At 73.9% G+C, this 55,926-nt stretch carries 55 protein-coding genes and 1 riboswitch (1 of these 56 only partly in view); of the genes, 24 read left to right on the top strand and 31 right to left on the bottom strand.

Annotation, left to right across the window (positions count from 1 at the left end):
• Together V6D49_RS15455 and V6D49_RS15450 are read right to left on the bottom strand one after the other, a co-directional pair.
• Positions 1-214, bottom strand: the beginning of a protein-coding gene (locus V6D49_RS15455) for a helix-turn-helix transcriptional regulator (protein WP_340560314.1). 641 nt of this gene lie to the left of the window's left edge; only the first 214 of its 855 coding nucleotides appear in the window; its start codon is at positions 212-214; its stop codon lies off the left edge, out of view.
• Positions 215-222: 8 nt separating this feature from the next.
• Positions 223-1,038, bottom strand: coding sequence for a helix-turn-helix transcriptional regulator (locus tag V6D49_RS15450; RefSeq protein WP_340560313.1), 816 nt, complete (start codon positions 1,036-1,038; stop codon positions 223-225).
• Positions 1,039-1,685: 647 nt separating this feature from the next.
• On the opposite strand from V6D49_RS15450, the gene V6D49_RS15445 reads away from it, so the two are divergent.
• The gene (locus tag V6D49_RS15445; RefSeq protein ID WP_340560312.1) at positions 1,686-3,794 is read left to right on the top strand and encodes a serine/threonine-protein kinase; all 2,109 of its coding nucleotides are present in this window, start codon (positions 1,686-1,688) and stop codon (positions 3,792-3,794) included.
• A gap of 340 nt (positions 3,795-4,134) precedes the next feature.
• On the opposite strand, the gene V6D49_RS15440 is transcribed toward V6D49_RS15445, so the two are convergent.
• A complete protein-coding gene (locus V6D49_RS15440; RefSeq protein ID WP_340560311.1) occupies positions 4,135-4,743 on the bottom strand; it encodes a GNAT family N-acetyltransferase in 609 nt (202 codons plus the stop codon).
• Between the two features lie 49 nt (positions 4,744-4,792).
• Complete coding sequence (locus V6D49_RS15435; RefSeq protein ID WP_340560310.1) at positions 4,793-4,996, bottom strand: hypothetical protein; 204 nt, start codon at positions 4,994-4,996, stop codon at positions 4,793-4,795.
• Positions 4,997-5,080: 84 nt separating this feature from the next.
• Here V6D49_RS15435 and V6D49_RS26235 point away from each other — a divergent pair, with 84 nt between their 5' ends.
• On the top strand, positions 5,081-5,446 hold the full coding sequence (locus V6D49_RS26235; protein ID WP_445330529.1) for a Scr1 family TA system antitoxin-like transcriptional regulator: 366 nt from the start codon (positions 5,081-5,083) through the stop codon (positions 5,444-5,446).
• Positions 5,385-5,591: a DUF397 domain-containing protein gene (locus tag V6D49_RS15430; RefSeq protein WP_340560309.1), complete on the top strand. Its 207-nt coding sequence runs from the start codon at positions 5,385-5,387 to the stop codon at positions 5,589-5,591. The genes V6D49_RS26235 and V6D49_RS15430 overlap by 62 nt, the downstream gene beginning before the upstream one ends.
• Before the next feature lie 133 nt (positions 5,592-5,724).
• On the opposite strand, the gene V6D49_RS15425 is transcribed toward V6D49_RS15430, so the two are convergent.
• Both V6D49_RS15425 and V6D49_RS15420 read right to left on the bottom strand, forming a co-directional pair.
• Positions 5,725-6,123 (bottom strand): DUF4440 domain-containing protein, encoded by a 399-nt coding sequence (locus V6D49_RS15425; protein WP_340560308.1) that lies wholly within the window; start codon positions 6,121-6,123, stop codon positions 5,725-5,727.
• 22 nt (positions 6,124-6,145) lie between these two features.
• Positions 6,146-6,889, bottom strand: a complete 744-nt coding sequence (locus tag V6D49_RS15420; RefSeq protein ID WP_340560307.1) for an NAD(P)-dependent oxidoreductase — start codon at positions 6,887-6,889, stop codon at positions 6,146-6,148.
• 93 nt (positions 6,890-6,982) lie between these two features.
• Here V6D49_RS15420 and V6D49_RS15415 point away from each other — a divergent pair, with 93 nt between their 5' ends.
• Positions 6,983-7,666: a TetR/AcrR family transcriptional regulator gene (locus V6D49_RS15415; protein ID WP_340560306.1), complete on the top strand. Its 684-nt coding sequence runs from the start codon at positions 6,983-6,985 to the stop codon at positions 7,664-7,666.
• Between the two features lie 71 nt (positions 7,667-7,737).
• Here V6D49_RS15415 and ilvD read toward each other — a convergent pair whose 3' ends face one another.
• The 4 genes from ilvD to V6D49_RS15395 all read right to left on the bottom strand — a co-directional run bounded on the left by ilvD (position 7,738) and on the right by V6D49_RS15395 (position 13,986).
• A complete protein-coding gene (gene ilvD / locus V6D49_RS15410; RefSeq protein WP_340560305.1) occupies positions 7,738-9,579 on the bottom strand; it encodes a dihydroxy-acid dehydratase in 1,842 nt (613 codons plus the stop codon).
• 134 nt (positions 9,580-9,713) lie between these two features.
• Positions 9,714-10,442, bottom strand: coding sequence for a sugar phosphate isomerase/epimerase family protein (locus V6D49_RS15405; protein ID WP_340564053.1), 729 nt, complete (start codon positions 10,440-10,442; stop codon positions 9,714-9,716).
• A 304-nt stretch (positions 10,443-10,746) separates the two neighbouring features.
• The gene (locus tag V6D49_RS15400; protein ID WP_340560303.1) at positions 10,747-12,321 is read right to left on the bottom strand and encodes a S8 family peptidase; all 1,575 of its coding nucleotides are present in this window, start codon (positions 12,319-12,321) and stop codon (positions 10,747-10,749) included.
• Between the two features lie 732 nt (positions 12,322-13,053).
• Positions 13,054-13,986 carry a Ppx/GppA phosphatase family protein gene (locus tag V6D49_RS15395; RefSeq protein ID WP_340560302.1) on the bottom strand — a complete coding sequence of 311 codons (933 nt, stop codon included), beginning with the start codon at positions 13,984-13,986 and terminating at the stop codon, positions 13,054-13,056.
• A 114-nt stretch (positions 13,987-14,100) separates the two neighbouring features.
• Between V6D49_RS15395 and V6D49_RS15390 the strand changes: the two genes are divergently transcribed.
• Positions 14,101-14,901, top strand: a complete 801-nt coding sequence (locus V6D49_RS15390) for a hypothetical protein (protein ID WP_340564050.1) — start codon at positions 14,101-14,103, stop codon at positions 14,899-14,901.
• 343 nt (positions 14,902-15,244) lie between these two features.
• Positions 15,245-15,464, top strand: a riboswitch (cyclic di-AMP (ydaO/yuaA leader).
• Positions 15,465-15,468: 4 nt separating this feature from the next.
• Entirely contained in the window at positions 15,469-16,224 is a 756-nt protein-coding gene (locus tag V6D49_RS15385; RefSeq protein WP_340560300.1) for a LysM peptidoglycan-binding domain-containing protein, read from the top strand.
• A gap of 93 nt (positions 16,225-16,317) precedes the next feature.
• Here the strand turns inward: V6D49_RS15385 and V6D49_RS15380 are convergent, their stop codons facing one another.
• A complete protein-coding gene (locus V6D49_RS15380) occupies positions 16,318-18,132 on the bottom strand; it encodes a BACON domain-containing protein (protein WP_340564047.1) in 1,815 nt (604 codons plus the stop codon).
• Between the two features lie 258 nt (positions 18,133-18,390).
• Here V6D49_RS15380 and radA point away from each other — a divergent pair, with 258 nt between their 5' ends.
• The 8 genes from radA (at position 18,391) to V6D49_RS15340 (ending at position 25,187) form a co-directional block, all read left to right on the top strand.
• A complete protein-coding gene (gene radA / locus V6D49_RS15375) occupies positions 18,391-19,779 on the top strand; it encodes a DNA repair protein RadA (protein WP_340560299.1) in 1,389 nt (462 codons plus the stop codon).
• Positions 19,780-19,913: 134 nt separating this feature from the next.
• Positions 19,914-20,969: a DNA integrity scanning diadenylate cyclase DisA gene (gene disA / locus V6D49_RS15370; protein ID WP_340564045.1), complete on the top strand. Its 1,056-nt coding sequence runs from the start codon at positions 19,914-19,916 to the stop codon at positions 20,967-20,969.
• A gap of 91 nt (positions 20,970-21,060) precedes the next feature.
• On the top strand, positions 21,061-21,459 hold the full coding sequence (gene trxA / locus V6D49_RS15365) for a thioredoxin (RefSeq protein ID WP_340560297.1): 399 nt from the start codon (positions 21,061-21,063) through the stop codon (positions 21,457-21,459).
• A complete protein-coding gene (locus V6D49_RS15360) occupies positions 21,440-21,706 on the top strand; it encodes a metal-sensitive transcriptional regulator (RefSeq protein ID WP_340560295.1) in 267 nt (88 codons plus the stop codon). Before trxA ends, V6D49_RS15360 begins: the two co-directional genes overlap by 20 nt.
• Positions 21,707-21,963: 257 nt before the next feature.
• On the top strand, positions 21,964-23,340 hold the full coding sequence (locus tag V6D49_RS15355) for an MBL fold metallo-hydrolase (protein ID WP_340560293.1): 1,377 nt from the start codon (positions 21,964-21,966) through the stop codon (positions 23,338-23,340).
• A gap of 70 nt (positions 23,341-23,410) precedes the next feature.
• Complete coding sequence (locus V6D49_RS15350; RefSeq protein WP_340560292.1) at positions 23,411-23,764, top strand: rhodanese-like domain-containing protein; 354 nt, start codon at positions 23,411-23,413, stop codon at positions 23,762-23,764.
• The gene (locus V6D49_RS15345) at positions 23,761-24,510 is read left to right on the top strand and encodes a sulfite exporter TauE/SafE family protein (RefSeq protein ID WP_340560291.1); all 750 of its coding nucleotides are present in this window, start codon (positions 23,761-23,763) and stop codon (positions 24,508-24,510) included. Before V6D49_RS15350 ends, V6D49_RS15345 begins: the two co-directional genes overlap by 4 nt.
• Positions 24,511-24,620: 110 nt before the next feature.
• On the top strand, positions 24,621-25,187 hold the full coding sequence (locus V6D49_RS15340) for a rhodanese-like domain-containing protein (RefSeq protein ID WP_340560289.1): 567 nt from the start codon (positions 24,621-24,623) through the stop codon (positions 25,185-25,187).
• Positions 25,188-25,218: 31 nt separating this feature from the next.
• Here V6D49_RS15340 and V6D49_RS15335 read toward each other — a convergent pair whose 3' ends face one another.
• A complete protein-coding gene (locus V6D49_RS15335) occupies positions 25,219-26,061 on the bottom strand; it encodes a hypothetical protein (RefSeq protein WP_340560288.1) in 843 nt (280 codons plus the stop codon).
• 189 nt (positions 26,062-26,250) lie between these two features.
• On the opposite strand from V6D49_RS15335, the gene V6D49_RS15330 reads away from it, so the two are divergent.
• From V6D49_RS15330 to V6D49_RS15305, 6 genes are all read left to right on the top strand, one after another.
• Complete coding sequence (locus tag V6D49_RS15330) at positions 26,251-27,153, top strand: A/G-specific adenine glycosylase (protein WP_340560287.1); 903 nt, start codon at positions 26,251-26,253, stop codon at positions 27,151-27,153.
• Between the two features lie 182 nt (positions 27,154-27,335).
• Positions 27,336-27,920 (top strand): SigE family RNA polymerase sigma factor, encoded by a 585-nt coding sequence (locus V6D49_RS15325; RefSeq protein WP_340560286.1) that lies wholly within the window; start codon positions 27,336-27,338, stop codon positions 27,918-27,920.
• Positions 27,860-28,624 (top strand): hypothetical protein, encoded by a 765-nt coding sequence (locus tag V6D49_RS15320; protein ID WP_340560285.1) that lies wholly within the window; start codon positions 27,860-27,862, stop codon positions 28,622-28,624. Before V6D49_RS15325 ends, V6D49_RS15320 begins: the two co-directional genes overlap by 61 nt.
• 8 nt (positions 28,625-28,632) lie before the next feature.
• On the top strand, positions 28,633-29,355 hold the full coding sequence (gene cseB / locus V6D49_RS15315) for a two-component system response regulator CseB (protein WP_340560284.1): 723 nt from the start codon (positions 28,633-28,635) through the stop codon (positions 29,353-29,355).
• The gene (locus tag V6D49_RS15310) at positions 29,352-30,635 is read left to right on the top strand and encodes a sensor histidine kinase (RefSeq protein ID WP_340560283.1); all 1,284 of its coding nucleotides are present in this window, start codon (positions 29,352-29,354) and stop codon (positions 30,633-30,635) included. The genes cseB and V6D49_RS15310 overlap by 4 nt, the downstream gene beginning before the upstream one ends.
• A gap of 36 nt (positions 30,636-30,671) precedes the next feature.
• Positions 30,672-33,215: an NACHT domain-containing protein gene (locus V6D49_RS15305; RefSeq protein WP_340560282.1), complete on the top strand. Its 2,544-nt coding sequence runs from the start codon at positions 30,672-30,674 to the stop codon at positions 33,213-33,215.
• Between the two features lie 119 nt (positions 33,216-33,334).
• On the opposite strand, the gene V6D49_RS15300 is transcribed toward V6D49_RS15305, so the two are convergent.
• The gene (locus V6D49_RS15300) at positions 33,335-35,854 is read right to left on the bottom strand and encodes an ATP-dependent Clp protease ATP-binding subunit (protein ID WP_340560281.1); all 2,520 of its coding nucleotides are present in this window, start codon (positions 35,852-35,854) and stop codon (positions 33,335-33,337) included.
• Between the two features lie 455 nt (positions 35,855-36,309).
• Between V6D49_RS15300 and V6D49_RS15295 the strand changes: the two genes are divergently transcribed.
• Positions 36,310-36,768, top strand: a complete 459-nt coding sequence (locus V6D49_RS15295; protein ID WP_340560280.1) for a hypothetical protein — start codon at positions 36,310-36,312, stop codon at positions 36,766-36,768.
• On the opposite strand, the gene V6D49_RS15290 is transcribed toward V6D49_RS15295, so the two are convergent.
• The 10 genes from V6D49_RS15290 to V6D49_RS15245 form a co-directional block, all read right to left on the bottom strand.
• A complete protein-coding gene (locus V6D49_RS15290) occupies positions 36,747-37,085 on the bottom strand; it encodes a histone-like nucleoid-structuring protein Lsr2 (protein WP_340560279.1) in 339 nt (112 codons plus the stop codon). The two genes, V6D49_RS15295 and V6D49_RS15290, sit on opposite strands and share 22 nt — an antisense overlap.
• A gap of 192 nt (positions 37,086-37,277) precedes the next feature.
• Entirely contained in the window at positions 37,278-37,802 is a 525-nt protein-coding gene (locus tag V6D49_RS15285; protein WP_340560278.1) for an amino-acid N-acetyltransferase, read from the bottom strand.
• 9 nt (positions 37,803-37,811) lie between these two features.
• Positions 37,812-38,204: a BlaI/MecI/CopY family transcriptional regulator gene (locus V6D49_RS15280; protein ID WP_340560277.1), complete on the bottom strand. Its 393-nt coding sequence runs from the start codon at positions 38,202-38,204 to the stop codon at positions 37,812-37,814.
• Positions 38,205-38,332: 128 nt separating this feature from the next.
• Positions 38,333-38,512 (bottom strand): hypothetical protein, encoded by a 180-nt coding sequence (locus V6D49_RS15275; RefSeq protein ID WP_340560276.1) that lies wholly within the window; start codon positions 38,510-38,512, stop codon positions 38,333-38,335.
• Between the two features lie 165 nt (positions 38,513-38,677).
• Positions 38,678-39,316, bottom strand: coding sequence for a hypothetical protein (locus tag V6D49_RS15270; protein WP_340560275.1), 639 nt, complete (start codon positions 39,314-39,316; stop codon positions 38,678-38,680).
• Positions 39,317-39,376: 60 nt separating this feature from the next.
• Positions 39,377-40,183: a type III pantothenate kinase gene (locus tag V6D49_RS15265; RefSeq protein ID WP_340560274.1), complete on the bottom strand. Its 807-nt coding sequence runs from the start codon at positions 40,181-40,183 to the stop codon at positions 39,377-39,379.
• A 4-nt stretch (positions 40,184-40,187) separates the two neighbouring features.
• Positions 40,188-41,240 (bottom strand): carboxylating nicotinate-nucleotide diphosphorylase, encoded by a 1,053-nt coding sequence (gene nadC, locus V6D49_RS15260; protein ID WP_340560273.1) that lies wholly within the window; start codon positions 41,238-41,240, stop codon positions 40,188-40,190.
• Positions 41,237-43,000: an L-aspartate oxidase gene (locus V6D49_RS15255; protein ID WP_340560272.1), complete on the bottom strand. Its 1,764-nt coding sequence runs from the start codon at positions 42,998-43,000 to the stop codon at positions 41,237-41,239. Before V6D49_RS15255 ends, nadC begins: the two co-directional genes overlap by 4 nt.
• On the bottom strand, positions 42,997-43,986 hold the full coding sequence (panC, locus tag V6D49_RS15250; protein WP_340560271.1) for a pantoate--beta-alanine ligase: 990 nt from the start codon (positions 43,984-43,986) through the stop codon (positions 42,997-42,999). The genes V6D49_RS15255 and panC overlap by 4 nt, the downstream gene beginning before the upstream one ends.
• Positions 43,983-44,957 carry a Rossmann-like and DUF2520 domain-containing protein gene (locus V6D49_RS15245; protein ID WP_340560270.1) on the bottom strand — a complete coding sequence of 325 codons (975 nt, stop codon included), beginning with the start codon at positions 44,955-44,957 and terminating at the stop codon, positions 43,983-43,985. Before V6D49_RS15245 ends, panC begins: the two co-directional genes overlap by 4 nt.
• A gap of 103 nt (positions 44,958-45,060) precedes the next feature.
• Between V6D49_RS15245 and V6D49_RS15240 the strand changes: the two genes are divergently transcribed.
• Entirely contained in the window at positions 45,061-46,206 is a 1,146-nt protein-coding gene (locus V6D49_RS15240; protein ID WP_340560269.1) for a threonine aldolase family protein, read from the top strand.
• A gap of 8 nt (positions 46,207-46,214) precedes the next feature.
• Here V6D49_RS15240 and V6D49_RS15235 read toward each other — a convergent pair whose 3' ends face one another.
• Together V6D49_RS15235 and V6D49_RS15230 are read right to left on the bottom strand one after the other, a co-directional pair.
• Positions 46,215-46,895 (bottom strand): response regulator transcription factor, encoded by a 681-nt coding sequence (locus V6D49_RS15235; RefSeq protein ID WP_340560268.1) that lies wholly within the window; start codon positions 46,893-46,895, stop codon positions 46,215-46,217.
• Between the two features lie 62 nt (positions 46,896-46,957).
• Positions 46,958-48,178 (bottom strand): sensor histidine kinase, encoded by a 1,221-nt coding sequence (locus V6D49_RS15230; RefSeq protein WP_340560267.1) that lies wholly within the window; start codon positions 48,176-48,178, stop codon positions 46,958-46,960.
• Between the two features lie 158 nt (positions 48,179-48,336).
• On the opposite strand from V6D49_RS15230, the gene V6D49_RS15225 reads away from it, so the two are divergent.
• Positions 48,337-49,332: an SAM-dependent methyltransferase gene (locus tag V6D49_RS15225; RefSeq protein ID WP_340560266.1), complete on the top strand. Its 996-nt coding sequence runs from the start codon at positions 48,337-48,339 to the stop codon at positions 49,330-49,332.
• A 54-nt stretch (positions 49,333-49,386) separates the two neighbouring features.
• On the opposite strand, the gene V6D49_RS15220 is transcribed toward V6D49_RS15225, so the two are convergent.
• Together V6D49_RS15220 and V6D49_RS15215 are read right to left on the bottom strand one after the other, a co-directional pair.
• Complete coding sequence (locus V6D49_RS15220) at positions 49,387-50,769, bottom strand: PH domain-containing protein (protein ID WP_445330528.1); 1,383 nt, start codon at positions 50,767-50,769, stop codon at positions 49,387-49,389.
• A complete protein-coding gene (locus V6D49_RS15215) occupies positions 50,766-51,398 on the bottom strand; it encodes a PH domain-containing protein (RefSeq protein WP_445330527.1) in 633 nt (210 codons plus the stop codon). Before V6D49_RS15215 ends, V6D49_RS15220 begins: the two co-directional genes overlap by 4 nt.
• Positions 51,399-51,453: 55 nt before the next feature.
• On the opposite strand from V6D49_RS15215, the gene V6D49_RS15210 reads away from it, so the two are divergent.
• Positions 51,454-52,596 (top strand): NADH-quinone oxidoreductase subunit D, encoded by a 1,143-nt coding sequence (locus V6D49_RS15210; protein ID WP_340560265.1) that lies wholly within the window; start codon positions 51,454-51,456, stop codon positions 52,594-52,596.
• Positions 52,597-52,610: 14 nt separating this feature from the next.
• Here V6D49_RS15210 and V6D49_RS15205 read toward each other — a convergent pair whose 3' ends face one another.
• The 4 genes from V6D49_RS15205 to V6D49_RS15190 all read right to left on the bottom strand — a co-directional run bounded on the left by V6D49_RS15205 (position 52,611) and on the right by V6D49_RS15190 (position 55,924).
• Positions 52,611-53,330, bottom strand: a complete 720-nt coding sequence (locus tag V6D49_RS15205) for a hypothetical protein (protein WP_340560264.1) — start codon at positions 53,328-53,330, stop codon at positions 52,611-52,613.
• A 102-nt stretch (positions 53,331-53,432) separates the two neighbouring features.
• Positions 53,433-54,407: an ABC transporter substrate-binding protein gene (locus tag V6D49_RS15200; protein ID WP_340560263.1), complete on the bottom strand. Its 975-nt coding sequence runs from the start codon at positions 54,405-54,407 to the stop codon at positions 53,433-53,435.
• A gap of 52 nt (positions 54,408-54,459) precedes the next feature.
• Entirely contained in the window at positions 54,460-55,185 is a 726-nt protein-coding gene (locus tag V6D49_RS15195) for an ABC transporter permease (protein ID WP_340560262.1), read from the bottom strand.
• Position 55,186: 1 nt separating this feature from the next.
• Entirely contained in the window at positions 55,187-55,924 is a 738-nt protein-coding gene (locus V6D49_RS15190; RefSeq protein WP_340560261.1) for an ABC transporter permease, read from the bottom strand.
• Positions 55,925-55,926: the final 2 nt, after the last annotated feature.

The raw sequence follows: 55,926 nt of genomic DNA, 5'->3' as shown, positions 1-55,926 counted from the left end.
CCGCCAGCCGACGTGCTGAACCCACCACGTCCGTCCGGTCCGTGCCCACGGCGGTGATGAGCGCGTCCTGCGCGCGGCGTTGCCGGTGCTTCTCGACGGTCTCCTCGATGCGGCGCCGCAACTCCAGCAGCTCCGCCTCCACGTCGTCGTCGGAGCGGAATCCGGTGACGCCGTGGGCCTGGCGCCGCTTCCCGGTGGACGGTAAGCGGGTCACGGGGTCGTTCACGCCCCCTCCGCGGCGTGGGCCAGGTCGGCCTGACGGGTGTGCCGGGCCCGGCGGTGTCCCGCGCCCGGATGCCTGGAGAGCAGACCGAGCTCGACGGCCCGGACGCCGGCCTGGAACCGGGAGCTCACCCCGAGCTCACTCATGACCTCGGCCACGTGCCGACGGTACGTGCGCAGCGACACCTGGAGTTCCCGGGCCGCCACGTCGTCGGTGTGCCCTTCGCGGAGCCGCTCCAGGACGCGCCGCGCCGAGGGGGAGTGCAGACTGCCGCTGAGGCGCAGGTGCTCCTCCAGGGGACGGGCACCGCCCCAGGAGCAGGCGAACAGCAGGTCCAGGGCCCGGACGGAGGCCGGGTCCCGGATGATGGCGATGCCCTCCGGAACGTCGGGGCCGGCCTTGATGAGGGCCAGGCATCCGTCGACGATGAGCGTCTCCTCGGGAGCGTTCTCCATGACGCGGATCTCGCAGTGCGCGGCGCGCAGTTCGGCGGGGCTCGGTATCCCCGCGCGGAGAGCGCCCGGGCCGCAGAGCAGCCGGACGGCCACCGGGCGGGTGCCGGGCGGTGCCCCTGCGGAGGACGCCGTGCGCGACGGGTGCCGCAGCAGCGTGGAGAGGAGGGAGAGCGTCTCCTCGTCATCGCCGGGCAGCGAGGCGGTGACGGAGTGCCGGGCGCGCCTCATCAGCCGTTCGAGGCTCGCCTCCAGATCCGCGTCGTCCGTGGGGACCACCAGCGGGCCCTCGTCCGAGCGGCTGCGGTGCAGCGACATCGTGGAGTCGATCAGCTCCCGGGCCTCCAGGAGGGCCCGCTCCATCCGGTCGGCGAATTCCGCCTCGTGTCGGTGTGCGGGAGGCGGTTCCGCGGCCTCCGTGTGGACGCCACGGCGGAGGGAGGCACCGGACGCGCCGGTCCCCTCGTCTGGCGGATTTGTGGCAGCACTCTTCGCGTCGAACACAATGACCCCCGTGCTTGTGCATTTTCAGACGCTTCAGGATGTCGGCGGGCGAAAGCCCGTGCAGGAAGCCGTGGTTATCGATCCCGGACGAGCGCGGGAATCCGCACCCGCAGCCAGTACCCCGTTGAATCTGAAACTGTTTACCGCGCAATTACCTTGCCATGGGCACGTTCACCTCGCCCGTGACGGGCGTCACGTCCAGCGAAGTGACTTGTCGCGCACAGTAGTTCGTTGAACCGGAGCCAGTCAACGAACAGGGTGAGTCGGCTCGTATACCATCGCCCAACTCTCAGGGAACGGGGAAACCCGGAGTTCCCTGCACTCGGCACTCTCGAGGAAGCCCGAATACCACACCCCCGGGGGGAAGATCTTTGATCGATCATTTGCGCCCCGGAACCGCACGTCAGGCGACGATCGTCGACCGTGACGGACCGACGACCTCGGTACGATGACACGGGGACGGGGGGAACGCCCCCTGCTCGCGACCACGTTGACGGGGGACTGTGGTGGAGACGCTACGCACGGGGGACCCGGCGACGGTGGGCCCGTACCGGCTGCTGGGACGGCTCGGGGCAGGCGGGATGGGCCAGGTGTTCCTCGGCCGTTCACCGAACGGCAGGGTCGTCGCCGTCAAACTCATCCACGCCGAGCTGGCCGCCGACGAGGAGTTCCGCCGCCGCTTCCGCAGCGAGGTGACGGCCGCGCAGCGCGTCAGCGGCCCCCGCACCGCGCCCGTCCTCGGCAGCGACACGGAGGCGGCGGTGCCGTGGGTGGCCACCGGCTACGTCCCCGGGCCCTCGCTGCACGACGTCGTCACCTCCCTGCACGGACCGCTGCCCGAGGCGTCGGTGTGGCGGATCGCCGCGGGACTGGCCGCGGCGCTGCGGGACGTCCACACCGCCGGAATCGTCCACCGGGACCTCAAGCCGTCCAACGTGCTGATCACGCTGGACGGCCCGCAGGTCATCGACTTCGGCATCGCCCGCGCGGCGGAGGCCAGCGTGGCCACCCGCACCGGGTCCCTGGTCGGCTCCCCCGGCTACATGCCGCCGGAACAGATCCGGGGCGAGACGGTCACCCCGGCCACCGACGTGTTCGCCCTCGGCGCCGTGCTCGTCTTCGCCGCCACCGGCACCGGGCCCTTCGGCGCCGGCGCGCCCTCGCTGCACACCGTCCTGTACCGGGTCCTGCACGAGGAGCCCGAACTCGGCCCCGAAGAGGGCCCGTTGTCCGGTGCGCTGCGGGATCTGGCCGTGCGCTGCCTGGCCCGGTCGGCGGACGACCGCCCGTCCGTCGAGGAGGTCGCCGCCGTCACCGCCGCACACGCCGGTGCGGCGGAGGCCGACGACGCGGGCCTGCCGCCCGCCCTGACCGCCCGGCTCGGCCGGGACGCGGCCGGCCTGCTGGCCCTGGAGGGCCCGGAACCGACGCAGGTGTCGACCCCCGCCGCGCCACCGCCCGCGCCCAACGCACCGCCCCCGCCGTCCGAGGCGCCGCCACCCCCACCGCCGTTCGCCCTGCCGCCGTCCGCCCTGCCGACGGTGACCGCCGCCGTCCCGGGCCCCGCCCCGGCACCCGGCCTGCGGCCCGGCCCGTCCGCTCCGCCCGGCCCGGCACGCTCCCGGCTGGGCCTGGCCCTCGCCGGGGCGGCCGTCGCCGCCGTCCTGGCCATCGCGCTGACCGTGCTCCTCGTCCGCCCCTTCGGCGACGACGGGAAACAGCAGGCCGACGGCGCCCCCGGCGCGTCCTCCGACCCGCGACCGGGCCCCGACGCGGACCGCGCGTCCCCGCAGGAGGACCCCGATCAGGACGAGCAGCCCGAGCAAGGCGAGCAGGAGCCCGAAGCGCCCCTCTACGACGAACTGCCCTCGTTCGTCCGGGAGGAGGGCGAGATCCTGGTGTACTGGGACGACCACGGCCTGCCGCTGGCCGAAGGCGCCGGTGAGCACGAGGGGTTCGAGCCCGCGCTCGCCATGGCACTCAGCCGACAGCTCGGGGTGGACCTCACCTTCCGTCAGGTCAACCACGACCGCCAGCTCTCGAGGCTGACGAACGCGGCGCTCGGCCTGGGCGAGCTGAACGCCTTCGCCTTGACCAGGCCCCTGAAGCACGTCGCGCACCCCGAGCAGTCGACCGACTTCGACTTCGTCCCCTACTTCGTGGAGAGCGAGGTCCTCGTCGTGCCCGAGGGCCGCACCGGGGAGGTCAAGAACCTCGGTGACCTGTGCGGCAGGACCGTCGTGACGCTGTCCGGCATGGAGGAGCAGATCCACGAGCGCAGCGCGGAGTGCGCCACGCCCATAGAGGTGACAGAAGTGCCCTACGAGAGCCGCGCGGTGGAATCCGTGCGAGCGGGGGAGGCCGATGCCTGGTACGCCCTCCACGCAGACGCCGTCGGTCACCTCGCCGAACCCGAGCGCGCCGGGCTGGCCATCGCCGAGGCGCGGATGAAGCCCGCCCGCATCGGCCTCGCCGTCCCGGCCGACGCCGAGCCGCTGGCCGACGTCCTGCGGCAGGCGCTCCAGTCCCTGATCGACGACGGCACCTACGCCGACCTGCTGGAACAGTGGGGCATGGAGGACCTGGCCGTCGACTCCGCCACCGTCGTCGACTGACGCCCCCGGACCGGCGCGCCGGGCGTGTTTCAGACACGGTGCGCCGGTCTGCTTCTTTGATCGACTGAGCCGTGGAGCGGACGTCGACCAGTGATCCGTGACCGATGAGGCCATGCGGAAATCAAACCGAGCCAGGACACCGGTCACGCCTGTTTGCAGACGCCCTGGGTCAACCGGCGGGATTCATCCGACGACGTGTTGTTTTCCAGCAATCATCACGCAGTTACTTTGCCTATGACAAAACTCGTTGAATTCGTGGGAGTTGCGACGGCCCAGACATCGGCCTCCCGATGCGGTGGACCACCGGGAGAGGACGCACCGCCGGGAGGCATTCCCGACCTCAGCGCGGGTCCTTGCGCATGCACCAGGTGCGGGGCCCGCCGTCGGGGAGGGTGACGGCAGCGGTGACGCGGAAGCCGAGCCGCTCGTAGAAGCGCACGTTCCGCTCGTTGGAGGTCTCCAGGAACACCGGAAGCCCGGCCTTCCCCGCCTCCTCAAGGCCGGGAGCCAGCACCGCGCCGCCGAGGCCCTCACCCTGCGCTTCGGGAGCGACGGCCACCGCGTTCAGGAACCACGCCGGCTCCCGCGGCCGGTGCGGAGCAACAGCCTGTTCCGCGGAGGCGTAGGCCGCCTGCCGGTCGCCGGTCAGCTCCGCGAGCACCGGGCCGACCTCGGCGAAGGCAGGCGAGGGGTCCGCGTCGGGCGTGGCCCACACGGCGACGGCACGTCCTCCGTCGGCCACCCACACACGGCCGTACACCATGCCGATGCGCGTGAGGCAGATTTCCTGGAAGCGCCGAACTCTTTCCTCATGGCCCTCTGCGGCGATCACATGCCGCGTGAAGGGATAGTCGGCGAAGGCTCGGGCCAGTGTGTCGACCGAGACGGAGATGTCCGCGTCGGTGAGGGGACGTACGACAGGGAGGTTCTGGTGATGTGCCGTGTTCACCACGTCATCCTGTCAGCAGGCGTACGGGGAGCGACGCTCCGGCCGCCGCTCACACCGGCCAGGAGCGGCCGGGGTCGTCGAGCCACGCACGGTGCTCCATGTCCCACGGCCAGATCACGTCCGGCAGGAAGTCGTCGCGGTCCACCGCCGCGAAGACGGGCAGCCACTCCGGAGACAGCGCCCCGGCATCCAGGAGGAGCCGCCCGAGGGCGGCCCGGCCGGGACGCAGGACGTGCAGGGCACCCGTCGTCACCTGCGGTGCGTCCCGTCACCGGGCGGGGTGTCCCCGTCGGGCGACGGCGGTTCCTGCGGCGGCGTTGTGGGTGGGTGCGCAGTCATGGCGGAGCAACTGGCGCACATCACACAGTTGGTCCGCGACGGGCGCATCAGGGTGCAGGTCGTCCCCTTCTCAGAAGGAGCGCACGGCCCCGTCATGGGATCGATGCTCACGCTGATGAAATGTGCCGACGCACCCGACCTCGCCTACGTCGAGGGCCTCTACACGGGCAACGTGATGGACGACGACCGAGTGGGGGAGGTGCAACGGTGCCGTGACGCCTACGATCCAGCGAGGGCCGCCGCGCTCTCGCCGAGGCTGTCCTTGCATCTGCTGGACACGGTCACGAAGGAATACAGAGACCATGAACAAGGCGATCGACCTGACCAACGCGGCTTGGCGCAAGTCCAGTTACAGCGGAGGTGACAACGGCTCGTGCGTGGAGGTGGCCGACGGCTTCCCCGGAGTCATGCCGGTCCGTGACAGCAAGAACCCCACCGGCCCCGCGCTCGTCATCCCCGACACCGCCTGGCGTGCCTTCATCGGATACGCCCGCACCACTCGCGTCTGAAGGCCGACGGGCGTCGGCCGTGAGGGCCGCCGGGACGGTGAGTGAGAGCCGCCCCGGCGGCGCGGGGTCCCCGGCGGGAGGTCCACGAGGAGCAAGGGACGGCAGGGTGAGCCGCAGCCGACGGCCCCTGCGGTCACGGCTGGTCGTGCCAGGCGAATGCCGTGATCCGCCAGCCCTCCGGAGTGCGGACGAACTGGATGGTCTTGGTACCGCCGCCTTCGAACGGCTCGCCGTCCAAGATCCCGGACTTGCGGTACTCGCCGAACCGCGAGGCGATACCGCCCGCGATCTGCGTCCGTGCGGAGGTCTCCCATTCGGAGAACTCGACCAGCCGACCGTCGGCGAGCAACCGCCCGCGAGGCTCGATGAACTCGTCCACGGTGTAGACCGTGAACTCCGGGCCGGCGTAGACGATCACGCCGCCCGGAACAAGTAGCCGACGGAGTCGGGCCACGTCTGCGGCTTTGCCGCCCCGGTTGTCAAACGCACCGTAGAACTCGGCGGTCACTGCGTCGATCTCGGCCCTGGACATGGCGCGACATTAACAGCGAACCCTAGCCCTGGCCCTGGCCCTGGCCCTGGCCCTGGCCCTGGGCGGCGGGGGTGTGGGCGAGGGCGCTCGGGGTGAGGCGGCCGACGATCGCGGGGGCCTCCTGGACGAGGGAGTCGTCCACGAGCGCCTCGACCATGAACAGGGCGAAGTCCACGCGGCGCGTCAGGTCGCTGGCCAGCACCGGGTCGCCGACGTGGCGACTCCACACGGGCAGGCCCTGGCTCTCGCCCTCCTCCAGGCTGCTGCCGCGCACGACGGTCCACCGGGTGTCGCTGGCGAAGATCCGGCGGCACGCCTCCACCTGGTCCTCGATCTCGACGGCGCGGACGAGCTTGCCCAGCCGGCTGGCGATGCCGACGCCCGCGCGGAACAGGCGCGAGTACCGGTCCTGCCCGTCACGGCTGATGTGCCAGCCGCAGGAGAAGACCAGGCGCGCGCCGGGCCGGGCGTGGTCGAGGACGGCCTGAGCGGTGCCGGAGGAGTACTGCTGGACGCCCCACGGCACGAGGACGGTCAGCACGCCGTCGCACCCGTCGACCGCCCGCCGGATGACCTCGGGGTCGTTCGTGGGGCCGGGGACGATCGTCATGCGGCCCTCGAACGCGGCGAGCTTGGGGACGCTCCGCTCGCGGCACACGCCGACGACCTCGTAGCCGCGCTCCAGCGCGTGCCGGACCATGTACTGCCCGAGCTTCCCCGAGGCTCCGATGATGCAGACCTTCTTGATCCGTTCCGTACCGCTCATGGTTCCGCCCTCTCGCCACCCTGCTTACCCTTATCTTGTAAGGCACGGTAGCCTTACGCCGTAAGGCGGTCAAGCGGAGCGATGGAGGAGCGCATGGGAGAGGGCGGCACGGGGCGGCGCGGAGCGCGGGGACGCACCCCGCTGAGCCGGGAGCGGGTGATCCGCGCGGCGGTGGCGGTGGCGGACGAGAAGGGCTCGGCGGCGGCCCTGACGATGCGGGCCATCGCCGAGCCGCTGGGCGTCGAGGCGATGTCGCTCTACCACCACGTGGGCGGCCGGGAGGACGTCCTGGACGGCATGGTCGACGCGGTGTTCGGCGAGATCGAGCTGCCGCCGCGCGACACGGACTGGAAGAGCGCCATGCGGCACCGGGCGCACTCCGCCCGCGCCGTGCTCCGCGGCCACCCGTGGGCCGTCGCGCTGCTGGACTCCCGCACCCGCCCGGGCCCCGCGACGCTGCGCCACCACGACGCCGTCATCGGCGCGTTGCGCGCCGGGGGGTTCTCCGTGCCGATGGCCGCCCACGCGTTCTCACTGATCGACAGCTACCTGTACGGCTTCGTGATCCAGGAGGTCAGCCTGCCGTTCAGCGGCTCGGCGGAACTGGAGGAGGTGGCGGGCGCCATCCTGCGCGACATGCCCGCCGACGCCTATCCGCACCTCACCGAGCTGGCCACCGAGCACGCGCTCAAGCCCGGCTACGACTACGCCGAGGAGTTCACCTTCGGCCTCGGCCTCATCCTCGACGCCCTGCACCCGGACGAGGAGCCCACCTGACGGTACGGCGACGCACCGCCGCCCCGGACCGGGGTCCGGGGCGGCGGTGGGTGTGCGGGGGTGGGGGCGGCTCAGCCGAGGAGGGTGACGTCGCGGACGGCGCCCTTGTCGGCGGACGTCGCCATCGCGGCGTACGCGCGCAGCGCCTGCGAGACCTTGCGGTCGCGGGCGACGGGTGCGTAACGGCCGCCCAACGCCTCGCGGCGCGCGGCGAGTTCACCGGCCGGGACCTGGAGCTCGATCGTCCGGTTCGGGATGTCGATGGCGATGCGGTCGCCGTCCCGGACGAGGGCGATCGTGCCTCCGGCCGCCGCCTCCGGGGAGACGTGGCCGATGGACAGGCCCGACGTGCCGCCGGAGAAGCGGCCGTCGGTGATCAGGGCGCACTTGGCGCCGAGCCCGCGCCCCTTGAGGAACGCCGTGGGGTACAGCATCTCCTGCATGCCGGGGCCGCCCTTGGGGCCCTCGTAGCGGACCACGACGACGTCGCCCTCGGCGACGCGCTTGGCGAGGATGGCCTCGACCGCCGCCTCCTGGGACTCCACGACGACGGCCTTGCCCTCGAACGTCCAGATGGACTCGTCCACACCGGCCGTCTTCACGACGCAGCCGTCCTCGGCGAGGTTGCCGTACAGGACGGCGAGGCCGCCGTCGGCCGAGTAGGCGTGGGCGGTGTCGCGGATGCAGCCGTTCGCGGCGTCGGTGTCCAGGGTGTCCCACTGCTCCGACTGGGAGAAGGCGGTCGCCGAGCGGACGCAGCCGGGCGCGGCGTAGAACATCTCGGTCGCCTCCGGGGAGGGCGAGCCGCCCCGGATGTCCCATTCCTTGAGCCAGTCGGCCAGGGAGGGGCTGTGCACGGCGTGCACGTCCTCGTGCAGGTGGCCGGCGCGCTGGAGCTCGCCGAGGATGGCGGGGATGCCGCCGGCCCGGTGGACGTCCTCCATGTGGTAGTTCCCGTTCGGGGCGACCTTGCAGACGCAGGGGACGCGGCGGGAGACGGCGTCGATGTCCGCCATCGTGAAGTCCAGCCCGGCCTCCTGGGCGGCGGCGAGCAGGTGCAGCACGGTGTTGGTGGAGCCGCCCATGGCCACGTCGAGGGCCATGGCGTTCTCGAAGGCGGCGCGGGAGGCGACGTTGCGCGGGAGGACGGTCTCGTCGCCCTCGTCGTAGTAGCGGTGCGCGACGTCCACGACCGTGCGGCCCGCGGCCTCGTACAGCTCCTTGCGGGCGGTGTGGGTGGCCAGCACCGAGCCGTTGCCGGGGAGGGCGAGGCCGAGCGCCTCGGTGAGGCAGTTCATCGAGTTGGCGGTGAACATGCCGGAGCAGGAGCCGCAGGTGGGGCAGGCCGCCTCCTCGATGCGCTCCAGGTCCTCGTCGGAGACGGTGTCGCTGACGGCCTCGGACATGGCGTGGACGAGGTCGAGGTTGCTGCGCACGGTGCCGTCGACCAGCGTCGTCTTCCCGGCCTCCATGGGCCCGCCGGAGACGAACACGACGGGGATGTTCAGCCGCAGCGCCGCCATGAGCATGCCGGGCGTGATCTTGTCGCAGTTGGAGATGCAGATCAGCGCGTCGGCGCAGTGCGCCTCGGTCATGTACTCGACGGAGTCGGCGATCAGGTCGCGTGAGGGCAGCGAGTAGAGCATGCCGCCGTGGCCCATGGCGATGCCGTCGTCGACCGCGATGGTGTTGAACTCGCGCGGGACGCCGCCCGCCTCCTTGATCGCGTCGGAGACGATGCGGCCGACGGGCTGGAGGTGGGTGTGCCCGGGGACGAACTCGGTGAAGCTGTTGGCCACCGCGATGATGGGCTTGCCGAAGTCCTCGCGGGCTACGCCGGCGGCCCGGAGGAGGGCGCGGGCGCCCGCCATGTTGCGGCCGTGGGTGACGGTGCGGGACCTCAGCTCGGGCATGGTCTTCCACTCCCTGGAGAGTCGGGGGCTTCCTCGGATTCGAGCGTACGCCCGTCCGCCCATGATCCGGACACCGCCACCACATGATGAGACACGGCGTGAGGTCCGGCGCGCCCCGCCTCCGCGCCCCCGCGTCAGCTCCGGTGGGCGGTGGCGCCCAGGTGCAGTCGGGTGAAGGCCAGCGCCTCGGCCAGGTCCGCCTCGCGTTCGGCGGAGGACATGGCCCGCCGGGTGTTGACCTCCACGACGACGTGGCCGTCGAAGCCGCTCGTCGCCAGGTGGCCCAGCACCTCGGCGCAGGGCTGCGTGCCGCGCCCGGGGACGAGGTGCTCGTCCTTGGCCGAGCCGTTGCCGTCGGCGATGTGGACGTGGCCGAGCCGGTCCCCCATGCGGTCCAGCATGGCGAGGGTGTCGGTACGGGAGGTCGCGGTGTGCGAGAGGTCGATGGTGAAGTGCCGGTAGTCGTCGTTCGTCGGATCCCAGTCGGGCGCGTAGGCCTGCATCTCGCGGTCGCGGTAGCGCCACGGGTACATGTTCTCCACGGCGAACCGGACGTCCGTCTCCCCCGCCATGCGCCAGATGCCGTCCACGAAGGCGCGGGCGTAGCCGCGCTGCCAGCGGAACGGCGGGTGCACGACGACGGTGGAGGCCCCGAGCCGCTCGGCGGCGCTGCGGGCCCGCTGGAGCTTCGTCCACGGGTCGGTGGACCACACACGCTGGGTGATCAGCAGGCACGGGGCGTGCACCGCGAGGACGGGCACGCCGTGCTGGTCGGCGAGGCGGCGCAGGGCCTCCACGTCCTGGCTGACCGGGTCCGTCCAGACCATGATCTCGACCCCGTCGTAGCCGAGCCGCCCGGCCATCTCGAACGCCGTCGCCGTGGTCTCCGGGTACACCGAGGCCGTCGACAGCGCGACCTTGATGCCGCCGCTGTCGCTCGTCCGGGTGAACCCCTGATCGTCTCCCACCACGCGCCCCAGAGTACGGGCAGCCGGGCGGGCGGCGGCGTGGCCTCGCTCACCCCGCGGCCCGGGCGGGTCGTGGTGGCCCCGGCTCCCGGGTCGGGGCGTGCCCGGGCCCGGGCACGCCTCAGCCCCCACGGCCGGGGCCGCGGGGGCTGAGGTCAGAGGTGGTCGATCTCACCGACTCCCACCGGGGAGCGGAGGATCAGAACTGCATGCCCCAGGAGTCGATCTTGCCCGTGTCGTTGGACCAGTTGTCCGTGACGCGGAGCTTCCAGGTGCCGTTGGCGGCCACCGAGGAGGCGTTGACCGTGTAGGTCTGGAGGAGGTCGTCGGCGCTGCCACCGGTGCCGAAGTCCTTCAGCACGGCCGAGGCACCGTTCGGGGCCACGATCTCGACCTTCAGGTCACCGATGTAGGTGTGCTTGATGTTGACGTCGATCTTGAGGTCGGCGGGCGCGTTGCCCGACTGACCGGTCACGTTGATGGAGGACGTCACCGTGGCGTGGTCGCGGATGGCCACGTCGGTGGTGTTCTCGAAGCGGCCGTCGCCCGGGTCACCGGGGTCGCCGGGGTCGCCCTCGCCGACCTGGAGCAGCAGGTTCGGGGAGCCCGAGCCCGGGTTGCTGACCTTGCCGCTGACGGCGGCGGACTCCAGCGAGGAGTCGACCTGCGACGGGCTGGCGCCCGGGTTCTCGCCCAGGACCAGTGCGGCGGCGCCGGCCACGTGCGGCGAGGCCATCGAGGTGCCGGAGATGGTGCGGGTCGCGCTGTTGCTGCCGATCCACGCCGAGGTGATGTCCGAACCGGGCGCGAAGATGTCCAGCGCCGGGCCCCAGTTGGAGAACGAGGAACGGGCGTCGGTGCGCGTGGTGGAGCCGACGGTGATCGCCTCGGTGGTGCGCGCCGGGGAGACGTTCCGGGCGTCCTGGTTCTCGTTGCCCGCGGCCACGGCGTAGGTGACGCCGGAGGCGATCGAGTTGCGGACGGCCTGGTCCAGGCTGGAGTTGGCGCCGCCGCCCAGGCTCATGTTCGCCACGGCCGGCTTCTGCGCGTTCTGCGTCACCCAGTCGACACCGGCGATGACGCCGGAGTTGCTGCCCGAGCCCGAGTCGTTGAGGACACGGACCGAGACGAGGTCGACCTTCTTGGCCACACCGTAGGTGTTGCCGCCGACGGTGCCGGCGACGTGCGTGCCGTGGCCGTTGCCGTCGTTGCCGTTGCCACCGAAGGCGTCGAAGCCGAAGGAGGCCCGGCCGCCGAAGTCGTTGTGGGTGTGGTTGATACCCGTGTCGATGATGTAGGCGGTGACGCCCTCACCGGCGGAGTCCGGGTAGGTGTAGCTGTTGCTCAGCGGCAGGTCGACCTGGTCGATGCGGTCCAGACCCCACGTCGGGTTCGGCTGGGTCGCGGCCAGCTCCACCTTGGCGTCCTGCTCGACCGACTTCACGTGCGGGTCGGCGGCGAGCCTCTTCGCCTCCGACTCGGTCATGTCGAGGACGAAGCCGTTGAGGGCCTCCTCGTAGACGAGTTCGATGTCGGCACCGTACTTCTTGGCGATGCCCTTGCCCGCCTTGGTCTCGGCGTCCGGCGCACCGTCCTCGAGCGTGACGATGTACTGGTCCTTGATCGCGCCCGGGGCACCGGCGCCCAGGATGGTGCCGGTGGGCTCGTCAGCGGCGACCGCGGGGTACGCGGCGCCCACGCTGAGGGCGACGGCCGTCGCGGAGGTCACCGCGACCACCGACCATCTGCGCTTGGGGGAACGCATCACTGCCATTGAGAGGTCCTGTCTCGTTGGTGGTGAATCACATGGGGGGTTGTTCAGCGGGGACATGACATTCCCTGCTGACGACGAACCCTGTACCGCCGTACGGGAATTGCGCAAGGGGGCTGCGTGGGATTTCTGGATTGCGCCACGGCGCGCACCGAATCGGACAGCGGATACGGAAGCAGGCGGAGCTGAATGGGCGGAACACGCGCCGTGGAAGCCCCGCGCGCGAATGGGGCGACCGAGCCCCGTGGGGGGTTGAACGGACGCATACGCAGGCGTCCGAACCGGGGCTCGGCCGAGGCACCGACACGCCGCGGCGCCGGGCAAACAGCCGACGGCTACGGGGACAATCCCGAGCGGCCGGCCGGCGTCGGAAACGTATCGCGGGATTCCGCGGAATCCCATCCGGGCGCCCGTACTACGGATACCTAGAAAACCGTGCGAAATGTCCGTGGCCCGCACACGGGGGCGGCGCGGGGACCCGGACGAAACCCGCCTCACGTGCGACGGTGGCAACACCCGTGCCGGAGACGGGAGACGGCGCGACAGGCCGAGCCGTCGCGTCGACGCCCAGCGCGTCGGACGTGCCGGTGGCGCAGGCGTCGTCTCCACGCGCCGCTCCGCCTGCCGCACGCGCTCCCCCGGCGGCGCAAAGCGTTCCCCACGCCCGGGCGCGTGGTGTCCGTAGGTCGCAACACCCGTACGTGCGGCGGGGGTTGGGACCGTCCGCCGCCGGGATCAGGCCGAGCGGAGGAGGTCCAGGCGGCGCAGGATGACGCCCTCGCGCAGCGCCCAGGGGCAGATCTCCACCCGCTCGGTGCCGAAGAGGTCCATGGCGGCCTCCGCGACGAGCGCCCCGGCGAGGAGCTGGCGCGCCCGGCCCTCCGAGACGCCGGGCAGCTCGGCCCGCCGGGCCGCCGTCATCGTCGCCAGCCGGGGCACCCACTCCTCCAGGGACGTGCGGCTCAGCTCGCGCTGCACGTACAGCCCCTCCGCCGAGCGGGCCGCGCCGCCGAGCCGGGCGAGCTGCTTGAACGTCTTCGACGTCGCGACGACGTGGTCGGGCGCGCCCAGCCGACTGAACGTGCCGACGACGCGGGCGATCTCCGCACGGACGTGCCGGCGCAGGGCCCGGACGTCGTCCGGGTCCGGCGGGTCGCCCGGCAGCCAGGCGGCGGTGAGCCGCCCGGCACCCAGCGGCAGGGAGACGGCGGCGTCGGCCTCCTCGTCGTGACCGCAGGCGATCTCCAGGGAACCGCCGCCGATGTCGAGGACCAGCAGCCGTCCCGAGGACCAGCCGAACCAGCGGCGCGCGGCAAGGAACGTCAGCCGGGCCTCGTCGGGGCCGGACAGGACGCGCAGGTGGACACCGGTCTCGTCGGCGACGCGGGCCAGCACCTCGCCGTCGTTCGACGCCTCGCGGACGGCGGAGGTGGCGAAGGGCAGCAGGTCCTCCACTCCCATGTCCTCGGCGACCTGGAGCGCCTCGCGGACGGTCGCGACCAGCCGGTCCACGCCCGCGCGGGTGATCGCGCCCTCCGCGTCGAGCAGCTCCGCCAGCTTCAGTTCCGCCTTGTGGGAGTACGCCGGCAGCGGTCGGGCACCCCCGTGCGCGTCCACCACCAGGAGGTGAACGGTATTCGAACCCACATCGAGGACACCGAGTCTCATGGGGGAGAACGCTAACGCGCCGCACGCGTCGTCGTGGCGGGTGGCCCGTACGCTGGGGGCGTGGGCAAGACGAACGCGAAGAAGTCGGGCAAAAGCCGGAGCGCCGACCGGAACATCGGCGGGGAGCGGCGGCGGGCCGCGGGCGAGGAGGTCGACCTCGACCACGCACGGGCCTGGGTGGAGTTCCCCGACCCGGCCGACGAGGAGCAGGTCTTCCGCTGCGACCTGACGTGGCTCACCTCACGCTGGTCGTGCGTCTTCGGCGCGGGCTGCCAGGGCATCCGGGCGGGCCGGGCCGCCGACGGCTGCTGCACGCTGGGGGCGCACTTCTCCGACGAGGACGACGAGCGCCGCGTCGCCGAGCACGTCGCGCGGCTGACACCGCAGACGTGGCAGTTCCACGACGAGGGAGCCCGCGCCGGCTGGACGGAGACCGACGAGGACGGCGAGCGCAAGACGCGACGCCACGGCGGCGCGTGCATCTTCAACAACCGGCCGGACTTCGCGGGCGGCGCCGGATGCGCCCTGCACCTGCTGGCGCTGCGCGAGGACCGCGAGCCGCTGGAGACCAAGCCGGACGTGTGCTGGCAGCTGCCGATCCGGCGGACGTACGCGTGGATCGAGCTGCCCGACGGCGAGCAGCGGCTCCAGGTCTCCATCGGGGAGTACGACCGGCGGGGCTGGGGCTCGGGCGGCCACGACCTGCACTGGTGGTGCACCGGCGCTCCGGCGGCGCACGGCGGCTCGGACCCGGTGTACGTCTCCTACCGCGCCGAGCTGACGGAGCTGATGGGGAAGGCCGGGTACGACCGTCTCGTGGAGCTGTGCGAGGCGCGGCTGGCGGCGTCCCTGCCCCTGGCACCCCACCCGGCCGACCCGGCACGGGCCACCGAAAAGCCCCATATGTCCGAATAGCTCGGTTCGCTGGGAATTCCGCGCCTTTAGGAATGGCCGTGGCGAGGGTCACACAAAAAGTGGCATTGACCGTGCAACCGCGTGGCCGACGTCATGCACCGCCGAACAAGTCCCCCAGCAAAGCGGGTATTTGCCCGGCGCCCGGCGTCGAGGAATTCACGCTCGGAGAATAGCCAAACGCGTTCCGTGGCGGAATTCCCCATGATCGTCACTTGGGCGCTAAATGTCGGTATCCCCGCGCCTTGTCCGCGGTCGGCGGCCCGTGTTTATGTGTCTCCGCTCCCGACCACCTGGCGGGGGCCCCACCCGCGGCACGCCGAATCCCGCTGCCCGTGGAGGGGAAAATGACTGCACGTCACCGCAGCGGGAGCGGGGGAACCAGGTAAGTGCCGTGCCGCGGATTTCCGTGGCCGGCTTGGGGTGAAGCCATGTCCGCAGCGCGGTTCCTCGCGGTTCAGCGCGAACGGAACCGCGACGGAACCGCAAGGAACCGCCGCGAACATGGCCGGGCAGCTCTCGTCCGAATCCGACAGCTCACCTCGCAGGCGTAGGAGAGGACGCATACCTATGTCTCGTGGCCGTCACCGCCGCTCCCGCACCCCGCTCAACTCCCGCAGCCTGTCCCGGCTGTCCCTCGCGCTGACCGTCGGCACCGCCGGCGTCGCCGTGCCGCTCGTCGCGGCCGGCAGCGCGCAGGCCGCCCCCACCCCCGCCGCCGCCCCGGCCGTCGTGGAGCAGGCCGCCCCCGCCGCCGCCCCGCAGACGAAGGCCGGGACCTACACCGTCACCGCAGGCGACACCCTGCACGGCATCGCCACCGCCGAGGACGTCGAGGGCGGCTGGGAAGCCCTCTACGAGACCAACGAGGAGACCATCGGCGACGACCCGGACCTGATCGTCCCGGGCCAGGAGCTGTCCCTCGCCGCGCAGGCCGACGAGCGCGGCTCCGCCGACCGGGCCGACCGCACCGCCGAGCGGGCCGCCGTCACCACGCAGGCCTACCCGGACAACCTGGACGGCTGGATCCGCGAGGCCATGTCCATCATGAAGGCCCACGGCATCCCGGGCAGCTACGACAGCATCCACCGCAACATCCTGCGGGAGTCGAGCGGCAACCCGAACGCCATCAACAACTGGGACATCAACGCCCAGAACGGCACGCCGTCCATCGGGCTGCTCCAGGTCATCAAGCCGACCTTCGACGCCTACCACGTCGCGGGCACCCCGCACGACCAGTACGACCCCGTCGCGAACATCGTGGCCGCCTGCAACTACGCGGCCGACCGCTACGGCTCGATCGACAACGTCTTCGGCCCGTACTGAGCCGACGGCGCACCCGCCACACGCGAACGGCCGCCGGTCACCGCACAGCGGTGGTCGGCGGCCGTCGTGCGTGGCGGTGAGGCGTCCCGGGCGTCACGGAGGCGGCTCCGACGGGCCCGGCTCGGTGGACGGGTCCCCGGAGGGCGGCGGGTCCGACGGCTCCGGGTCCTCGGGCGGCTCCGACGGGCCCGGGTCGGGCGACGCGCCCTGCCCCTCGACGGTCACCACGGCCCCCGCCGGGGCGAGGTGGATCTGCGCCGACCACGCGCCGACGGGCTCGGCGTCCCGGTCCACGGTCACCCGGACGGTCACCGACTCGCCGGGCGCCAGCGTGCCGGAGGTCCGGCTCAGCCGCAGCCACGCGGCGTCCGTCGAGGCGGACCACGTCACCGCCGAACCGCCCGAGGCCGTCAGGGTGATGAGGGTGGCCCCGCCCGAGGTGTCCGCGCGGACGGAGAGCCGACCGGGCGCCGGCGCCGTCGTCGCCCCGCCGTCGGAGCCGGCGGGGTCCGAGGCCGACGGCGTGGGTGAGGGCTCGGCGGGGCCGGGCGAGGCGTCGTCCTCGCCGGGCCTCCCGTCCTCCCCCGGCGACACCGCGACGCCCGCCCGCCCCGCGCGCTCGCCGGGCCCGGGGCCCGGGTCGCCGTGCGAGGTGCCGTCGTACGGGTGGTCGCGGACGCCGTCCTCCTCCAGCGCCTCGGCCGCCGTCACGGAGGCCTCCTCCCGTGCCTCGCCGGTCAGCGGCGCGCCCCGGTAGGCCGCCCACACCGCGAGGACCGGAGCGGCGATAACGGTGGCCACGACCGTCGTCGTGACCGCCCGGCTGCGCAGCCGCTCCCGGCGCGCGGACCGGTCCCGGTCGTCCACCGGGAAGCCCCGGCGGTCGAAGCGCGGGGTGTGCAGCATCCGGGCCCGCTGCGCGAGCAGCAGGGCGGCGTGCACGGACGGCCGTGGCGCGGACAGCAGCGGCAGCCGCCCGCCACCGGTCGGCGCGGTCCCGGGCCAGGGCCCGCCCGCCATGTACCGCTCGGAGGCCCGGCGGCAGCCGGGGCAGGCGTCCACGTGGCGGACGAGCTCGCGGCACAGCGCGGTGCCCAGGCGCAGCTCGCCCTGGCGGCTCTCGGCGGCGATCCCGGCGACGGCCGGGCAGCCCCCCGTGGCGACGACGCCGAGGGCCGCGCGGGTGCGTTCGACCTCGCAGGCTCCGCTGGACAGCAGCTCCCGCGTGACGTCCGGGGTGCGGGCCAGCACGGCGGCGACCTCGTGGACGGGCAACTGGTGCCGGATCGCGAGCTCCAGGGCCTCGCGCTGCTCGGGCACCGTCCCCGCCGCCTCCGGCCAGGCGAGCGCGGCCAGTTCGCGACGCCGCTGCCGGGCGGCGGGCGTCGTGAGCGGCGGCCCCTGGACGACCGGCACCCCCGCGCCCAGGCGGCGCAGGCAGGACCAGCGGACGAGGGCGTAGAGCCACGGCCGGTGCTGCGCCGGGTCGGTGGGGGCCCGGTCGCGCACGCGCTGGCGTTCGGCGACGGCCAGGGCGTCGCCGAGGGCCGCGACGGCGGCGTCGTGGTCGCACATGACGGACAGGCAGTAGGTGAACAGCCCGTCCAGGTAGGCGTCGAAGTGCACGGGCGGACGCGCCTCCGGCCGTGCCCCGGCGCCTTTGGCGGAACGTTCGGCCGCGCGCTGCGCGGTCCGTTCGGCCGGCTGCTCGGTGATGCGTTCGGTGGTGCGTTCGGTGGTGCGTTCGGTGGTGCGCTCCTCCCGCTCCCGCGCGCGCCGCTGCTCCCGCGGGGAGGCGGCCCGGTGGGCGCCCTGGCCCGGACGCCCGGCGTGGCGCCCGGGCGACGCGGCGCGGCGGGCCCGCGGTGCGCTGCCGGTCTCGGGGTGCTGCTCGCGCCTGGTGGTCATCACCCGGCGACGGTAGGCGGCGCGCGGGGGCGCACTCCGCCCGTGCGCCTGGGATTAGCCCGGAAGAGTGATGATCTCACTCGAAAGAGGACGACGAGGGGCGTGCGCGTGCCACCCCCGAACCACTCGCACGAGACCTCGGCGCCGGGCGCGGGACCGCGGAGCCGACGGGCACCCCGCGCGCCGACGGTCGACGGCCCGCGCTGTCGGCACGGCCTGGCGGTAGGGGCTGTCGGTGGACGCCGCTACGGTGAGCGCATGGCTGCCCGCAAGTCCCCCGCGAAGGACCGCCCCACCTACCGCTGCTCCGAGTGCGGTTGGGCCACGCCGAAGTGGCTCGGCCGCTGCCACGAGTGCCAGGCGTGGAACACCATCGAGGAGACGGGCACGGGCAGCGGCGGCGTGCGGACGACGGCGGCGGGCCGGGTGACGACGCCCGCGCTGCCCATCGGCCAGGTGGACGCCCGCCAGGCGGCGGCCCGCGCCACGGGCGTCCCCGAGCTGGACCGGGTGCTGGGCGGCGGTCTGGTCCCCGGCGCTGTGGTGCTGCTGGCCGGTGAGCCCGGCGTCGGCAAGTCCACCCTGCTGCTCGACGTCGCCGCGAAGGCCGCCGGTGAGGGGCGGCGCACCCTCTACGTCACCGGTGAGGAGTCCGCCGGTCAGGTCCGCATGCGGGCCGACCGCATCGGGGCGCTCAGCGAGCACCTCTACCTCGCCGCCGAGACGGACCTGTCCGCCGTGCTCGGCCACCTGGACGACGTGAAGCCCGCCCTCCTCGTCCTGGACTCGGTGCAGACGGTGGCCTCGCCCGAGATCGACGGCGCGCCCGGCGGCATGGCCCAGGTCCGCGAGGTGGCGGGCGCCCTGATCCGGGCGTCGAAGGAACGGGGGATGTCGACGCTGCTCGTCGGGCACGTCACCAAGGACGGCGCCATCGCCGGGCCCCGGCTGCTGGAGCACCTGGTCGACGTCGTCCTGCACTTCGAGGGCGACCGGCACGCCCGGCTCCGGCTGGTCCGGGGCGTGAAGAACCGCTACGGCGCCACGGACGAGGTCGGCTGCTTCGAGCTGCACGACGAGGGCATCACCGGCCTCGCCGACCCCTCCGGCCTCTTCCTCACCCGGCGCGACGAGCCCGTGCCCGGCACCTGCCTGACCGTGACGCTGGAGGGGCGCCGCCCACTCGTGGCGGAGGTGCAGGCGCTCACCGTCGACTCCCAGATCCCCTCGCCGCGCCGGACGACCTCCGGGCTGGAGACCTCGCGCGTCTCGATGATGCTGGCCGTCCTGGAGCAGCGCGGCCGGATCAACGCACTCGGCAAACGCGACATCTACAGCGCCACCGTCGGCGGCGTGCGGCTGTCCGAACCGGCCGCCGACCTGGCCGTCGCCCTCGCCCTGGCCAGCGCCGCCATCGACACCCCGCTGCCGAAGAACCTGGTCGCAGTCGGGGAGGTCGGGCTCGCCGGGGAGGTCCGCCGCGTCACCGGCGTCCAGCGGCGGCTGGCCGAGGCCGCCCGACTCGGCTTCACCCACGCCCTCGTGCCCACGGACCCGGGGAAGGTACCGGCCGGCATGCGGGTTCTGGAGGTCGCGGACATAGGCGACGCGCTGCGCGCCCTGCCCGCGCGCAACGCCGGAGCCTGAGCCCCGGCGCCGCCGGTAGACTTTGCCCTGGTCTCGCCCGTACGTACGACCCGCGAAGGCAACCGCCGGCCATCACGCACGACCGAAGGAGCGCCGTGGCACCCATTGACCGGGCAGCAGCCGCTGACAAGCTGATGCGCGCCTCGCTGAGCGCGGTCGCTCCCGGCACCGCCCTGCGCGACGGCCTGGAGCGAGTGCTGCGGGGCAACACCGGCGGACTCATCGTCCTCGGCATGGACCGGACGGTGGAGCCGCTGTGCAGCGGCGGCTTCGTCCTCGACGTCGAGTTCTCCGCGACGCGCCTGCGCGAGCTGTGCAAGCTCGACGGGGCGCTCGTGCTGGACAAGGACATCACCAAGATCGTGCGCGCCGGCGTACAACTCGTGCCGGACGCCTCCATCCCGACGGAGGAGACCGGCACCCGGCACCGCACCGCGCAGCGCGTGTCGATCCAGACGGGCTTCCCGGTCGTCTCCGTCAGTCAGTCCATGCGGCTGATCGCGCTCTACGTCGACGGGCAGCGCCGCGTCCTGGAGGACTCCGCCGCGATCCTCTCCCGCGCCAACCAGGCCCTGGCCACGCTGGAGCGGTACAAGCTGCGCCTGGACGAGGTGGCCGGCACCCTCTCCGCCCTGGAGATCGAGGACCTGGTGACCGTCCGGGACGTCTCCGCCGTCGCCCAGCGGCTGGAGATGGTCCGCCGCATCGCCACCGAGATCGCCGAGTACGTCGTCGAGCTCGGCACCGACGGCCGCCTGCTCTCCCTTCAGCTCGACGAGCTGATCGCCGGTGTCGAGCCGGAGCGGGAGCTGGTCGCCCGGGACTACGTACCCCAGTCCGGCAAGCGGGCCCGCACCGTCGGCACGGCGCTGACCGACCTGGACCGGCTCACCCACTCCGAGCTGCTGGAGCTGCCGACCGTCGCCCGCGCCCTCGGCTACAGCGGCGCCCCCGAGACGCTCGACTCCGCCGTCTCCCCGCGCGGCTTCCGGCTCCTCGCCAAGGTCCCGCGGCTGCCCAACACCGTCATCGAACGGCTGGTCGAGCACTTCGGCGGGCTGCAGAAGCTGCTGGCCGCCAGCGTGGACGACCTCCAGACGGTCGAGGGCGTCGGCGAGGCCCGCGCCCGCTCCGTCCGCGAGGGCCTCTCGCGCCTCGCCGAGTCCTCCATCCTCGAACGCTACGTCTGACCCCACCGCGAACGCGGTGAGGAATACCGGGGGTGGGGTGGGGGTTGACTACCCCGGGGGGTGTTTCCCGAGAGAGCGATGTGAGGTCCCCATGAGCACCGTCAGCCTGACCGCCGACACCTTCCAGGAGACCGTGGCCGGCAACGACATCGTCCTGGTCGACTTCTGGGCCTCCTGGTGCGGCCCGTGCCGGATGTTCGCCCCGGTCTACGAGCGGGCCTCCGAGCAGCACTCCGACATCGTCTTCGGCAAGGTCGACACCGAGGCGGAACGGGCGCTGGCCGGGGCCGCCGACATCACCTCCATCCCCACGCTGATGGCCTTCCGCGAGGGCGTCCTCGTGTTCGCCCAGCCGGGGGCGCTGCCGCCGCAGGCGCTGGACCAGGTGATCACCGCCGTCCGGGAGCTGGACATGGACGAGGTCCACAGTGCCGTGGCCGCCGGGTCCGCTGGCCAGGAGGGACGGTCCGATGGTCCGCCTGCCTCCTGACGACACACGTGCGGCGGTCAACCGCATCAAGCGCGCCCAGGGCCAACTCGCCGGGGTGGTACGGATGCTGGAGGACGGGCGCGACTGCGAGGACGTCGTCACGCAGCTGGCGGCGGCCAGCCGCGCGCTGGACCGCGCCGGGTTCGCCGTCGTCGCCAGCGGGCTCAAGCAGTGTCTGGCCGCCGAGGGCGGGGCCGACAGCCTGGACACCCGGAAGATGGAGAAGCTCTTCCTCTCCCTGTCCTGACCGGTCCCCGTCCTGACCGGTCCGGCCCCCCGCCCGGCCCCGCAGGCCCCCTCGATCCCCGGATCGAGGGGGCCTTTCCGCTGCGCGGGCCCGGTGGCGGACGGTGGGTCTTACTCGGCCGCAGAGGGGGCACCCGTGAAAGCGGCATCCCGGCCCGGGGCGCGTCCCGGGCCTGAAATACCCCCCTAGGTATCTCTGTTACAGTGAATGAAAGGATACCCCCTGGGGTACAAACGCCACAGGAAGGAGTCGCCGTCGTGTTCTTCGTCGACACCCTGGAGCTGTCCGGGCTGGGGAACCGCAGCTACCTGGCCGGAGGCGCCGAGAGCGCGGTGGTCATCGACCCGCCGCGCGACATCGACCAGGTCGTCGCGACCGCCGCGCGGCGCGGCGTGCGGATCGCCTACGTGGCCGAGACCCACGTGCACAACGACTACGTCACCGGGGGCCTGGAGCTGGCCCGGGTCAGCGGCGCCCGGTACCTGGTGCCGGCCGACGCCTCCGTCGCCTACGCCCGCACCCCCGTCTCCGACGGCGACACCGTGACGGTGGACGACGGCCTCGTCCTGCGGGCGGTCGCCACGCCCGGCCACACGCCGCACCACACGACCTACGTGTTGGAGGAGGCCGGCCGGGGGGTCGCCGCGTTCACCGGCGGATCGCTGCTGATCGGCAGCGTCGGCCGACCGGACCTCGTCGAGCCGAGGCTCACCGAGCAGCTGGCCCGCGCCCAGCACGCTTCCGCGCACCGCCTGGCGGACCTGCTCGACGACGACGTCCCGGTGCTGCCGACGCACGGCTTCGGCAGCTTCTGCTCCTCCTCGCAGGCCGAGGGGGACGCGACCACGATCGGCGCCGAGCGGCGGAGCAACGAGGCGCTGACCAAGGACGTGTCCACGTTCGTCGCGGACCTGCTGCCGCAGCTCGAGGACGTGCCCGCCTACTACGCCCACATGGCCCCGGCCAACGCGGCGGGCCCCGCCCCGATCGACCTCACGCCGCCCGAGCGGGCCGACGCCCGCGAGCTCGCCGCGCGGCTGGCCGCCGGGGAGTGGGTGGTGGACCTGCGGAACCGGGTCGCCTTCGCCGACGGCCACCTCGCGGGCGCGTTCAACTTCGAGGGCGACGGCAAGCTGGCCACCTACCTGGCGTGGCTGATCCCCTGGGGCAAGCCCGTCACCCTGCTCGCCGAGACCGCCGAGCAGGTCGCGGCCGCGCAGCGGGAGCTGGCCCGGGTGGGGATCGACCGCCCGGCCGCCGCCGCCACCGGTGACCCGCGCGGCTGGGTGCGGGACGGGGAGCCGCTGCGCTCCTTCCCGCGCGCCGCGTTCGCCGACCTCGCCGACGTGCTCGGCCGGGACGAGCGGCCCGTCGTCCTCGACGTGCGCCGCGACTCCGAGCGGAAGAACGGCTACGTGAGCGGCTCGGTGCACGTGCCGATCCACGAGCTGCACGGCCGCGTCGACGAGGTCCCGCCGGGCACGGTGTGGGTGCACTGCGCGGGCGGGATGCGGGCGGCGATCGCCGCCTCGCTGCTGGACGCCGCAGGCCGGGACGTCGTCGCCGTCGACGACGGCTTCGACGCCGCCGAGGAGGCGGGCCTGGACCTCGTCCGGCCCGACGGCCGCGCCTGAACGTCGCCTCGTTCCCCGACCGCACGGACCCGCTGACGCCTCACCGGCTCAGCGCACGGAGTGATGCTCGATGTGCCCCCGCCCCGAACCGGACCGCCTCACGCCCGCGCAGGCGCACCGGCGGCTCTCCCACGGCGAAGCCGTCCTGCTCGACGTCCGGGAGGCGGACGAGTGGAACGCCGGGCACGTGCCCGGCGCGGTGCACCTCCCCCTGTCCCGGCTCGCCACGGGGGCGGCCCTGCCGCCGACGGCGGGCGACGGCCCCGTGGTGGCGATCTGCCGCTCGGGACGCCGCTCCCAGCAGGCCGCCGAGATCCTCGCCGAACGCGGCGTCGAGGCCACCGACGTCGTCGGCGGGATGATCGCCTGGAGCCGGGCCGGACTCCCGGTCGCCCCGCCCGGGCGGGGCGGAGAGGGCCCGTGACCGCGCTCGTCCTGGCGCTGGCCGCGGGGGCCGTGGTCGGAGTCGCGCTCGGCGCGCTGGGCGGGGGCGGCAGCGTGCTCGCCGTCCCGGCCCTGATCTACCTCCTCGGGCTCACCCCGGCCGCCGCCACCACCGCGAGCCTGCTCATCGTCACGGCGACCTCGCTGACCGCCCTGACCGCGCACGCCCGCGCCGGGAACGTGCGCTGGCGGGCCGGCGCGCTGCTCGCGGCGGCCGGGCTGCTGCCCGCCGCCGCGGCCGGAGCCGCCGCGACACGTCTGCCGCAGGCGGTGCTGACCGGGGCGTTCGCCGTCGTGGCGGGCGTCGCGGCCGTCCTCATGCTGCGCGCGGCCCCCGCCCGGAGCACGCCCGCCACGGCGGTGCGGCCGGTGCGGGCGGCCGGTACGGGCGCGGGCCTGGGGGCGCTGACGGGACTGCTCGGCGTGGGCGGCGGGTTCCTCGCCGTCCCGGCGCTGGTCACCGTGCTCGCCTTCGAGATGCGGGCGGCGGTGGGCACCAGCCTGCTCGTCATCTCGGCCAACTCGCTCGCCTCGCTGGCGACGCGCGGCGCCACCACGGCCGAGCTCGGCTGGGCGGTCATCGCACCGTTCGCCGGTGCGGCGATCCTCGGCGCCTGGGACGGCAAGCGGCTGGCCGCCAAGGTCTCCGGCACCGCACTCAGGCGCGCCTTCGCCGTGGCCCTGCTCGCCGTGTCCGCCTTCATGCTGGCCGACGCGCTGTGGTGAGCCACCGGGGCCGGGGCGCTCCCGGCTTCCCGCCCTCCACGCCCTCCCCACCTATACCCCGCCCCGTATCCTGGGCGACACCACCCCCATCAGGAAGAGGAACCACCGACATGAACGCCGCCCCCACCCTCGCCCCCGAGCAGGCCCACGCGCGGCTCGCCGAGCTGATCGTCGTCGACGTCCGCACCCCGGGCGAGTACGCCGCCGGGCACCTGCCCGGTGCGCACAACATCCCCCTGGACGACCTCGACCGGGCGCTGCCCGCCCTGCGCACGGCCGCCGACCGGGGCGACCTCCTCCTCGTCTGCGCCTCCGGGGCCCGCTCGACGCAGGCCTGCGCCCGGCTCGACGAGCACGGCGTCGCCGCCACCACCCTCGCGGGCGGGACGGACCGCTGGACCGAGCTCGGTCACGACGTGCACCGTCCGGCCGGCGCCCGCGCCGTGTGGGGCATGGAGCGGCAGGTCCGCTTCACCGCCGGCTCCCTCGTCCTGGCCGGACTGCTGGCGGGACGCCGCGTCGGGGGCGCCCGGCTGCTGTCCGCGGGCGTCGCGGGCGGGCTGGTCTTCTCGGCCCTCACCGACACCTGCGGCATGGCCCGCCTGCTGGCCAAGCTGCCCCACAACCGTCCGCGCCCCGGCGACCTGGACGCCACCCTCGCCGCGCTGGCCGACTGAAGGCCCCGGTGCGGGCGCAGGACCCGGGCCGTCAGTCCTTGGCGAGGACGAAGGAGGTCTGGGCGGTGCCGAGGCCGGGGACGGCGATCTCGGCGAGGTAGGTTCCCGGCTCCGCTTCGGCCCGGGATTTCCCGGAGCAGCCGGGCGCGCTGCCCCGGCGGTCCCACTCGATCGTGTGGTCGACCTTCTCCCGGCCGGGCACCCGGAGTTGGGCGGCGTCCTCGGGCTCGGCGCAGTGCTCGGAGGACCAGACGGTCTCGTCGTCGGCGTCCACGACGGTGACGACGGCCTGCTCCGGGCCGACGCCCACCCGGCACGCGGAGCCGCCGGTGTTGTCGACCGTGAGGCGCAGCCGCGGACGTTCGTCGGGCGCGTAGGTGTTGCGGACGGCGACGAGGCTCAGCTTCACCTTCCCGGCGGCGCAGACGGGCAGACCGTCGACGTCCCCGCCGCCCGAAGCGCCGGGCTCGGCGTCGCCGTTCTTGCCGTCCTTGGACGCCCCCTCACCGCCGGAGCCGTCGGAGTCACCGTCCGAACCGTCGGAACCGTCCGAACCGCCGTCACCGTCCCCGGACGCGCCGGGGTCCGCGTCGTCCCCGCCGGAGCCGCCGGAGCCCGACTCGTCGCGGCCGCCGGGCCGGGAGTCGTCGAGGGACTCGGTGGCGCTCGGTCCGGGCGTGATGGAGCTGGCCGCACCGCGCTCGTCGTCCGGGCCGCCGCCGGCCTGGTTCCGGGTGTCACCACCCCCGCCGCCCAGGCTGAACATCCACAGCGCGAGGAGGGAGAGCAGCGCGACCACGGACAGCGCGACCGCCCTCCGTCGCCAGTAGATGGAGGAGGGAAGCGGCCCGACCGGATTGCGCAGTGATCCCACGCCGGAAACCTTACGAGACATCAGCCGTCCGCCGAGCCGCACCCGCCGCTGGATACGTCAACTTTTCGTATCAGCGGCGCGCGGGCGGCCCGTTCACGCTCCGCCGCATGCCGCAAAGGGCCGCGCGGGAGGCGGTATGGCCGCGCGGCGTTCCCGCCCCCGGCGGGGCGTGCCAGGATGGTGGACGACATGACTGCTACCACAGAGACCGAGCACAGCGCTGCCGCACTCCATGGTCCCGTCATCAACTGGTTCGACGCGCACGCCCGGGACCTGCCCTGGCGGCGTCCGGAGGCCGGCGCCTGGGGCGTCATGGTGAGCGAGTTCATGCTCCAGCAGACGCCGGTGAGCCGGGTGCTGCCAGTGTACGAGCAGTGGATGGAGCGGTGGCCGCGCCCCGCCGACCTGGCCAAGGAGACGCCGGGCGAGGCCGTGCGCGCCTGGGGCCGCCTCGGCTACCCGCGCCGGGCACTGCGGCTGCACGGGGCGGCGCTGGCCATAGCGGAACGGCACGGCGGCGACGTCCCCTCCGAGCACGCGCAGTTGCTGGCGCTGCCGGGAGTGGGCGAGTACACGGCCGCCGCCGTGGCCTCCTTCGCGTACGGGCGGCGGCACGCCGTGCTGGACACGAACGTGCGCCGGGTCTTCGCCCGCGCCCTCACCGGCTCCCAGTACCCGCCGAACGCGACGACGGCCGCCGAGCGGCGGCTGGCCCGCGCCGTGCTGCCGGAGGCCGACGCGGTGGCGGCGCGCTGGGCGGCGGCGACGATGGAGTTGGGCGCGCTGGTGTGCACCGCCCGCTCCCCGCGCTGCGGCAGCTGCCCGATCGCCGCGCAGTGCGCGTGGCGGCTGGCCGGTTCGCCACCGCACGAGGGCCCGCCGCGCCGGGGCCAGACGTACGCGGGAACGGACCGCCAGGTGCGCGGCCGGCTGCTCGCCGTCCTGCGGGAGGCCACCGAACCCGTCCCCCGCGCGGCGCTGGACACGGTCTGGGACGACGCCGTGCAGCGGGCCCGCGCGCTGGACGGACTCGTGGCGGACGGGCTCGTCGAGCCGCTGCCGGGGCCCGCCTACCGGCTTCCGCACGGGTAGTCCCACCCCGCCGTCCGCACGGTCACCCTCCACAGGAGACGGCCCGGCCGGGCTGTTACACAACCGATGGCCGGCCGTGCGGCGGCCGTGCGGTTGCGGGCACGGTGCCGCAACACCGTGTCCCTACCTTCGTGGCAGACCGGGGAACCCGCCCGGCGAGTCGGCCACGAGGAGGCGACCCAGTGACGCTGCCCCCCGAGGAGACCTGCGAATCCTCCACGCCCCCGCAGTCGTTCGAGACGTACGTGCGCACGCGGCAGGACGCCCTGTTGCGCAGTGCCCGCCGCCTGGTGCCCGACCCGGTGGACGCGCAGGACCTCCTGCAGACGGCGCTCATCCGGACTCTGGGAAACTGGGACGGCATCACGGACAAGTCGCTGGCCGACGCCTACCTCCGTCGCGTCATGATCAACACGCGCACCGAGTGGTGGCGGGCGCGTCGGCTCCAGGAGGTGCCGACGGACACGCTGCCGGAGGTGGCGAGCGAGGAGGACCGTTTCGGTCAGCACGCCGACCGGGCGCTGCTCATGGACGTCCTGTCCGTGCTCGCCCCCAAGCAGCGCAGCGTGGTCGTGCTGCGGCACTGGGAGCAGATGAGCACGGAGGAGACGGCCGAGGCGCTCGGCATGTCCACCGGAACGGTGAAGAGCACGCTGCACCGCGCGCTGTCGCGGCTGCGGACGGAGCTGGAGAGCAGGGAGCGGGAGTGGCATCACGTTGGGGAGCCGCCGGCGGGCCACGGCGTGGTGGCGGCCCACGCGGCCTGACGGCGGCCGCCTGGGCCGCCGTCACCCTGCTGCTGCTCGCGGTCGTCCTGACCGGCTGTGCGGCCGGGGACGGGGTACGCATCGAGGAGTCGGCCTCCGCGTCGGAGGGCACTCCGGCCGAGGCCAGCCCGCTGCCCGCCGCGACGCCGTCGCCCGCCCGGGAGACGGAGGCCGACGCGCCGGAGCCGCCGTCGCCGGGCGCGACGCGGAACACGGACGTGCCGACGGCCGGCGCGCCCGTCTCGCCGCCCGGGGCGAGCGGCGACGTGGAGATCGTCTCGCTGCTGCGCGCGGACCGGGCGGTGAGCCCGGCCGTCAAGCGCGGGCTGGAGCCGTGCGAGGCCGAGGAGTGGCCGATCACCTTCTCCTTCGGGGAGCTGACCGGCGGCCCGGCGGAGGACCTCGTCGTGAACGTGTCCGCCTGCGCCGACGGCAAGGGCGTCGGCTCGTACGTGTACCGGGAGGAGGCGAAGCGGTGGGTCAACGTCTTCGCCGACGAGGAACCGACGGTCTTCGCCGAGGTGACCGAGGGCACACTGCGGGTGCACACCCAGATCTACCTCGACACGGACCCGACGTGCTGCCCCTCCGGTGAGGACGTCGCCACCTACGTGTGGCGGGACGACGGGTTCGCCGAGCAGGACCGCACCTACCAGGAGTACCCGACGGCCACGCAGGAGGGCCGCCCGGACGGAGAGGGCTGAGCGAGGACGTGGCCGAGACCCATGTGCTGTTCGTCGAGGACGACGACGTCATCCGTGAGGCGCTGCAGCTGACGCTGGAACGGGACGGTTTCGCGGTGACGGCGGTCCCGGACGGGCTGGCGGGGCTGGAGGCGTTCCGCGCGGACCGGCCGGACGTGGCGCTGCTGGACGTCATGGTGCCGGGGCTGGACGGCGTGAGCCTGTGCCGCCGGATCCGGGACGAGTCCACCGTGCCCGTCATCATGCTGTCCGCCCGGGCCGACTCGATCGACGTCGTCCTCGGTCTGGAGGCGGGCGCGGACGACTACGTCACCAAACCGTTCGACGGCGCGGTGCTCGTCGCGCGCATCCGTGCGGTGCTGCGCCGCTTCCGGCACTCCCGCGCCGCCGTCGCGGGCCCCGAGGGGTCGGGCGAGCCGCCCGTCGAGCCGGCGGGCGGGCCGGACGGGACGCTGCGCTTCGGCGACCTGGAGGTCGACACCGGCGGCATGGAGGTGCGGCGCGACGGGCGTCCGGTGCCGCTGACGCCGACCGAGATGCGGCTGCTGCTGGAGTTCTCCGCCGCGCCGGGCACCGTCCTCTCCCGCGACCGGCTGCTGGAGCGTGTGTGGGACTACGGCTGGGGCGGCGACACCCGCGTCGTCGACGTCCACGTGCAGCGGCTGCGGGTGAAGATCGGGCAGCACCGCATCGAGACCGTGCGCGGCTTCGGGTACAAGCTCATCCGATGACAGCGGTGCGGTTCGGACTGCGGTGGAAGCTGAGCGGCGCCATCGCCGCCGTCAGCGCCCTCGTGGCGCTGCTGCTCAGCCTCATCGTGCACAACGCGGCCCGGGTGACGATGATCAGCAACAGCCGGGACGTGCAGGACGAACGGCTGCGCTCGGCGGAACGCATCTACGAGCTGGGCGAACGGCTCGCCCTCGGCGCGGAGCTGGACGACCCCGAACTGCCCGAGGAGTTGCGGGAGGCGGTGCGCGAGGGGGAGCGCGCCACGTTCGTCAGCGAGAACGGCGCCGACGCGCCCGACGTGTGGGCGGCGACGCAGCTACCCGACGGCAGCGTCCTGTCGCTGCACGCCCGCTTCACCGACCGCTACTCCGTCCTGGCCGACCTGGACCGCACCCTCGTGGTCGGCGCGGGGACGGTCGTCGTGGGCAGCACCGCCCTCGGCGTGCTCGTCGGCGGACAGCTCTCGCGGCGGCTGCGCAAGGCGGCGGCCGCGGCGGGACGCGTCGCCGCCGGGGACGCGGATGTGCGGGTCCGGGACGCCATCGGCGGGCGGGCCCCGGACGAGGCGGACGAACTCGCCCGCGCCGTGGACGCCATGGCCGACGCCCTCCAGGCCCGGCTCGACGCCGAACGCCGCGTCACCGCCGACATCGCGCACGAGCTGCGCACCCCGGTGACCGGCCTGGTCACCGCCGCCGGACTGCTGCCCGACGGCCGTCCCGCCGAGCTGGTGCGGGACCGGGCCCAGGTCCTGCGCACCCTCGTGGAGGACATCCTGGAGGTGGCCCGGCTGGACGGCGCGGCGGAACGGGCCGAGCTGCAGGACATCGCGCTCGGGGAGTTCGTCGCCCGCCGGGTGCGCGCGCTCACCCCCGAGGCGACGGTCGACGTCGACGGGGACGCCATCGTCACCACCGACCCGCGCCGGCTGGAACGCGTCCTGGGCAACCTGCTGGCCAACGCCGAGCGGCACGGCGCGGGCCCCGTCGAGGTCACCGTGGAGGGGCGACGGCTGCGTGTCCGCGACCACGGCCCCGGGTTCCCCGCCGACCTGCTGGCGGAGGGGCCCAGCCGGTTCCGCACCGGCTCCACCGACCGGGCCGGGCGCGGCCACGGCCTGGGGCTGACCATCGCCGCCGGTCAGGCGCGTGTGCTGGGCGCCCGGCTGACGTTCCGCAACGCCGACCCCGGTGCCGTCGCGACGCTGCACCTCCCCGCCACGGCCCCCTCGGCCCCGTCCGCCCCGGCTCGGGCTGAGGCACCGTCACCCCACCTCTAAGCTGGGCTTGGTCGGTCGACGCCTGGAGGGGGCCGCGTGGAACCGTCGACGCTGGGCATGCGGGTGGCCGCCGGCGCCGTCACACCGCTGGTGCGGAAGCTTCTCGTACGGCGCGAGCCGGGGGCCGGGCTCGTGGACCGGCCCGTCCGGCTCGGCGGCTGGTTCTCCTTCCGCGGCGAGAAGCGGACCCTGGACGGCGACGACCTGGCCCGGCTGGCCGCCGAGGTCGTCACCCGGTACGCGCGGGCCACCGGCCCGCACGACGCCCTCCCCGCCGAGGTGCGGCGGGAGGTCGCCGACGCCCTGACCCGTGCGCTGCGGCAACTCGGCGAGCTCGACATGGACGACGTCCAGGCCGTGCGGCTCGGCCCGGAGGCGCTCGCCGAGCGGGTCGCCCGGGCCGGACGCCCCGAGGCCCTGTCCGCCGACGCCGAGGCCCTGTTCCGGCCGCTGCTGCACAGCGTGTGCCTGCACGTGCTGAACTTCTTCACCCAGCAGTCGACGTTCCTCGCCCGCACCGCCGTCGAGCAGACGGCCCGGCTGGACCGGATGGCCTCCACTCTGGAGCTGCTCGCCGAGCGCGTCCCCTCCCGCACCGCCGCCGACGCGCGGTTCGAGGAGGCGTACGCCGCCCACGTCGCCCGCCGGTACAGCGAGCTGACGATCTACGGGCTCGACCTCCACCACACCCGCGACTGGCCCCTGGACACCGCCTACATCTCCCTGGAGGCCGAGGCCGGTGGCGCCCCGCTCCCGGCGGAGCGCGCCCTCCAGGGCGACGCACACGTCCTGCTGCGCGGGGCCGCCGGCTCCGGGAAGACCACGCTCCTCCAGTGGCTCACCGTGACCACCGCCCGGCAGGACCCCGAGCACCTCGCCCGGCTGCCCCACCTCGTCGGCCGGGTGCCGTTCGTGCTGCCGCTGCGGCGCGTCCTGCGGGACGGTCTGCCGCCCACCCCGGACCGCTTCCTGCACGCCGTGGGCAGCAACCTGGCCGGGGAGCAGCCCGACGGCTGGGCGGTCCGGGTGCTGCGGGCCGGGCGCGGCCTGCTGCTCGTCGACGGCATCGACGAGATCCCCGAGGCCGAGCGCGGCGCCACCCGCCGCTGGCTGCGCGAGCTCCTGGCGGACTTCCCCGGCAACCTGTGGCTCGTCACCTCACGGCCCTCGGCCGTCGCGAGCGACTGGCTGGCCCGGGACGGCTTCGCGGAGCTGGCCCTCTCACCGATGGGCCGCGCCGACGTCGCCGCCTTCGTCCGCCGCTGGCACGAGGCCGCCGAGGCTCCGCCGGAGGTGGCCGACGCCCTGCTCGGCCTGGTCCGCGCGACCTCCGACCTCGCCCGGCTGGCCTCCAACCCGCTGATGTGCGGGCTGCTGTGCGCCCTGCACCGCGAACGCCACGGCTTCCTCCCGCACAGCCGCAAGGACCTCTACGAGGCGGCGCTGTCCATGCTGCTGGAGCGGCGCGACGTCGAGCGTGCCGTCCTCGACGACGCCCTGCGGCTGTCCAAGGACTCCTCCGTCGTGCTGCTGCAGAAGCTGGCCCACTGGATGCTGCGCAACGGCCGCGCCGAGATGGACCGGGCGGACGTCGTGGCGCAGCTGGAACGCACCCTTCCGCAGATGGCCCACATCACCGCCGGTGCGGAGGAGGTCTACCGCCATCTGCGGGACCGCTCCGGGCTGCTGCGGGAGCCCGCCACGGACCGCGTCGACTTCGTCCACCGCACCTTCCAGGACTACCTGGCGGCCAAGGCGGCCGTGGAGGAGGGCGACTTCCCCCTGCTGCTCGACAACGCGGACCGGACGCAGTGGGAGGACGTCCTGCGGATGGCCGTCGCCCACGCCCGCCCGGCCGAGCGCGCCCGGCTGCTGCGCGGGCTGGTCGCCGGGCCATCCGGTTCGGTTCTGATGTACCGCTGGCTCGTGGCCGCGGCCTGCCTCCAGGAGGCGACCGAGCTGGACCCGGCCGTGCGCCGAGACGTCGAAGCCGGTATCCAGGGGCTCGTTCCTCCGGGCGACCCGCAGATCGCCACGGCGCTGGCCGACGTCGGGGGCACGCTCGTGCTCGGGCTCCTACCGGGCCCCGAAGGGCTGAACGACAGGATCGCCCTCAACGTGGTGATCACCGCGTCGAGCATCCCCGAGGACGCCGCGCTCCCGGTCCTGGCCCGCTACCGGGACCACCCCTCACTGGGGGTGCGGCGGCAGCTCGCCTGGGCGTGGCACCGGTACGACACGTGGCAGTACGCGCGGGAGATCATCGCGCACCTGGCCGAGGACGACCTCTACTTCACCGCACCGAGCGCCGAGCACCTGCGGGCGCTGCGGGAGATGGGTGGCCGTTCGCGCGTCCACATTCCCGGTGACTACGACCCGGCCGAGCTGACCGCCCTCCTCCCCCAGGAGCGCCTGACCCACCTGTGGCTGGCCGGCGGCCTCCCGGACGGGCCCGGGTGGCTGGACGCCTTCCCCCGGCTGCGCAGCCTCGTACTCCCCCGCGAGCTGCCGCTGATCGTGCGGGAGCACCTGCGGCCGGGGCTCAAGGTCAAGGTCGCCCGCAACGGCACGACGCCGTAGAGCCGCCGCCCCCGGCGCCCCGGCGCCCCGGCGCCCGGACGGAGACGACGACGGCCCCGGCACCGCGAAGGGTGCCGGGGCCGTCGTGCGGGGCCGTCGTGCGGGCCGGGAGCGCTGCCTCAGGGCTCCTTGGTCATGTTCGGACCGCCGGCTGCCTCCACGGGAGGCGCGTCCGGGAGGGCCGCCTTCTCCTCGCCGCGGAAGGTGAACGCCGCGCTCTCACCCTCGCCCTCGGTGTCCACGACCACGATGTGACCGGGGCGCAGCTCGCCGAAGAGGATCTTCTCCGACAGCGTGTCCTCGATCTCCCGCTGGATCGTGCGACGCAGCGGCCGGGCGCCCATGACCGGGTCGTAGCCGCGCTTGGCCAGCAGCTGCTTGGCCTCGGCGCTGAGCTCGATGCCCATGTCGCGGTCCTTCAGGCGCTCGTCCACCTGGGCGATCATCAGGTCGACGATCTCGATGATGTTGTCCTGCGTGAGCTGGTGGAAGACCACCGTGTCGTCGACGCGGTTCAGGAACTCCGGGCGGAAGTGCTGCTTCAGCTCGTCGTTGACCTTGGCCTTCATGCGCTCGTAGCCGGTCTTGACGTCGCCCTGGGCGGCGAAGCCCAGGTTGAAGCCCTTGGAGATGTCCCGGGTGCCGAGGTTCGTCGTCATGATGATGACGGTGTTCTTGAAGTCCACGACCCGGCCCTGGGAGTCGGTCAGCCGACCGTCCTCCAGGATCTGCAACAGGGAGTTGAAGATGTCCGGGTGGGCCTTCTCGACCTCGTCGAACAGGACGACCGAGAACGGCTTGCGGCGCACCTTCTCGGTGAGCTGACCGCCCTCCTCGTAGCCGACGTAGCCGGGGGGCGAACCGAACAGCCGGGAGACGGTGTGCTTCTCGCTGAACTCCGACATGTCGAGGGAGATCAGCGCGTCCTCGTCGCCGAACAGGAACTCCGCGAGCGTCTTGGACAGCTCCGTCTTACCGACGCCGGACGGGCCGGCGAAGATGAACGAGCCGCCGGGGCGCTTGGGGTCCTTCAGGCCCGCACGGGTGCGCCGGATCGCCTGGGAGAGCGCCTTGATGGCGTCCTCCTGGCCGATGACGCGCTTGTGCAGCTCGTCCTCCATGCGCAGCAGCCGCGAGGACTCCTCCTCGGTGAGCTTGAAGACCGGGATGCCGGTGGACGCGGCGAGGACCTCGGCGATCAGCTCCTCGTCGACCTCGGCGACGACGTCCATGTCGCCGGCCTTCCACTCCTTCTCCCGCTTGGCCTTCTGCGCGAGCAGCTGCTTCTCGCTGTCCCGCAGGTTGGCGGCCTTCTCGAAGTCCTGCGAGTCGATCGCGGACTCCTTCTCCCGGCGCACGTTCGCGATCTTCTCGTCGAACTCGCGCAGGTCCGGCGGGGCGGTCATGCGGCGGATGCGCATCCGGGAGCCGGCCTCGTCGATCAGGTCGATCGCCTTGTCCGGCAGGAAGCGGTCGGAGATGTAGCGGTCGGCCAGGGTGGCCGCGCCGACCAGGGCGGCGTCCGTGATGGAGACGCGGTGGTGCGCCTCGTAGCGGTCGCGCAGACCCTTGAGGATCTCGATCGTGTGCGGCAGCGACGGCTCCGCGACCTGGATGGGCTGGAAACGGCGCTCCAGCGCTGCGTCCTTCTCCAGGTGCTTGCGGTACTCGTCCAGCGTCGTGGCACCGATGGTCTGGAGCTCGCCACGGGCCAGCATCGGCTTGAGGATGCTCGCCGCGTCGATGGCGCCCTCGGCGGCGCCCGCGCCGACCAGCGTGTGCAGCTCGTCGATGAACAGGATGATGTCGCCCCGGGTGCGGATCTCCTTGAGCACCTTCTTCAGGCGCTCCTCGAAGTCACCCCGGTAGCGGGAGCCGGCGACCAGGGCGCCGAGGTCCAGGGTGTAGAGGTGCTTGTCCTTGAGGGTCTCGGGCACCTCGCCCTTGACGATGGCCTGCGCCAGGCCCTCGACGACGGCGGTCTTGCCGACACCGGGCTCGCCGATGAGCACCGGGTTGTTCTTCGTCCGGCGGGACAGCACCTGCATGACCCGCTCGATCTCCTTCTCGCGCCCGATGACCGGGTCGAGCTTGGATTCGCGGGCGGCCTGGGTGAGGTTGCGGCCGAACTGGTCGAGAACGAGCGAGGTCGAGGGGGTGCCCTCGGCCGGGCCGCCCGCCGTGGCCGTCTCCTTGCCGCCCGAGTAACCGGAGAGCAGCTGGATGACCTGCTGCCGCACCCGGTTCAGGTCGGCGCCGAGCTTCACGAGGACCTGGGCGGCGACGCCCTCGCCCTCGCGGATCAGGCCGAGCAGGATGTGCTCCGTGCCGATGTAGTTGTGGCCGAGCTGAAGGGCCTCGCGGAGCGAGAGCTCCAGCACCTTCTTGGCCCGGGGGGTGAAGGGAATGTGGCCGGACGGGGCCTGCTGGCCCTGGCCGATGATCTCCTCCACCTGCTGGCGGACCGCCTCGAGCGAAATCCCGAGGCTCTCCAGTGCCTTAGCGGCGACACCCTCACCCTCGTGGATCAGGCCCAGGAGGATGTGCTCGGTGCCGATGTAGTTGTGGTTGAGCATCCGGGCTTCTTCCTGAGCCAGGACGACAACCCGCCGCGCGCGGTCGGTGAACCTCTCGAACATCGTTAATCGCTCCTCAGAGCGGTCAGTCAGTTAGGGGTAGGTCCCCTCCCTGTCCTTCCGCAGCTTAGTCCCGCAACGGGGGACCGCTCATTCCAACTGCCGACACCCGCTCCGAGTCCTACCAGTCCGTGCCACGGTGCGGGCGACACCCGTTCCAACCCGATGGTGCGAGACGATGTTCCCGCAGGCCAAGCCGATGCACCCGCATTCAGTACGCCGATGGCGAACGTCTCGTCCTCGACACGCCCGTCCCCCCGGCGCCATCGCCCCTTGCCACGCCCCCGTGACCACTAGTGATGTCTTACCCCTGGCGATGGCCGTTCCATGCCCCCCGCATGGGGGTCATCCGCTACGGGCGAACACGCTTGCTTCGCAGCTCGTCGCCTGCGCAGCACAACCCGTGGCTGAATGTCAACAGGAAGTGACCGAATCGGGTCGGCGGCCGTTGCCCGGACATGACGACGCGACGCACCGAACCCGGGTACGACGGGTACGACTATCTCGACCTCCCGCTCGACGCGGGGCTGGCGCTGCTGCGGCGCCCCGTACGGACCGGCCCGGTGGAATGGGACGCGGCGCGGGCACGGGTGCGGCTGCGCGTACCGGCCGGGAGCGCGGAGGAGCTGCCGGGGCTGCTGGAATGGCTCGACTGGGGCGGCGTCCGGCTGGACCTGAGCGCCGAGCCCGGCGCCCGGGCCCAGCGCTGTGGGGGCACCCGGGAGCCCGACCCGGCAGGGGTGTGGTTGCGGCCCCCCGAGGAGGGCCGCAGCGGCCCGAACGCCCCGAACACCGAGGACGGACCACCGGTCGGCCTGGACGCCGATCTCGTGCGGCTCGTCAGCGCGGCGGCCACCGAATGCCACCGCGCCGCGCTCCACCGCAGCGGCCGACGTCAGCCGTTGGCCTTTTCGTAGGCCTCGCGGATCTCGGCCGGAACCCGGCCGCGGTCATTGACGTTGTAGCCGTTCTCCTTGGCCCACGCGCGGATCTTCGCGGTGTCCGGCGAGCCGCCGGACGCGGCCGCGCGGGCCTTTCCACGGCCGCCCGCGGAGGCGCGGCTCGTACGCCGGCCTGCCTTGACGAATTCCGCGAGGGATTCCCGGAGCTTGTCGGCGTTCGCGGTGGTGAGATCGATCTCGTAGGACTTGCCGTCCAGCGCGAACGTCACCGTCTCGTCAGCCTCGCCGCCATCGAGGTCGTCAACAAGAAGGACCTGAACCTTCTGTGCCACCGGCTACTCCCATTCGTGCTGCCACCTGTTCGAGGACGGGCGGCGATATGCGAATACTGATATCGACAACCACAGCAAACCGCCTTTCCCGGGAAAACACAAACCCTGATCGAGGTTTGCGCACGAACGCACGACGCGAGGTCAGGACCTTTCGGACAAAGCAGCCATGGTTGTGATGCCTCCGTGACTGGATCAGAGATGGAGCAGCATCCGGCTGTTGCCCAAGGTGTTCGGCTTGACCCGCTCCAGGTCCAGGAACTCGGCCACGCCTTCGTCATACGAGCGCAGGAGCTCGCTGTACACATCGCCGTCCACCGGCGTGTCCCCGATCTCGGCGAATCCGTGCTTGACGAAGAAGTCGACTTCGAAGGTGAGGCAGAAAATGCGGCGGACCCCCAGGAACCGTCCGGTTTCCAGCAGCTTCTCCAGCAGCCGGTGGCCGACGCCGGTGCCGCGCATGACCGGGTCCACGGCGAGCGTGCGGACCTCCGCCAGGTCCTCCCACATCACGTGCAGCGCGCCGCAGCCCACCACCTGCCCGTCCGCCGTCCGCTCGGCCACCCAGAACTCCTGGATGTCCTCGTAAAGGGTCACGGTCGCTTTGTTGAGGAGGATGCGGTCCCGCGAGTAGGTGTCGATGAGGCGGCGCACCGTCCGCACATCCGATGTCCGCGCCCGGCGGAGCGTCACCGCGTTCCCGCTTATCTGTTCTGCCATGGCCGCACGCTATCGCTCCTCGGGCCCGGTCAGCCGCACGCCATTGAGCTGGACCACGCGCAGGGCGTCACGCAGCGCGGCGACCTGTTCCAGCGACATCATGCCGAAGAACGCCACGAGAGCCGCAGCCGGGTTGTCACTGGCCGACCACGCTTCGTTCATGAGTGCGGCGGAGTACGCGGCCCGGGTGGAGACCGGTTCATATCGATAGGCGCGGCCCTGCTGCTCGCGGCGCAGCCAGCCCTTCTGATGGAGGTTGTCCATTACGGTCATGACCGTCGTGTACGCGATCCGCCGTTCTTCCCGGAGATCCTCCAGGACTTCTCTGACAGTGACCGGACGGTTCCACTGCCATACCCGGGTCATGACGGCGTCTTCGAGCTCGCCCAAAGGTCGTGGCACAGCAGGAATGATAGGCCGCGACGGCGTCGGGCCACGGGTGCCACGGACGCACAAAGGGTGTGTGAGGGCCCGTGGCCCTCACACACCCGGTTCTTCCGTCCGGCCTTCGGCGCCGGTCACCGCATCGGTCAGACGCGGGCCTCGCTCTCCGCGGACGCCTCGGGAGCGGCCTGGGCGTACACCGCGTCGACGGCGGCGTCCTCCTTGGCCTTGTTGGCGCCACCCTGGCTCTTGACGATCGTCACGATGAGAGCGGTGAAGGCAACGGCCATCACCGCGGAGGGGGTGAGTGCGGCAATGTAGTCCATACCCACGAGAGTAGGGCAGCCCCCCGGGCCTTCGAGGAGCACCCCGAGCATGGCCTTCGCCACGTTTTCACCGGGTGCCGAGGTCCTTCCGGGCAGCGCCGCGCAGCCGCTGCGGGGGTCCCGGAGCGGCTGCGTGACGGGAGGGTGGAGCGGTCGAGCGGGTGGTCACGCCGAGAGCAGGGCCTTCTCCGGCGGGGGCGTCCTGCGGCGCGGCGGGAACACCTCGCCCGGCGTGGGGATCGGCCGCGACGGGCGCTGCGGCTGCCCCGGCCGGTCGCGCTCCGGCGCCGGCTCGTCCCGCTGCGGCCGCTGCGGCTCGCGCGGCTCCTTCGGGGCGCCCGGCTCGGCGTCCTCCTCCCCGCCCGCGCCCGAGGCGCCCAGGCCGCCGGGGAGCGCCGCGAGCGGCGTCCGGGCGGCCGGGAGGGCGGCGCGCACGAGCAGGTCCATACGGCGGGCGGCCTCCCGGGCGCCGGTGCGCCCGGCGCACAGCCGACGTAGGGCCGTCACGTCCTCGTCCGTCGGGGTGTAACCCGCGTCGAGCGCGGTGCGGAGGTGGGCCAGGTAGCCCGTCGCCGAGCCGGGGAGGGCGGCCCGGTAGCGGGCCACGTCGGCGAAGAGGAACCGCCGGAGCCGTGCGGCCTCGCGCGTCGCGTCGTCCACGGCCAGCGTGAGCATGAGGCACTCCCTGATCTCCTGGGCCGGGAGCGCGGCGGACTGGAGGGCGGTGGCAAGGGCGCGGCGGAGCACGCACAGCTCCTCGGCGCTGAACGCCATGCCGCCTCGGGAACCATGTGGCGTGGGCATAGTGTGACTTTAAGTGCTAAACGGACGAAATGCAGGACGTGACGCGCCCTGCCTCCCGCCTCAGAGGCGGGAGGCGTTCCGTTCGTACACCAGGCGCAGGCCGATGAGCGTCAGCCAGGGCTCGTGCTCGTCGATCACGGACGACTCCCCCAGCACCATCGGCGCCAGCCCGCCCGTCGCGATGACGGTCACGTCGTCCGGGTCGCCGTCGGGACCGGCCAGCTCACGCGCCATGCGGTCCACGACCCCGTCGACCTGGCCCGCGAAGCCGTAGAGGATGCCGGACTGCATGGCCTCCACCGTGTTCTTGCCGATCACCGCACGCGGCCGGGCCAGCTCGATCTTCCGCAGCTGGGCGCCGCGCACCCCGAGCGCCTCGACGCTGATCTCGATGCCGGGGGCGATCACGCCGCCCACGTACTCGCCGCGCGCGGAGATGGCGTCGAACGTCGTGGCCGTGCCGAAGTCGACGACGACGCAGGGCCCGCCGTACAGCTCGACGGCCCCGACCGCGTTGATGATGCGGTCCGCGCCGACCTCCTTGGGGTGGTCCATGAGGACCGGCACGCCCGTCTTGACGCCCGGCTCCACGAGGACGGCCGGAATGTCGCCGTAGTAGCGGCGGGTCACCTCGCGCAGTTCGTGCAGGACGGACGGGACGGTCGAGCAGATGGCGATGCCCTCGATGCCCTCACCGAGCTCCACGCCGAGCAGCGGGTGCATGCCCATCAGGCCCTGGAGCAGGACGGCCAGCTCGTCGGCGGTGCGGCGGGCGTCGGTGGAGATACGCCAGTGCTCGACGATCTCCTCGCCGTCGAACAGGCCGAGGACGGTGTGGGTGTTCCCGACGTCGATGGTCAGCAGCATGGGATCAGACCTCGTCCCGCAGGTCGAGGCCGATGTCGAGGATCGGCGCGGAGTGGGTGAGCGCGCCGACGGCCAGGTAGTCGACGCCCGTGGCGGCGTACGCGGCGGCGTTCTCCAGGGTGAGGCGGCCGGAGGACTCCAGCGCGGCCCGCCCGGCCACCAGGGCGACGGCCTCCGCCGTCTCCGCCGGGGTGAAGTTGTCCAGCAGCAACAGGTCGGCCCCCTCGGCGAGGACGGGCTCGATCTGGTCCAGCCGGTCGACCTCGACCTCGATCGGCAGGTCGGGAAACTCCTCCCGGACGGCCTTGAACGCCGCCGCGACGCCGCCCGCCGCGATGACGTGGTTGTCCTTGATCAGGGCCGCGTCGGAGAGGGAGAACCGGTGGTTGACGCCGCCGCCGCAGCGCACCGCGTACTTCTCCAGCGCACGCAGCCCCGGCGTCGTCTTGCGCGTGTCGCGGACGCGGGTGCCCGTGCCCTCCAGCGTGTCGGCCCACGCCCGGGTGGCCGTCGCGATGCCGGAGAGCCGGCACAGGAGGTTCAGCGCGCTGCGCTCGCCGGTGAGGAGGTCGCGGGTGCGGGTGCGCACGCTGAGCAGGACGGTGCCGGGCGCCACCCGCTCGCCGTCCTCCACGTGCCGCTCGACCTCGAACTCGTCGGTGCACACCACCGACAGGACCGCCTCGGCGACGCGCAGCCCGGCGACCGTCCCGGCCTCGCGGGCGGTGAAGTCGCCGGTGGCCACGGCGTCCTCAGGGACGGTGGCGACGGTGGTGACGTCCACGCCGTGGTCGAGGTCCTCCTCAATGGCCAGGTGCGCGACGTCCTCCACCTGGACGGGGTCGAGCCCGGCGTCGGCCAGGAGCTGCGCCAGGTCCGGGTCGAGGCCGCACTCCAGCGGATCGAGGTCCAGGTCGTCGTCGAGGTCCGCGCTGCCGCAGCCGCAGGCGTCCCCGCAGCCGCCGCCCCCGGAGGGCGCGGTGGCGCCGGGACCGCCGATCTGGAGCAGGGGCAGCTCCACGGGCTCGGGGCGGGCGCGGTCGTCGGAGGGGGTCACGGCTTCTTCTCCTCGGGAGCGGCGTGGGTGACCGGCGGGAAGCCGGTGGTGTCGGTCGTGCGCTGGGTGAGGGGCGCGTCGTCGTGCGGCGTGGGGGCGCCCAGGGTCACGACGATGTGACGGGCCCAGCGGGCATCGTCGCGGTCGGGGTGGTCCTCGCGCCAGTGGCAGCCGCGGGTCTCCGCCCGGCGGGCGGCGGCGGCGACGAGGACGGAGGCCACCAGATGGAGGTTGGTGACCTCCCACGTCTCGGTGGCGGGCTCGGCGGGCTTGCCGTCCCGGCCGGGGCCGGAGCGCAGGGCGGCCAGCGCGGCGGCGGCCCCGGCGAGGCTCGCGGCGGAACGCAGCACGCCCGCACCGGCGGTCATGATCCGCTGCACCTCGCCGCGCGCCTCGGCGGGCAGCAGCGGCAGCACGGGCGGCGCGGCGGCGGGCACCGGGCGGGTGGCGCGGTCGGGCGCGGCACGGTCCCCGGCGCGGGCGCGGATGTCCGCCGCGATGCGTTCGGCGAAGACCAGGCCCTCCAGCAGCGAGTTCGACGCCAGCCGGTTCGCGCCGTGCACGCCGGTGCACGCGGTCTCCCCGCAGGCGTAGAGCCCGGGCACGGTGGTGCGTCCGCGCAGGTCGGTCCGGACGCCACCGGAGGCGTAGTGGGCGGCGGGGGCGACGGGGATCGGCTCCCGGACCGGATCCAGGCCGTGCGCGCGGCAGGCGGCGAGGATCGTCGGGAAGCGCTCGGCCCACATGCGGGCGCCGAAGTGCCGGGCGTCCAGGTACATGTGGTCGGTGCCCCGCTCCTGGCAGCGCCGCATGATGCCCTTGGCGACGATGTCCCGGGGCGCCAGCTCACCCAGCTCGTGCTGCCCGGTCATGAAGCGGACGCCGTCGGCGTCGACCAGGTGGGCGCCCTCGCCGCGCACGGCCTCGGAGATCAGCGGCTGCTGGCCCTCCGCACCCGCGCCCAGGTAGAGCACGGTGGGGTGGAACTGGACGAACTCCAGGTCGCTGACCTCGGCCCCGGCCCGCAGCGCGAGGGCGACGCCGTCGCCGGTGGAGACGGCCGGGTTGGTGGTGGCGGAGAAGACCTGCCCCATGCCGCCGGTGGCCAGCACCACGGCGGGTGCGTGGACGGCGCCCACGCCGTCGTGCTGCCCCTCGCCCATGACGTGCAGCGAGACGCCCGCGGTGCGGCCGCCCTCGTCCCGGAGCAGGTCCAGGACGAGGGCGTGCTCGATGCTGCGGATGCCCGCGCTCTGCACGGCCTCCACCAGCGCGCGGGAGATCTCCGCGCCCGTCGCGTCGCCGCCGGCGTGGGCGATGCGACGGCGGTGGTGACCGCCCTCGCGGGTCAGCTCGATCTCGCCGGTGGCGGTGGAGGTGTCGAAGACGGCGCCGGTGGCGATGAGCCGGCGGACGGCGTCCGGGCCCTCGGTGACGAGGGTGCGCACGGCGTCCTGGTCACAGAGCCCGGCGCCCGCCGTGAGGGTGTCGGCGAGGTGCTGGGCGGGCGTGTCGCCCTCGCCGAGCGCGGCGGCGATGCCGCCCTGCGCCCAGCGGGTGGAGCCGTCGTTGAGGTCCGCCTTGGTGACGATGACGGTGGTCAGGCCGGTGGCTGCGCAGCGCAGGGCGGCGGTGAGACCGGCCACGCCGGAGCCGACGACGACGACGTCGGCCTCGATGGCCCAGCTGGGGGCGGGGGCGTCCAGGCGTATGCCGGGGACGGCGGGGGCCGGGGCGCCGGGGCCCGTCGCGGCGGTCATGCGGAGGCTCCGAACCAGAGGCGGATGTTGTCGATGAGGCGGGTGCCGCCGACGCGGGCGGCCACGGCCAGGACCGCCTCGCCCTGGAAGCCGTCGGGGACGTCGGTGAAGTCGCGCGGGTCGACGAGCGCCAGGTAGTCGACGTCGAGGCCGCGCGCCTCCTCCAGCACCAGCCGCGCGGCGGCGAGCGCCGCCGCCGGGCCGCCGGAGGCGTGGGCCAGGGCGTGCGCGTCCGCCGACGCGCGGGACTCGCCCACCTTGGCCAGCGCCGCCGCCCGCCCCTCCGGGGCACCGGAAACGGCGGCGCGGACGCGCAGGGCCGTCTCGGCGGTCAGCCGGTCCCGGGCCGCGAACAGCGCGCGGGACAGGGCCAGCGCGACGTTCCGCTCGTACCGGGACAGGTAGCGGTTGCGGCTGGAGAGGGCCAGCCCGTCCGGCTCCCGGACCGTCGGGACGCCGACGATCTCCACGGGGAAGTTCAGGTCCCGCACCATGCGGGTGATGAGCGCGAGCTGCTGGGCGTCCTTCTCCCCGTAGAGGGCGACGTCGGGCGCGGTCAGGTGCAGCAGCTTGGCGACGACGGTGAGCATGCCGTCGAAGTGGCCCGGCCGGTGCTCGCCCTCCAACCGCCCGCCCATCGGCCCGGCCGTGACGCGGACCTCCGGCTCGCCCCCCGGGTAGACCTCGTCGGCGGGCGGCGCGAACACGATGTCGGCCCCCGCCGCGGCCGCCACCGCGAGATCGGCGTCCAGGGTGCGCGGGTAGCGGTCCAGGTCCTCGCCGGCCCCGAACTGGAGCGGGTTGACGAAGACGGTCACCACCACCTGGCCCCCGGGCCCCACGGCGGCGCGGGCGGTGCGGATCAGCTCCGCGTGGCCGTCGTGCAGGGCGCCCATGGTCATCACCACGCCCCGGCGCCGCCCCTCGGCGGGACGCAGGCCCCGCAGCTCGGCGGCCGCGCGCAGCAGGGCGGGGGCGGCCGTCATGAACGGGCTCCGTCCGAGAGGACCGCCAGCAGGTCCTCCGCCAGCTCCGGCTTGAGCAGCCCGTGCTCCAGGGCCCGGTCCGCCGTGGTGCGGGCCATGGCGAGGTAGCCGGGGACCGCCGCAGGCGCGTGCCGGCGCAGCTCCGCGATGTGCGCGGAGACGGTTCCGGCGTCACCACGCGCGACGGGCCCGGTCAGGGCCGCGTCACCGGAGCGCAGGGCGTTGTCCAGGGCGGCGCCCAGCAGCGGGCCCAGCATGCGGTCGGGTGCGGCGACGCCCGCCGTGCGCAGCAGGTCCTGCGCCTGCGCGACGAGCGTGACCAGGTGGTTCGCGCCGAGGGCGAGCGCCGCGTGGTAGAGGGGACGGCTCTCCTCGGCGATCCACTCCGGCTCCCCGCCCATCTCGATGACGAGCGCCTCGGCCGCGAGCCGCAGCTCCTCGGGGGCCGTCACGCCGAAGACGCAGCCCGCGAGGCGCTGGACGTCGACGCCGGTGCCGGTGAACGTCATCACCGGGTGCAGCGCGAGCGGCAGGGCGCCCGCCCGCAGCGCCGGGTCCAGCACGGAGATCCCGTACCGGCCGGAGCTGTGCGCGATCAGCTGGCCCGGGCGGACGGCGCCCGTCTCGGCGAGGCCGGACACGAGAGCGGGCAGCGCGTCGTCGGGCACGGTCAGCAGCACCAGCTCGGACCGCGCCAGCACCTCGGCGGGCTCCACCAGCGGCACCCCGGGCAGGAGCTCCGCCGCCCGGTGCCGGGACGCGTCGGAGACGCCGGACGCGGCCACCGTGCGGTGCCCGGCCAGACCGAGTGCCGCCGCGAGGGCGGGGCCGACCCGGCCGGCGCCCACCACGCCGACGGTCAGCCGCGCGGGCCGCTCGTGGGCGTGCCGGGCGGGTTCGTTTGCGTTCACGGATCGAAGCCTTCCGTTCCAGTCCGCTGTTCTTGTCGGTACCGGACGTCGGGGCCCCATGCTACTTGGGTACCGCTGCCGGGGTCGCCCGGTCGATCGGCCCGCACGGGCCCGGTGCGCAAACACGATGGCCGGAGGGGGCGCGATGGGTGAGGATGCGGGCATGACGGACGGGAGCGAAGAGGCCGGCGGCGTCTCCCGGGAGCGGCTGCTCACCGCGCTGCGCCGCGCGGAGCGGAAGCTGTGGTCGGGGCCGCTGCGGTCGGTCGGGGAGCGGCTGGCGGACGTGGCGGACGCCGCCGCCGGGGACCTGGACGGGTGGCCGGACTTCTACGGGGACGGCGTCGTGGAGCGGCTGGAGGAGCGGACCGCCGAGCTGCTCGGCCTGCCGGCCGCCGTGTGGTTCCCCACCGGGACGATGGCCCAGCAGGCCGCGCTGCGCTGCTGGGCGGCCCGCACCGGCGACCCCCGGGTGGCCCTGCACGCCGACTCCCACCCGGTGCGGCACGAGCGGGAGGCGCTGGAGCGGGTCGCGGGGCTGCGTCCGGTGCGGATCGGTTCCGAGCACACGCCCGTCACGGCCGAGGACGTCCGCACCCTCGACGAGCCGGTCGGCACCGTCATGCTGGAGCTGCCGCTGCGGGACGCCGGGTTCGTCCTGCCCACGTGGGAGGAGCTGACGCGGACGGTGGCGGCGGCCCGGGAGCGGGACGCCGTCGTCCACCTCGACGGGGCGCGGCTGTGGGAGTGCACGACGTGGTTCGACCGGCCGCTGTCCGACATCGCCGGGCTCGCGGACTCCGTCTACGTCTCCTTCTACAAGTCGCTGGGCGGGCTGTCCGGCGCCGCGCTGGCCGGTCCGGTGGAACTGGCCGACGAGGCCCGGGTGTGGCGGCACCGGTACGGCGGCTCGGTCTTCCAGCAGTGGCCCGCCGCGCTGACGGCGCTGCGGGGCCTGGAGCGGGAGCTGCCCCGGTTGCCGTCGTACGTGGCGCGGGCCCGGCTCGTCGCGGCGGCGCTGCGGTCCGGGTTCGCGGCGGCGGACGTGCCGTGGGCGCGGGTGCAGCCGCAGGAGCCACACACCCACCAGTTCCACGTGTGGCTGGCGGGTGACGCGGAGGCGCTGACGTCGGCCTCGCTGCGGCAGGCCGAGGAGACGGGGACCGCGCTGTTCGGACGCTGGACGGCGGCGGGGGCGCCGGGGCTGGCGCTCACGGAGGTCACCGTGGACGCCGCGGGCCTCGGCTGGAGCGCCGCGGACGTCCACGCGGCGCTCACGTCGTTCCTGACGTACGCGCCGCTCCGGTAGGGGGCGGGTCAGCCCCGGCCGGCGCGGACGAGGCCCGTCTCGTAGGCCAGGACGACCGCCTGCACGCGGTCGCGCAGGCCGAGCTTGGTGAGGATGCGGCCCACGTGCGTCTTGACGGTCGCCTCCGACAGGACGAGGTGGGCGGCGATCTCCCCGTTGGACATGCCCTGGGCGACGAGCAGCAGCACCTCGCGCTCCCGGTCGGTGAGGCGGGCCAGCTCGCGGTGCTCGGCGGCGTCCGCCGTGCCGGGGAGCATCGGGGAGAAGCGGTCGATCAGCCGCCGGGTGGTGGACGGCGCGACGACGGCGTCGCCGCTGTGCACGGCCCGGATGGCGTTCAGCAGCTCGCCGGGGGGCACGTCCTTGAGCAGGAAGCCGCTCGCCCCCGCCTTGAGGGCGGCGAAGGCGTACTCGTCGAGGTCGAAGGTGGTGAGGATGAGCACCTTCGGGTCTCCCGGGCCGCCCTCGCCCTCCTGACAGACGCGCCGGGTGGCCTCGACGCCGTCCATCACCGGCATGCGGATGTCCATGAGGACGACGTCCACGTGGGTGGTGCGCAGGGCGGCCAGGGCCTCGGCGCCGTTGCCCGCCTCGGCGGCGACCTCCATGTCGGGCTGGGCGGCCAGCACCATGCGGAAGCCGGTGCGGAGCAGTGCCTGGTCGTCGACGAGCATCACGCGGACGGTCATGGGTCGGTCCTCTTCTCAGCGGGGCGGCACGGGGGCCGCGGTGGGTGCCCGGGGCGTGGGCGTCAGGTCCGCCCGGCCAGCGGCAGCCGGGCGTGGATGCGGAAGCCGCCGCCGGGACGGGGGCCGGCCTCCAGGCGGCCGCCGACCATGCCGACGCGTTCGCGCATGCCGATCAGCCCGTGCCCGAGGCCGTCCGCGCCGCCCTCCTCGTACAGCTCCGCCTGGGAGCCGCGCCCGTCGTCCTCGGCCAGCAGGCTCAGCTCGTCGGTGCCGTAGGTGAGGCGGACGGTCGCCCCCACGTCGGGCCCACCGTGCTTGCGCGTGTTGGTGAGCGCCTCCTGCACGATGCGGTAGGCCGTCAGCTCGACGCCGCTGGGCAGCGGTCGGGGGGAGCCGTCGACGCGGAAGTCCACGGTGAGGCCCGTGCCGCGCACCTGCTCGACGAGCTCGGTGAGCTGGTCGACGCCGGGCTGCGGCACGTACTCGCCCGCCTCGCCGTCCTCGCTGGTGCGCAGGACGCCCAGCAGCCGCCGCATCTCGGCGAGCGCCTGCCGCCCGGTGCCGGAGATCGTCTCCAGGGCCTGCCGGGTCTGCTCGGGCGCGGTCTCCAGGACATAGGCGCCGCCGTCGGCCTGCACCACCATGACGGACACGTTGTGCGCGACGACGTCGTGCAGCTCGCGGGCGATGCGGGCCCGCTCGGCGGCCACCGCGACCTTGGCCTGTGCCTCCCGCTCCTTCTCCAGCCGCGCGGCGCGCTCCTCCAGCTGCACGTAGTAGGCGCGGCGGGTCCGCAGCGAGTCGCCCAGGACCCAGGCCAGCAGGAAGCAGACGGTCAGGAAGACCAGGCCGGCGATGGTGCTGAGGGAGCTGCCCTCCCCGGCGAAGAAGCGGAGGGCGGCCAGGGTGGGGGCGATGAAGGCCCCGACGAGCGCCAGCCGGGAGGCCCAGCGCACCGGCCCGGAGGCGACGGTGAAGACGATCACCAGCATCGCGAAGTCCGGCGGCACGGCGAAGACGTCGGTGACGAGCTGGGCCACGCCCGCGAGGGCGGCGAGCAGCAGCATCTGCTGCGGGCAGCGACGGCGCAGCCAGACGACGACGGCGAGCGCCAACGTGACGGGGATCGCGGCGAGGATCTGCCACTCCTCGAGCGCGCCGCCGTGGTCCCCGGCGGCGGCCTCGGCGACGAGCCACACGGCGGACATCATGAGCAGGCAGACGGCCCAGAAGCCGTCCACCCACATGGGATGTCTGCGGAGGAACTCGTAGAGCCGATGCACGTCACCCAGCGTAAACAGCCCGAAAGGCCGACGGGTCAACCGGAGGACCGATCCCTGCTACGTTCAACTACTTCCCAGGGTGGATACGGGGACGGCACGGGCCGGGCCCCGGCCCGGTGGACGGGCGTCGGAACCGATGTGGAAGGGAAGGCCCCGCGATGAGCGGCGCGAGCGATGCGGACGCGGGGTTCACGGGGTGGCGGGACGCCGCCGAGCGGGCCCTCTACGGCCCGGACGGCTTCTTCGTCCGCGAGGCCCCGGGCGCACACTTCCGCACCTCCGTGCACGCCTCGCCGCAGTACGCGGCGGCCGTCGCGGAGCTCCTGCTGCGGGTGGACGCCGAGCTGGGCGGGCCCCCGGAACTCGCGCTGGTCGACGTCGGGGCGGGGCGGGGCGAACTGCTCACCGGCGTGCTGGCCGCGCTGCCGCCCGGGGTGGCGGACCGGGTGCGTCCCGTCGCCGTGGAGCGGGCGGCCCGTCCGGCGGAGCTGGACGCACGGGTGGAGTGGCGGTCCGGGCTTCCGGAGGGCCGGCTGACGGGCCTGGTGTTCGCCAACGAGTGGCTGGACAACGTGCCCTGCGAGGTCGTCGAGGCGGACGGCGAGGGGCGCTGGCGCCTGGTGGAGGTGCGGGCGGACGGGGTGGAGCGGCTGGGCCCGCCGGTCGCCGGGGCGGACGCGCGGTGGCTGGCCCGGTGGTGGCCCGGCCCGTCGGAGCCGGGCCACCGCGCCGAGGCGGGCGGTCCCCGGGACGCCGCGTGGCGGGCGGCCGTCGGGGTGCTGGAGCGGGGGCTGGCCGTCGCCGTGGACTACGGCCACCTGCGGGCGGACCGGCCGCCGTTCGGCACCCTGACCGGCTACCGCGAGGGCCGCCCGGTGCTCCCGGTGCCGGACGGGTCGTGCGACCTGACGGCGCACGTCGCGCTGGACGCCTGCGCCGGGCCCCGGGCCGCACTGCTGCCGCAGCGCACGGCGCTGACCCGGCTGGGGGTGCGCGGCGACCGGCCACCGCTCGCCTCGGCGACCACCGATCCGGCCGGGTACGTGCGGGCCCTGGTGCGGGCCGGGGAGGCGGCGGAGCTGCTCGACCCGGCCGGGCTGGGCGGGCACCTGTGGCTCGTCGAGCCGGTGGGCACGGGCGACGTGCTGCGCTGAGCGGGGCCGTGCCGGGCACGGTCCTGAGGGGGGTCGTGCCGGGTCGGCGGGTGCTCAGGTCAGCCAGCGCTCCGGCCGGGCGGTGCGGCGTCCGGTACGGGAACGTTCCGCCTGAGCGGCGACGACGGCCGTGGCCTCCTCGGCGTCCCGCAGGCGCGCCACCACCGAGCCGTTCGCACCGTGGTCCACGTGGACGTCCGCCAGGCCGAGCCGCCGCTCCCACGGGCCCTGCGTGCGCCGCACGCTCTGCACCTTCGCGTGCGGCACCAGTTCCAGCACGCGCCGCAGCCGTCCGTGGCGGGTGACGAAGACGGCGTCGGTGACCCCGTGCGCGTAGCCGTGCCACCACACCGGCACCGCGAACCGCGCCCGGCGCGCCACGGGCCGGGCCGCCGCCACCGCCTCGGCCACGTCCACACCCGGCAGCACCGTGGCCAGCACGTGGGCGGCCACCGCCCGCTCCGCCACGGGCAGCAGCAGCGTGTCGCCGTCGTTGCCCGCGACGGCCAGCTCGACGCGCACCCAACCGCGCCGCCGCCACAGCAGCGGCTCCGAGATCCGCACGGCCTGCACCCGGCCCGGCGGCACGGTGGCGTGCTCCCGGTTCAGCAGCCCGTGGTCGAGGCGGACGCCGTCCGGGGACTCGGCGACCTTCCAGTCGTACTCGGACAGGTAGCGGCCCACGGTCGCCACCCACGCGCCGCCCACCATCGGCACCGCCGCCGCGAGGGCCGCGGCCGGGCTGCCGCTCGTCCACCACAGGAAGCCGGGGACGATGACCAGGGCCGCCAGGAACCCCCAGCCGCTGCCCATGAGCAGCAGCGCGACGGTGAGCATGCCCGGCGGTACCCGCACCAGCACCCGCTCCGGCGCCTCGCCCGCCTCGGGCGCCGCCTCGGGGGCGATCCCGGCGGCGCGGGCCAGCAGCTCGGCCCGCAGGGCGACGGCGTCGGCCTCGCCGAGGAACGCCAGCTCGTCCTTCTCGTTCGCCCCGACGACGTCCAGCTTCAGCTTGGCCACGCCCGCGACGCGGGCCAGCAGCGGCCGGGAGACGTCCACGGCCTGGATGCGGTCCAGCCGGATGTGGGCGACGCGGCGGAAGAGGACCCCGGTGCGGATGCGCAGCTCGGTGTCCGTCACCGCGTAGTGCGTCACCCACCACGAGACGAAGCCGTACCCGGCCGCCACCGGCACCACGACGGCGAAGGCCAGCGCCAGCCACCCGAGCGTCAGCGCCTCCACCCACTCCCGGGTGCGCTGGTAGTCCTGCACGGAGAAGACGACGAGCGCCGCGATGGGCGCCCACGCCCGGCGCCACGGCGTGATGGGGTGCAGCCGCCGCCCCTCCTGCGGCGCGACGTCCTTCCCCGACGTGCCCGGCTTCCCCGACGTTCCTGGCTTCTCCGACGGCCCGTCCGGCTCCCGCTCGGTACTCACAGGCCCGCCGAACGGGCCTCGCCCAGCTCGGTGAGGCGGTCCCGCAGCCGCTCCGCCTCGGCGGGCACCAGCCCGGGGACGGCCGCGTCCGTCGTGGCGGCGGCGGTGTGCAGCTGGAGACGGGCCAGCCCGTACCGGCGCTCCACCGGCCCGGAGGTGACCTCGACGAGCTGCATCCGCCCGTAGGGCACCACCGTCGTCTCCCGCCACAGCACGCCCCGGCTGATCAGCAGGTCGTCGGCGCGCTCCGCGTACCGCCAGGACCGCCAGTTGCGGCCCAGCGCGTACCAGCCCCAGGCGGCGACGGCGGGCCACGGCAGCGCGAACAGGGCCCAGGCCGGGCCGAGCGGCAGGGCCAGCGGCAGGGCGGTGGCGAGCGTCAGCACGCCCATGGTCGTCAGCAGCACCATGCGCCGCATGCTCAGCAGCGCCCGCTCGACGCCGCGCCACTCCGGCTTCTCGGGCTCCTCGGGCTCGAAGGGCCCGGTCGTCGGCGGCGACGCCGGGGCGTTCGGTGCCGCGCCTCCCGCCGAGGTGGGACGGGGTGCTTCGTCCGGTGCGTTCTCCGGTACGGGTGCCCCCGGCTCGGGGGGCTCCCCCGCCGGCCCGTGCTGCGCCTGCTCCTGCATGCGTCAAGGGTAGGCGGCGGCACCGGAGCGGCGGCCCGGCTGTCAGACTTGGCCCATGACGGAGACGACAGTCGGCATCGGAGGCGCGGCCGAGAGCACCGACATGGTGCTGAACATCGGCCCCCAGCACCCGTCCACCCACGGCGTCCTGCGGCTGCGCCTGGTGCTGGACGGCGAGCGGATCAGCGCCGCCGAGCCCGTCGTCGGCTACATGCACCGGGGGGCCGAGAAGCTCTTCGAGGCGCGCGACTACCGGCAGATCATCGTCCTGGCCAACCGGCACGACTGGCTCTCGGCCTTCTCCAACGAGCTGGGCGTCGTCCTCGCCGTCGAACGGATGCTCGGCATGGAGGTGCCCGAGCGGGCCGTGTGGCTGCGGACGCTCCTGGCCGAGCTCAACCGCGTGCTCAACCACCTCATGTTCCTCGGCTCCTACCCGCTGGAGCTGGGCGGCATCACCCCGATCTTCCACGCCTTCCGGGAGCGGGAGGACCTCCAGCACGTGATGGAGGAGCTGTCGGGCGGGCGGATGCACTACATGTTCAACCGCGTCGGCGGCCTCAAGGAGGACCTCCCGGCGGGCTGGACGGACCGGGCCCGCGCCGCCGTCGGCGCGCTGCGCTCCCGCATGGGCGTCTACGACGACCTGGTGCTCGGCAACGAGATCTTCCGCGCGCGCACCGAGGGCGTCGGTGTGCTGAGCCCCGCGGCGGTGCACGGCTACGGGGTGAGCGGGCCCATCGCCCGCGCGTCCGGCGTCGACTTCGACCTGCGCCGCGACGAGCCCTACCTCGCCTACGGGGAGCTGCGGGACGTCCTGCACGTGGTCACCCGGGACGGCGGGGACTGCCTGGCTCGCTTCGAGGTGCTGCTCGCCCAGACGCACAACGCGTTGGAACTGGCCGACGCCTGCCTGGACCGGCTGGCCGAGCTGCCCCCCGGCCCCGTCAACCAGCGGCTGCCGAAGGTGCTGAAGGCCCCCGAGGGCGCGACGTACGCGTGGACGGAGAACCCGCTCGGGCTGAACGGCTACTACCTGGTCTCCAAGGGCGAGAAGACGCCCTACCGGCTGAAGCTGCGCTCGGCGTCGTTCAACAACATCCAGGCCCTCACCGAGCTGCTGCCCGGCACGCTGGTCGCCGACATGGTCGCGATCCTCGGGTCGTTCTTCTTCGTCGTCGGCGACATCGACAAGTAGGGCGGGCCGACGGCTCAGGAGGCCCGGGCGGCCTCGCGCCGCGCGGCGGGGCGGGGGCCGCCGGCGCCGAAGTAGTCGAACCCGTCACCGCTGCCACCGTCACCGCTGCCACCGGTGTCCGTACCGCCGCCGTCCGCGCCGCCGTCGGCGGGGGCCGGGCGCGGCGCCGCGGCCTCGGAGCGGGCGGCCAGCAGGTCGAGCGCGGCGCAGGCCCTGCGGTAGGCGTCGGGGCCGAGGGCGGAGGCGGACCGGCCCGGCGGCAGCGCCTTCGCCGGTTCGGCGGCGGCGATGGCGAGCTGACGGCGGCCCTCCAGCGCCGAGGCGCGGTCGGTCTCCGCGTGGGCGTACCGGCGCAGCAGCGCGGCGTGTTCGGTGCGCAGCCGCTCGAACGCCTCCTCCGCGGCCCGCGCCTCCTCCTGAGCCGTCCGGCGCAGCGCGCGCGCCTCCTCCAGGTCCTCCTCCAGCTCGGCGCAGCGCTCCTCGACGCGCCACTCCAGGCTGCGGCGGGCGGCCTGGGCCTCGCCGAGGCGGCGGCCCGCCGTGCGGTCCCAGCCGCGCAGCAGGACGGCACCCGCGAGGGCGGTCGCCGCCGCGCCCGTGGCCAGGACGCGCGGCAACAGCCCGTCGGCGGCCAGCCAGGCGCCGCCCGCGCAGGTGAGCGCGGTCGCGGCGAGGGCCGCCGGGGCGAGCATCCGGTGCAGGGGTGGGGCCTGCCGGTGACGTCCTCGTGGCATGGCCCGGAATTTACCCTGCGTGGCGTTCGTCCGGGAGGGCGCGTGACGAATCGTTCTCCGGGGGTTATCCCGGCCGTACGCGCCCCCGCGGATCTTCCGGACCTACCGGAGGTTTTCGGACTCCAGGTAGGCGCGGGCGACGTCTGCGGGCTTCTGGCGCTCGGCGTCGACCTTGCGGTTCAGCTCGGTGAGGTCCTCCGTCGTCAGCACCTCGGTCAGGGAGTTGAGCGCGTCCGCGACGTCCTGACCCCCCGCGTCCTCGGTGTTGACGACCGGGACGACGTTGTCGGCGTTCTGCAGGCCCTGGTCGTCCTCCAGGAGGACGAGGCCGAACTGCTCCAGCGTCGCGTCGGTCGTCGTGGTGAGGACCATGTCGTTCTCGCCGTCGGCCACCGACTGCTTGGCCGGTACGGTGCCGACGCCCTTGGGGTCGAGCGCGGTGACGTCGATGCCGTAGGTCTGCTCCAGACCCGGCTGGCAGAAGGGCCGTTCGGGGCACTCGTCACCGGCGGCGAGGCGGATCCCCAGCCCCTGCTCGCCGACGTCGGTGAGCGTGCTGAGTCCGTTCTCCTCCGCGAAGTCGGCGCTCACGGCGAAGGCGTTCTGGTCGACGGCGTCGCCCGCTTCCAGCACGGTCAGCCCCCGCTGGTCCGCCAGCTCCTCCAGGGCCGCCAGGGTGGCCGCCACGTCGTTGCTCGCGACCGGGTTCTCGGCCGCCTCCGCGGCGCCGTTCACCTTCGCGTTCAGGAACTCGGCCAACGTCGCGGCGTACTCGGGGACGACGTCGATGTCGCCCTTCTCCAGGGCCGGTTCGTACAGCTCGCGGTTGGCGAGCTGCTGGACGCTGGTGTCGTACCCGGCCTCGGCCAGGACCTGGGCGTAGAGCTCGGCCATGATCTTCGACTCGGTGAACCCGGCCGACCCGATGACGAGGCTGCCCTTGCCGCCGCCGTCACCGCCGTCGCCGCTCTCCTCCTCCAGGCTCTCGCCGCCACAGGCCGTCAGGGCGGCGGCGAGCGCGGCGGCGGCGAGGACGGCGGTGCCGCGCGGACGTCGTGGGGTGCGGGAGGTTCTCACAGTGCTGCTCCTTCTCGTGGACGGCGGTGGTGCGGCGGTACGGCGGTGCGGCTCACGGCGTGGCCTGGTCGGCCCTGAGCGGTGCCGGCGCGCTCGTGGCGCGGGCGGCCCGGGCCCGGCCGCGCATCGGGTCGAGGAGGCGGTCGGCGAGGACGAGGACACCCTCCACCGCGAGCGCGAGCGCGGCGACGAGCACCGCGCCCGCCACGACCTGCGGCGTGTCGTACGTGCGGAAACCGGCGGTGATGATGCGGCCGAGTCCGCCCCCGCCCGGGAGCGCGGCCAGCGTCGCGGTCGCCACGACCTGCACGGCGGCCGAGCGGACGCCGGTCATGATCAGCGGGTAGGCGAGCGGGAGTTCGGTGCGCCACAGCAGCTGCCCGCCGGACATGCCCATGCCCCGCGAGGCCTCGACCACGCCCCGGTCGGCCTCCCGCATCCCGACGTAGGCGTTGGTCAGCAGCGGCGGCACGGCGAACAGGACGAGGGCGATGACGGTGGGCCACGCGCCGTGCCCGCCGAGCGGGGTGAGGCCGAGCAGGACCAGCACGGCGAACGTCGGGACGGCGCGGCCGACGTTGGAGAGGTTGACGGCGAGCGCGCCGCCCCGCCCGACGTGGCCCAGCCACAGCGCGACGGGCAGGGCGATGGCGCAGGCCAGGCCCAGGCAGACGCCGGTGAGGAACAGGTGCTCCCCGAGCCGCTCCCAGACGCCTCCCGGGCCGCTCCAGTTGGCTCCGTCCGTCAGCCAGTCCCAGGTGTCGGTCACCACGCCCATCTCAGGCCGCCTTTCCGAGCCGACGCGGCAGCAGGCCGCCCGGGAACGCCCGGCGGCGCGCGGCCCGTCCGGCGCGCGCCCAGGGCGTCAGCAGCCGTTGCAGGCCGAGCAGGGCGACGTCGAAGAGGACGGCGAGCACGACGCACAGCACGGACGCCGTCAGCACCTCCGCCTTGAAGAAGCTGTCCATGCCGCTGTAGATGAGGTTGCCGAGACCGCCGTAGCCCACGATGGAGCCGACGGTCGTCAGGGACACCGTCGAGACGGTGGCGATCCGCACTCCGGCCAGCACGCCGGGCAGGGCGAGCGGCAGTTCGACGCCGACGAGCATCCGCGCCGGCCCGTACCCCATGCCGCGCGCCGCCTCCCGCGTCTCCTCGGGCACGGAGGCGAGCCCGGCCAGGATGTTGCGGACCAGCAGGGTGAGCGAGTAGAGCACGAGCCCGGTGACGACGACGGCCGGTGAGAGCCCCAGGACGGGCAGGAGCAGGGCGAACATCGCCAGCGAGGGCACGGTGTAGAGGACGGTCGTCAGCCCCAGCACCGGCCCGGCCGCCGCACGCCAGCGCCGGGCCACGAGCGCCAGCGGGAAGGCGACGAGCAGCGCGACGCCGACCGAGGTGAGGGTGATCCAGATGTGCTGGACCGTCGCGTCGGTCAACTCCGGACCGCGCGTACGGACGTATTCCGCACAGATCCAGTCATTGGTGGACAGACAGCTTTCCGTCCCGGTCGTCATCA

The organism is Streptomyces sp. GSL17-111 (genome assembly GCF_037911585.1).
GTDB lineage: Bacteria > Actinomycetota > Actinomycetes > Streptomycetales > Streptomycetaceae > Streptomyces.
The sequence above is the reverse complement of the archived record's forward strand: the minus strand, read 5'-3'. Positions and strand labels throughout refer to the sequence as shown.

Coding starts and splice junctions, on each gene's coding strand:
- ilvD (WP_340560305.1), bottom strand. CDS start 9,579: ATGCCCGAGCTGAGGTCCCGCACCGTCACCCACGGCCGCAACATGGCG.
- V6D49_RS26235 (WP_445330529.1), top strand. CDS start 5,081: ATGGCGGAGCAACTGGCGCACATCACACAGTTGGTCCGCGACGGGCGC.
- radA (WP_340560299.1), top strand. CDS start 18,391: ATGGCTGCCCGCAAGTCCCCCGCGAAGGACCGCCCCACCTACCGCTGC.
- V6D49_RS15240 (WP_340560269.1), top strand. CDS start 45,061: ATGACGGACGGGAGCGAAGAGGCCGGCGGCGTCTCCCGGGAGCGGCTG.
- V6D49_RS15330 (WP_340560287.1), top strand. CDS start 26,251: ATGACTGCTACCACAGAGACCGAGCACAGCGCTGCCGCACTCCATGGT.
- V6D49_RS15385 (WP_340560300.1), top strand. CDS start 15,469: ATGTCTCGTGGCCGTCACCGCCGCTCCCGCACCCCGCTCAACTCCCGC.
- V6D49_RS15235 (WP_340560268.1), bottom strand. CDS start 46,895: ATGACCGTCCGCGTGATGCTCGTCGACGACCAGGCACTGCTCCGCACC.
- V6D49_RS15285 (WP_340560278.1), bottom strand. CDS start 37,802: ATGGCAGAACAGATAAGCGGGAACGCGGTGACGCTCCGCCGGGCGCGG.
- V6D49_RS15190 (WP_340560261.1), bottom strand. CDS start 55,924: ATGACGACCGGGACGGAAAGCTGTCTGTCCACCAATGACTGGATCTGT.
- V6D49_RS15270 (WP_340560275.1), bottom strand. CDS start 39,316: ATGCCCACGCCACATGGTTCCCGAGGCGGCATGGCGTTCAGCGCCGAG.
- V6D49_RS15420 (WP_340560307.1), bottom strand. CDS start 6,889: ATGAGCGGTACGGAACGGATCAAGAAGGTCTGCATCATCGGAGCCTCG.
- V6D49_RS15400 (WP_340560303.1), bottom strand. CDS start 12,321: ATGGCAGTGATGCGTTCCCCCAAGCGCAGATGGTCGGTGGTCGCGGTG.
- V6D49_RS15415 (WP_340560306.1), top strand. CDS start 6,983: ATGGGAGAGGGCGGCACGGGGCGGCGCGGAGCGCGGGGACGCACCCCG.
- V6D49_RS15450 (WP_340560313.1), bottom strand. CDS start 1,038: ATGGAGCGGGCCCTCCTGGAGGCCCGGGAGCTGATCGACTCCACGATG.
- V6D49_RS15255 (WP_340560272.1), bottom strand. CDS start 43,000: ATGACCGCCGCGACGGGCCCCGGCGCCCCGGCCCCCGCCGTCCCCGGC.
- V6D49_RS15360 (WP_340560295.1), top strand. CDS start 21,440: ATGGTCCGCCTGCCTCCTGACGACACACGTGCGGCGGTCAACCGCATC.
- V6D49_RS15205 (WP_340560264.1), bottom strand. CDS start 53,330: ATGCCACGAGGACGTCACCGGCAGGCCCCACCCCTGCACCGGATGCTC.
- V6D49_RS15300 (WP_340560281.1), bottom strand. CDS start 35,854: ATGTTCGAGAGGTTCACCGACCGCGCGCGGCGGGTTGTCGTCCTGGCT.
- V6D49_RS15405 (WP_340564053.1), bottom strand. CDS start 10,442: ATGGCCGGGCGGCTCGGCTACGACGGGGTCGAGATCATGGTCTGGACG.
- V6D49_RS15380 (WP_340564047.1), bottom strand. CDS start 18,132: ATGACCACCAGGCGCGAGCAGCACCCCGAGACCGGCAGCGCACCGCGG.
- V6D49_RS15275 (WP_340560276.1), bottom strand. CDS start 38,512: ATGGACTACATTGCCGCACTCACCCCCTCCGCGGTGATGGCCGTTGCC.
- disA (WP_340564045.1), top strand. CDS start 19,914: ATGCGCGCCTCGCTGAGCGCGGTCGCTCCCGGCACCGCCCTGCGCGAC.
- V6D49_RS15350 (WP_340560292.1), top strand. CDS start 23,411: ATGTGCCCCCGCCCCGAACCGGACCGCCTCACGCCCGCGCAGGCGCAC.
- V6D49_RS15215 (WP_445330527.1), bottom strand. CDS start 51,398: ATGCAGGAGCAGGCGCAGCACGGGCCGGCGGGGGAGCCCCCCGAGCCG.
- trxA (WP_340560297.1), top strand. CDS start 21,061: ATGAGCACCGTCAGCCTGACCGCCGACACCTTCCAGGAGACCGTGGCC.
- V6D49_RS15395 (WP_340560302.1), bottom strand. CDS start 13,986: ATGAGACTCGGTGTCCTCGATGTGGGTTCGAATACCGTTCACCTCCTG.
- V6D49_RS15295 (WP_340560280.1), top strand. CDS start 36,310: ATGACGACGCGACGCACCGAACCCGGGTACGACGGGTACGACTATCTC.
- V6D49_RS15430 (WP_340560309.1), top strand. CDS start 5,385: ATGAACAAGGCGATCGACCTGACCAACGCGGCTTGGCGCAAGTCCAGT.
- V6D49_RS15210 (WP_340560265.1), top strand. CDS start 51,454: ATGACGGAGACGACAGTCGGCATCGGAGGCGCGGCCGAGAGCACCGAC.
- V6D49_RS15310 (WP_340560283.1), top strand. CDS start 29,352: ATGACAGCGGTGCGGTTCGGACTGCGGTGGAAGCTGAGCGGCGCCATC.
- V6D49_RS15425 (WP_340560308.1), bottom strand. CDS start 6,123: ATGTCCAGGGCCGAGATCGACGCAGTGACCGCCGAGTTCTACGGTGCG.
- V6D49_RS15340 (WP_340560289.1), top strand. CDS start 24,621: ATGAACGCCGCCCCCACCCTCGCCCCCGAGCAGGCCCACGCGCGGCTC.
- panC (WP_340560271.1), bottom strand. CDS start 43,986: ATGACGGCCGCCCCCGCCCTGCTGCGCGCGGCCGCCGAGCTGCGGGGC.
- V6D49_RS15195 (WP_340560262.1), bottom strand. CDS start 55,185: ATGGGCGTGGTGACCGACACCTGGGACTGGCTGACGGACGGAGCCAAC.
- V6D49_RS15245 (WP_340560270.1), bottom strand. CDS start 44,957: ATGGGGCCCCGACGTCCGGTACCGACAAGAACAGCGGACTGGAACGGA.
- V6D49_RS15225 (WP_340560266.1), top strand. CDS start 48,337: ATGAGCGGCGCGAGCGATGCGGACGCGGGGTTCACGGGGTGGCGGGAC.
- V6D49_RS15265 (WP_340560274.1), bottom strand. CDS start 40,183: ATGCTGCTGACCATCGACGTCGGGAACACCCACACCGTCCTCGGCCTG.